This window comes from Paracoccus sp. KR1-242 (assembly GCF_049446195.1).
In the GTDB taxonomy this organism is placed as follows: Bacteria; Pseudomonadota; Alphaproteobacteria; order Rhodobacterales; family Rhodobacteraceae; genus Paracoccus; species Paracoccus broussonetiae.
Genome location: NZ_JBMSED010000012.1, coordinates 1 through 56299 on the forward strand (window position 1 = coordinate 1; position 56299 = coordinate 56299).

The 56299-nt window shown below is 66.5% G+C and carries 56 protein-coding genes (1 of these 56 cut by a window edge); 16 read left to right on the plus strand and 40 right to left on the minus strand.

Annotation, left to right across the window (positions count from 1 at the left end):
* A partial coding sequence (locus ACO2Q4_RS17470) for a GTP-binding protein (RefSeq protein ID WP_423320869.1) occupies nt 1–427 on the minus strand: 427 nt, incomplete at its 3' end.
* A 230-nt stretch (nt 428–657) separates the two neighbouring features.
* On the opposite strand from ACO2Q4_RS17470, the gene ACO2Q4_RS17475 reads away from it, so the two are divergent.
* Nucleotides 658–1647, plus strand: coding sequence for a tellurite resistance TerB family protein (locus ACO2Q4_RS17475; RefSeq protein WP_423320871.1), 990 nt, complete (start codon nt 658–660; stop codon nt 1645–1647).
* Here ACO2Q4_RS17475 and dinB read toward each other — a convergent pair.
* The 3 genes from dinB to ACO2Q4_RS17490 are packed head-to-tail and all read right to left on the minus strand — an operon-like array spanning nt 1638 to nt 5181.
* Nucleotides 1638–2726 carry a DNA polymerase IV gene (gene dinB / locus ACO2Q4_RS17480; protein ID WP_423320872.1) on the minus strand — a complete coding sequence of 363 codons (1089 nt, stop codon included), beginning with the start codon at nt 2724–2726 and terminating at the stop codon, nt 1638–1640. The genes ACO2Q4_RS17475 and dinB overlap by 10 nt on opposite strands.
* Nucleotides 2723–3442: a YgfZ/GcvT domain-containing protein gene (locus ACO2Q4_RS17485; RefSeq protein WP_423320874.1), complete on the minus strand. Its 720-nt coding sequence runs from the start codon at nt 3440–3442 to the stop codon at nt 2723–2725. Before ACO2Q4_RS17485 ends, dinB begins: the two co-directional genes overlap by 4 nt.
* Complete coding sequence (locus tag ACO2Q4_RS17490; protein ID WP_423320876.1) at nt 3442–5181, minus strand: ABC transporter ATP-binding protein; 1740 nt, start codon at nt 5179–5181, stop codon at nt 3442–3444. The genes ACO2Q4_RS17485 and ACO2Q4_RS17490 overlap by 1 nt, the downstream gene beginning before the upstream one ends.
* A 143-nt stretch (nt 5182–5324) precedes the next feature.
* Here ACO2Q4_RS17490 and ACO2Q4_RS17495 point away from each other — a divergent pair, with 143 nt between their 5' ends.
* The 5 genes from ACO2Q4_RS17495 to ACO2Q4_RS17515 all read left to right on the plus strand — a co-directional run bounded on the left by ACO2Q4_RS17495 (nt 5325) and on the right by ACO2Q4_RS17515 (nt 10359).
* On the plus strand, nt 5325–6497 hold the full coding sequence (locus ACO2Q4_RS17495; protein WP_423320878.1) for a pyridoxal-phosphate-dependent aminotransferase family protein: 1173 nt from the start codon (nt 5325–5327) through the stop codon (nt 6495–6497).
* 134 nt (nt 6498–6631) lie between these two features.
* The gene (locus ACO2Q4_RS17500) at nt 6632–7690 is read left to right on the plus strand and encodes a siderophore-interacting protein (protein ID WP_423320880.1); all 1059 of its coding nucleotides are present in this window, start codon (nt 6632–6634) and stop codon (nt 7688–7690) included.
* Nucleotides 7691–7822: 132 nt separating this feature from the next.
* On the plus strand, nt 7823–8980 hold the full coding sequence (exbB, locus tag ACO2Q4_RS17505; RefSeq protein WP_423320881.1) for a tonB-system energizer ExbB: 1158 nt from the start codon (nt 7823–7825) through the stop codon (nt 8978–8980).
* Nucleotides 8981–8983: 3 nt separating this feature from the next.
* Entirely contained in the window at nt 8984–9490 is a 507-nt protein-coding gene (gene exbD, locus ACO2Q4_RS17510) for a TonB system transport protein ExbD (protein WP_311757587.1), read from the plus strand.
* Nucleotides 9487–10359: a TonB family protein gene (locus tag ACO2Q4_RS17515; protein ID WP_423320883.1), complete on the plus strand. Its 873-nt coding sequence runs from the start codon at nt 9487–9489 to the stop codon at nt 10357–10359. The genes exbD and ACO2Q4_RS17515 overlap by 4 nt, the downstream gene beginning before the upstream one ends.
* Here ACO2Q4_RS17515 and ACO2Q4_RS17520 read toward each other — a convergent pair.
* From ACO2Q4_RS17520 to hutI, 14 genes are all read right to left on the minus strand, one after another.
* Nucleotides 10356–11300, minus strand: coding sequence for a hydrogen peroxide-inducible genes activator (locus ACO2Q4_RS17520; RefSeq protein WP_395131246.1), 945 nt, complete (start codon nt 11298–11300; stop codon nt 10356–10358). The two genes, ACO2Q4_RS17515 and ACO2Q4_RS17520, sit on opposite strands and share 4 nt — an antisense overlap.
* A gap of 52 nt (nt 11301–11352) precedes the next feature.
* A complete protein-coding gene (locus ACO2Q4_RS17525; RefSeq protein ID WP_311757590.1) occupies nt 11353–12633 on the minus strand; it encodes a hemolysin family protein in 1281 nt (426 codons plus the stop codon).
* 38 nt (nt 12634–12671) lie between these two features.
* Entirely contained in the window at nt 12672–13397 is a 726-nt protein-coding gene (locus tag ACO2Q4_RS17530; RefSeq protein WP_423320886.1) for an exopolysaccharide biosynthesis protein, read from the minus strand.
* 164 nt (nt 13398–13561) lie between these two features.
* Nucleotides 13562–14686, minus strand: a complete 1125-nt coding sequence (locus ACO2Q4_RS17535; RefSeq protein WP_423320887.1) for an NADH:flavin oxidoreductase/NADH oxidase — start codon at nt 14684–14686, stop codon at nt 13562–13564.
* A gap of 64 nt (nt 14687–14750) precedes the next feature.
* A complete protein-coding gene (locus ACO2Q4_RS17540) occupies nt 14751–15521 on the minus strand; it encodes an amino acid ABC transporter ATP-binding protein (protein WP_423320889.1) in 771 nt (256 codons plus the stop codon).
* Nucleotides 15522–15524: 3 nt separating this feature from the next.
* A complete protein-coding gene (locus tag ACO2Q4_RS17545) occupies nt 15525–16187 on the minus strand; it encodes an amino acid ABC transporter permease (RefSeq protein WP_311757594.1) in 663 nt (220 codons plus the stop codon).
* Nucleotides 16187–16834: an amino acid ABC transporter permease gene (locus ACO2Q4_RS17550; protein ID WP_311757595.1), complete on the minus strand. Its 648-nt coding sequence runs from the start codon at nt 16832–16834 to the stop codon at nt 16187–16189. Before ACO2Q4_RS17550 ends, ACO2Q4_RS17545 begins: the two co-directional genes overlap by 1 nt.
* Nucleotides 16835–16897: 63 nt before the next feature.
* Complete coding sequence (locus ACO2Q4_RS17555) at nt 16898–17713, minus strand: transporter substrate-binding domain-containing protein (protein WP_311757596.1); 816 nt, start codon at nt 17711–17713, stop codon at nt 16898–16900.
* 66 nt (nt 17714–17779) lie between these two features.
* Nucleotides 17780–19447, minus strand: coding sequence for a urocanate hydratase (hutU, locus tag ACO2Q4_RS17560; RefSeq protein WP_311757597.1), 1668 nt, complete (start codon nt 19445–19447; stop codon nt 17780–17782).
* 15 nt (nt 19448–19462) lie between these two features.
* The gene (locus ACO2Q4_RS17565; RefSeq protein ID WP_423320892.1) at nt 19463–20617 is read right to left on the minus strand and encodes an acyl-CoA dehydrogenase family protein; all 1155 of its coding nucleotides are present in this window, start codon (nt 20615–20617) and stop codon (nt 19463–19465) included.
* Complete coding sequence (locus tag ACO2Q4_RS17570; protein ID WP_423320894.1) at nt 20614–21762, minus strand: CaiB/BaiF CoA transferase family protein; 1149 nt, start codon at nt 21760–21762, stop codon at nt 20614–20616. Before ACO2Q4_RS17570 ends, ACO2Q4_RS17565 begins: the two co-directional genes overlap by 4 nt.
* Nucleotides 21759–22550 carry an N-formylglutamate deformylase gene (hutG, locus tag ACO2Q4_RS17575; protein ID WP_423320896.1) on the minus strand — a complete coding sequence of 264 codons (792 nt, stop codon included), beginning with the start codon at nt 22548–22550 and terminating at the stop codon, nt 21759–21761. Before hutG ends, ACO2Q4_RS17570 begins: the two co-directional genes overlap by 4 nt.
* Nucleotides 22547–24088: a histidine ammonia-lyase gene (gene hutH / locus ACO2Q4_RS17580; RefSeq protein ID WP_423320898.1), complete on the minus strand. Its 1542-nt coding sequence runs from the start codon at nt 24086–24088 to the stop codon at nt 22547–22549. Before hutH ends, hutG begins: the two co-directional genes overlap by 4 nt.
* On the minus strand, nt 24081–25283 hold the full coding sequence (gene hutI, locus ACO2Q4_RS17585) for an imidazolonepropionase (RefSeq protein ID WP_423320900.1): 1203 nt from the start codon (nt 25281–25283) through the stop codon (nt 24081–24083). Before hutI ends, hutH begins: the two co-directional genes overlap by 8 nt.
* Nucleotides 25284–25378: 95 nt before the next feature.
* On the opposite strand from hutI, the gene ACO2Q4_RS17590 reads away from it, so the two are divergent.
* The 4 genes from ACO2Q4_RS17590 (at nt 25379) to ACO2Q4_RS17605 (ending at nt 29297) form a co-directional block, all read left to right on the plus strand.
* Nucleotides 25379–26740 carry a formimidoylglutamate deiminase gene (locus ACO2Q4_RS17590; protein ID WP_423320901.1) on the plus strand — a complete coding sequence of 454 codons (1362 nt, stop codon included), beginning with the start codon at nt 25379–25381 and terminating at the stop codon, nt 26738–26740.
* Nucleotides 26737–27447, plus strand: a complete 711-nt coding sequence (locus ACO2Q4_RS17595; RefSeq protein WP_423320903.1) for a GntR family transcriptional regulator — start codon at nt 26737–26739, stop codon at nt 27445–27447. Before ACO2Q4_RS17590 ends, ACO2Q4_RS17595 begins: the two co-directional genes overlap by 4 nt.
* 62 nt (nt 27448–27509) lie before the next feature.
* Entirely contained in the window at nt 27510–28298 is a 789-nt protein-coding gene (locus ACO2Q4_RS17600) for an inositol monophosphatase family protein (RefSeq protein ID WP_311757605.1), read from the plus strand.
* A gap of 57 nt (nt 28299–28355) precedes the next feature.
* Nucleotides 28356–29297, plus strand: coding sequence for a DMT family transporter (locus ACO2Q4_RS17605; protein WP_423320906.1), 942 nt, complete (start codon nt 28356–28358; stop codon nt 29295–29297).
* Here ACO2Q4_RS17605 and ACO2Q4_RS17610 read toward each other — a convergent pair.
* Nucleotides 29251–31431 (minus strand): transglycosylase SLT domain-containing protein, encoded by a 2181-nt coding sequence (locus ACO2Q4_RS17610; protein WP_423320908.1) that lies wholly within the window; start codon nt 31429–31431, stop codon nt 29251–29253. The two genes, ACO2Q4_RS17605 and ACO2Q4_RS17610, sit on opposite strands and share 47 nt — an antisense overlap.
* Nucleotides 31432–31534: 103 nt before the next feature.
* On the opposite strand from ACO2Q4_RS17610, the gene dapA reads away from it, so the two are divergent.
* Nucleotides 31535–32410 carry a 4-hydroxy-tetrahydrodipicolinate synthase gene (gene dapA, locus ACO2Q4_RS17615; RefSeq protein ID WP_395131266.1) on the plus strand — a complete coding sequence of 292 codons (876 nt, stop codon included), beginning with the start codon at nt 31535–31537 and terminating at the stop codon, nt 32408–32410.
* Nucleotides 32411–32470: 60 nt separating this feature from the next.
* Here the strand turns inward: dapA and ACO2Q4_RS17620 are convergent, their stop codons facing one another.
* The 7 genes from ACO2Q4_RS17620 to ACO2Q4_RS17650 all read right to left on the minus strand — a co-directional run bounded on the left by ACO2Q4_RS17620 (nt 32471) and on the right by ACO2Q4_RS17650 (nt 39107).
* The gene (locus ACO2Q4_RS17620) at nt 32471–33055 is read right to left on the minus strand and encodes a CAP domain-containing protein (protein WP_423320910.1); all 585 of its coding nucleotides are present in this window, start codon (nt 33053–33055) and stop codon (nt 32471–32473) included.
* A 104-nt stretch (nt 33056–33159) separates the two neighbouring features.
* Nucleotides 33160–33537 (minus strand): Na+/H+ antiporter subunit G, encoded by a 378-nt coding sequence (locus ACO2Q4_RS17625; RefSeq protein ID WP_423320912.1) that lies wholly within the window; start codon nt 33535–33537, stop codon nt 33160–33162.
* 9 nt (nt 33538–33546) lie between these two features.
* Nucleotides 33547–33816 carry a K+/H+ antiporter subunit F gene (locus ACO2Q4_RS17630; protein WP_311757611.1) on the minus strand — a complete coding sequence of 90 codons (270 nt, stop codon included), beginning with the start codon at nt 33814–33816 and terminating at the stop codon, nt 33547–33549.
* Entirely contained in the window at nt 33813–34304 is a 492-nt protein-coding gene (locus ACO2Q4_RS17635) for a Na+/H+ antiporter subunit E (RefSeq protein ID WP_311757612.1), read from the minus strand. The genes ACO2Q4_RS17630 and ACO2Q4_RS17635 overlap by 4 nt, the downstream gene beginning before the upstream one ends.
* Entirely contained in the window at nt 34301–35896 is a 1596-nt protein-coding gene (locus ACO2Q4_RS17640; RefSeq protein ID WP_423320915.1) for a monovalent cation/H+ antiporter subunit D, read from the minus strand. The genes ACO2Q4_RS17635 and ACO2Q4_RS17640 overlap by 4 nt, the downstream gene beginning before the upstream one ends.
* Complete coding sequence (locus ACO2Q4_RS17645; protein ID WP_311757614.1) at nt 35893–36264, minus strand: Na+/H+ antiporter subunit C; 372 nt, start codon at nt 36262–36264, stop codon at nt 35893–35895. The genes ACO2Q4_RS17640 and ACO2Q4_RS17645 overlap by 4 nt, the downstream gene beginning before the upstream one ends.
* A complete protein-coding gene (locus ACO2Q4_RS17650) occupies nt 36264–39107 on the minus strand; it encodes a monovalent cation/H+ antiporter subunit A (RefSeq protein WP_395131275.1) in 2844 nt (947 codons plus the stop codon). The genes ACO2Q4_RS17645 and ACO2Q4_RS17650 overlap by 1 nt, the downstream gene beginning before the upstream one ends.
* A 125-nt stretch (nt 39108–39232) precedes the next feature.
* Here ACO2Q4_RS17650 and ruvC point away from each other — a divergent pair, with 125 nt between their 5' ends.
* The 5 genes from ruvC to ACO2Q4_RS17675 are packed head-to-tail and all read left to right on the plus strand — an operon-like array spanning nt 39233 to nt 42793.
* Nucleotides 39233–39727 (plus strand): crossover junction endodeoxyribonuclease RuvC, encoded by a 495-nt coding sequence (gene ruvC, locus ACO2Q4_RS17655; RefSeq protein WP_311757616.1) that lies wholly within the window; start codon nt 39233–39235, stop codon nt 39725–39727.
* Between the two features lie 10 nt (nt 39728–39737).
* A complete protein-coding gene (ruvA, locus tag ACO2Q4_RS17660) occupies nt 39738–40412 on the plus strand; it encodes a Holliday junction branch migration protein RuvA (protein WP_311757617.1) in 675 nt (224 codons plus the stop codon).
* An 11-nt stretch (nt 40413–40423) separates the two neighbouring features.
* Entirely contained in the window at nt 40424–41368 is a 945-nt protein-coding gene (gene htpX, locus ACO2Q4_RS17665; RefSeq protein WP_423321095.1) for a zinc metalloprotease HtpX, read from the plus strand.
* Entirely contained in the window at nt 41365–42390 is a 1026-nt protein-coding gene (gene ruvB, locus ACO2Q4_RS17670; RefSeq protein ID WP_311757618.1) for a Holliday junction branch migration DNA helicase RuvB, read from the plus strand. The genes htpX and ruvB overlap by 4 nt, the downstream gene beginning before the upstream one ends.
* Nucleotides 42383–42793 carry a PaaI family thioesterase gene (locus ACO2Q4_RS17675; RefSeq protein ID WP_311757619.1) on the plus strand — a complete coding sequence of 137 codons (411 nt, stop codon included), beginning with the start codon at nt 42383–42385 and terminating at the stop codon, nt 42791–42793. Before ruvB ends, ACO2Q4_RS17675 begins: the two co-directional genes overlap by 8 nt.
* On the opposite strand, the gene ACO2Q4_RS17680 is transcribed toward ACO2Q4_RS17675, so the two are convergent.
* The 14 genes from ACO2Q4_RS17680 to topA all read right to left on the minus strand — a co-directional run.
* Nucleotides 42790–43113, minus strand: a complete 324-nt coding sequence (locus tag ACO2Q4_RS17680; protein WP_423320919.1) for a chorismate mutase — start codon at nt 43111–43113, stop codon at nt 42790–42792. The genes ACO2Q4_RS17675 and ACO2Q4_RS17680 overlap by 4 nt on opposite strands.
* 333 nt (nt 43114–43446) lie before the next feature.
* Nucleotides 43447–45351: an ATP-dependent zinc metalloprotease FtsH gene (ftsH, locus tag ACO2Q4_RS17685; RefSeq protein WP_311757814.1), complete on the minus strand. Its 1905-nt coding sequence runs from the start codon at nt 45349–45351 to the stop codon at nt 43447–43449.
* A 60-nt stretch (nt 45352–45411) separates the two neighbouring features.
* Nucleotides 45412–46701, minus strand: coding sequence for a tRNA lysidine(34) synthetase TilS (tilS, locus tag ACO2Q4_RS17690; RefSeq protein ID WP_423320921.1), 1290 nt, complete (start codon nt 46699–46701; stop codon nt 45412–45414).
* The gene (locus tag ACO2Q4_RS17695) at nt 46691–47683 is read right to left on the minus strand and encodes a tetratricopeptide repeat protein (RefSeq protein WP_311757622.1); all 993 of its coding nucleotides are present in this window, start codon (nt 47681–47683) and stop codon (nt 46691–46693) included. Before ACO2Q4_RS17695 ends, tilS begins: the two co-directional genes overlap by 11 nt.
* A complete protein-coding gene (gene pal / locus ACO2Q4_RS17700) occupies nt 47683–48192 on the minus strand; it encodes a peptidoglycan-associated lipoprotein Pal (RefSeq protein WP_311757623.1) in 510 nt (169 codons plus the stop codon). The genes ACO2Q4_RS17695 and pal overlap by 1 nt, the downstream gene beginning before the upstream one ends.
* A gap of 21 nt (nt 48193–48213) precedes the next feature.
* The gene (gene tolB, locus ACO2Q4_RS17705; RefSeq protein ID WP_390907805.1) at nt 48214–49548 is read right to left on the minus strand and encodes a Tol-Pal system beta propeller repeat protein TolB; all 1335 of its coding nucleotides are present in this window, start codon (nt 49546–49548) and stop codon (nt 48214–48216) included.
* Between the two features lie 60 nt (nt 49549–49608).
* The gene (locus ACO2Q4_RS17710) at nt 49609–51210 is read right to left on the minus strand and encodes a protein TolA (RefSeq protein ID WP_395131283.1); all 1602 of its coding nucleotides are present in this window, start codon (nt 51208–51210) and stop codon (nt 49609–49611) included.
* Nucleotides 51211–51214: 4 nt separating this feature from the next.
* Entirely contained in the window at nt 51215–51685 is a 471-nt protein-coding gene (locus ACO2Q4_RS17715; RefSeq protein WP_311757625.1) for an ExbD/TolR family protein, read from the minus strand.
* Nucleotides 51685–52380: a protein TolQ gene (tolQ, locus tag ACO2Q4_RS17720; RefSeq protein ID WP_311757816.1), complete on the minus strand. Its 696-nt coding sequence runs from the start codon at nt 52378–52380 to the stop codon at nt 51685–51687. Before tolQ ends, ACO2Q4_RS17715 begins: the two co-directional genes overlap by 1 nt.
* 98 nt (nt 52381–52478) lie before the next feature.
* A complete protein-coding gene (gene ybgC / locus ACO2Q4_RS17725; protein WP_311757626.1) occupies nt 52479–52883 on the minus strand; it encodes a tol-pal system-associated acyl-CoA thioesterase in 405 nt (134 codons plus the stop codon).
* Between the two features lie 11 nt (nt 52884–52894).
* Entirely contained in the window at nt 52895–53467 is a 573-nt protein-coding gene (locus ACO2Q4_RS17730) for a hypothetical protein (protein WP_423321098.1), read from the minus strand.
* A gap of 98 nt (nt 53468–53565) precedes the next feature.
* Entirely contained in the window at nt 53566–54195 is a 630-nt protein-coding gene (locus ACO2Q4_RS17735; RefSeq protein ID WP_423320924.1) for a 3-oxoacid CoA-transferase subunit B, read from the minus strand.
* A complete protein-coding gene (locus ACO2Q4_RS17740) occupies nt 54195–54899 on the minus strand; it encodes a CoA transferase subunit A (protein ID WP_423320926.1) in 705 nt (234 codons plus the stop codon). The genes ACO2Q4_RS17735 and ACO2Q4_RS17740 overlap by 1 nt, the downstream gene beginning before the upstream one ends.
* Before the next feature lie 120 nt (nt 54900–55019).
* Nucleotides 55020–56299 carry the final stretch of a type I DNA topoisomerase gene (topA, locus tag ACO2Q4_RS17745; protein WP_395131291.1) on the minus strand. It continues 1312 nt past the right edge of the window, so 1280 of the gene's 2592 nt are visible here — the last part of the coding sequence; its start codon lies off the right edge, out of view — the gene reads right to left on this strand; its stop codon occupies nt 55020–55022.

Genomic DNA, 56299 nt, shown 5'->3' on the forward strand with positions numbered 1-56299 from the left:
CCAGCAGTTCCGGGTCATCGACCTGGTCGACCTTGTTCAGGTAGACGACCATGTACGGAATGCCGACCTGACGGCCCAGCAGGATGTGCTCGCGCGTCTGCGGCATCGGGCCGTCGGCAGCGTTCACGACCAGGATCGCGCCGTCCATCTGCGCCGCACCCGTGATCATGTTCTTCACGTAGTCGGCGTGGCCGGGGCAGTCGACGTGCGCATAGTGACGCGCGTCCGACTCGTACTCAACGTGCGCGGTCGAGATCGTGATGCCGCGGGCGCGCTCTTCCGGGGCGCCGTCGATCTGGTCATAGGCCTTGAATTCACCAAAGTATTTGGTGATCGCAGCCGTCAGCGTCGTCTTGCCGTGGTCAACGTGACCGATCGTCCCGATGTTGACGTGCGGTTTCGTACGTTCAAACTTTGCCTTTGCCATCATGGCCTCCTATCGGAGAGGGCCACCCGCGCGACAGCCCCCATCGTGAAACATCCGCCGCGACTTATATTTGCGCAGGGGAAAAATCAAGGGCAGCCGGGTCCCGCCGGCACGTCACAGAAACAGTGTCGCTCGCAGGAACCAACGGGCAATCAGAACGCTTGTGGCTGGGAAGGCAGACCCGTCCTTCAGGCGGCTGCCGTTTCATGTCGGAGGACGAGATGAGTCTGATGAAATCCCTCGCCCGGGTCGCGGCCGGCGTCATGCTGGCCAAGGGGATCGGGACCATGATGAAGAATGCGCAGGCCCGCCCGGCCGGCAGCCCCGGAGCGGGGACAGGCACGACGGCAAGCGCAGGTGGCTCGCGGCCCCATTCGGGCAGCATTCTGGGCGACCTGCTCGGCAATAATTCGGATCATCCGGGAACCTCAAAGGCGGGCTCGGGCGGGCTTGGCGACATCCTTGGCCAGGTCCTCAGCGGCCGCCCCGCTGGTGCGGGCGGCGGCAAGCCCTATGGCGGTGCGCATTCCCCCGCGGGTGGCGGGCTGGGTGGCATCCTGGACCAGCTGACGCAGGGCCGGCTCGGCAGCGGCGGATCGGCGGGCGGCGCCGGGCGCCCATCCTCAAGCGGAGGCGGCGGCCTTGGTGACATCCTGGCCGGAGGCGCCGCTGCGGGTGGCCTTGGCGGGATCCTGGGCGAGCTTCTGGGCGGGGGTCAGGCCCGCGCGGGCACGCCTGCGCCCGCTTCGCCTTCCGGCGGGCTGGCGCAGAAGGACTCGCAACCGACGAATGATTCCAGCTTCGGCGATCTTTTCAACGACGCGCTGGCAAGCGGGGGTGAACCGCAGACCGCCCCCACCCCGGAACAGAATGCCGTGGCGGGGCTGATGCTCAAGGCAATGATCCAGGCCGCCAAGTCCGACGGCAAGGTCGACGAGGTCGAGCAGGCGCGGCTGATGAAGGAATTCGGCGAACTCGATGACGAGGATCGCGCCTTCATCCGCGAACAGATGGCCGCCCCGGTCGATCCCGCAGCTCTGGCGCGCGAGGTGCCGCAGGGCATCGGGCCGCAGGTCTATCTGATGTCGGTCATGGCCATCGACTTCGACAACCGCAAGGAAGCCGAATACCTGCACGCGCTGGCGACCTCGCTGGGGCTGGACAAGGCGACGGTGAACGCGATCCACGAAAAGGTCGGGGCCACCCAGCTTTACGCCTGATCGAACAGACCAAGCTGGCGCGGGGCATTTCCTGCCCCCGCCTCTTCCAGCGCGGAAAGGGTGATCCCCAGCAGCCGCACCCCATGCGGATCGGCGAAGACCGGTTCAAGCAGGTCGCAGGCGATGGCCAGCATCTGGTCCCGGCTGATGACGGGGGCGGGCAGCGATCTTGCCCGCGTGATCTGGCGGAAATCCCCGTATTTCACCTTGAGCGTGACCGTCCGCCCCGCCTTGCCCGAGGCGGTGACATGCCGCCAGACCTTGTCCGCCAGCGGCGCAAGCTCGGCATGGGCGGCAGAGATGTCGCGCAGGTCGTCAAAAAACGTGTTCTCCGCGCCGACCGACTTCCTGACCCGGTCCGGCTTCACCTCGCGGTGGTCGATTCCGCGCGCGATATTCCAGTAATAGGTCCCCGACTTGCCAAAGCGCGCGGTCAGGAACTCAAGGCTTTGCCGCGCCAGATCCGCCCCGGTCAGGATGCCATGCGCCTCCATCCTCGCCGCCGTCGCGGGGCCGACGCCGTGAAATCTACCGATCGGCAGGGACTGGACGAACTCTGCCCCGGCTTCGGGCGGGATCACGAACAGCCCGTCGGGCTTGCGCTGATCCGAGGCCAGCTTCGCCAGAAACTTGTTGTAGCTGACCCCGGCCGAGGCGGTCAGCCCCGTCACCTCGCGGATGCGGGCGCGGATCTCCTGCGCGATGCGGGTTGCCGTGCGGCCCTCAAGGTAATCGGTCAGGTCCAGATAGGCTTCGTCCAGGGACAGGGGTTCGATCAGCGGCGTGTAATCGGCAAAGATGTCGCGGATCTGCTGGCTGACGGCGCGATAGACGTCGAAGCGCGGCTTGACGAAGATCAGGTCGGGGCACAGCCGCTTTGCCCGCATCGAGGGCATGGCCGAGCGCACGCCAAAAGGTCGCGCCTCGTAGCTGGCGGCAGCGACGACGCCGCGCTGAATGCCCCCCACGGCGACCGGTTTGCCGCGCAAATCGGCGTTGTCGCGCTGCTCGACCGACGCGAAGAAGGCGTCCATGTCCACATGGACGATGCGGCGGATGCGCTCGCTCTCGCCGGTCACGCGAGGATGCGGGCGTCCCCCGCGGTCAAGCCTTCGCCCATGCGGTCGAAGCGCATATGGGCGATGGCGCGTCCGCCCGACTGGGTGAACAGCGTCCCGGCCTCGCGCCCGTCGGCCATCAGGATCGGGGTGCCGACCGGGGCCTCGCCGTCGATGCCGACCGTGATCAGCCCCTTGCGCAACTCGGTCTTGTGCTTCATCCGCGCCGTGACCTCCTGCCCGACATAGCAGCCCTTGCGGAAATCGACGCCGTGCAGGCGCTCGAACCCGGCTTCAAGGATGAAGGTCTCGTTCGGGATCAACTCGGCAAGCGTCTCGGGGATGCAATGCTCGACCCGGATGGCATCGAAATCGGTGCCGTCGTCCTGCCCGATACTGCCGTAAAGCCGCCATCCCAGCGCCTCATGCCGGGGATCGGCGATGGCGGCGTCCGGCATATCGCCCACCCCGCGGGAAACCAGCAGGTCCGTCTCCTCGATCGTCGCGGCCGAGCGCAGCTTGTACATCGACAGCCGCCGCACCAGATCGTCGGCCAGCCGCGCATCCACGTCGATCAGCAGCCGCTCGCCCTCGGGCACGATCAGGAAATCGGACAGGTATTTGCCCTGAGGCGTCAGCAGCGCGGCCCAGCAGGGGACATCTCCGACCTTGTTCGTCACCAGCCCTTGCAGAAACGCAATCCGATCCGCCCCCGAGACCGCCAGTATCCGCCGCATCACTTCTCTCCGAACTGCAGTTGGACGAGCGCCGCATAGGAGCCGCCTTTTTCCATCAGTTGGTCATGGCTGCCCTCTTCGACAACCCGCCCGGCCTCCAGCACGATGATCTTGTCGGCGCGGCGGATGGTGGACAGGCGGTGCGCGATGACCAGCGTGGTGCGGCCGACGGACAGCTTGTCCAGCGCCTCCTGCACCAGTCGTTCACTTTGCGCGTCAAGCGCGCTCGTCGCTTCGTCCAGCAGCAGGATCGGCGCATTGCGCAGGACCGCGCGGGCAATCGCGACGCGCTGGCGCTGGCCGCCGGACAGGGCCGAACCGCGCGGACCGGCGGGCGTATCCAGCCCTTGCGGCAGCGGGTCGACGAAATCGGCGACATGGGCGGCCTCGATCGCGCCGCGCAATTGCGCCTCGTCCTCGGGATGGCCCAGAAGGATGTTTTCGCGCAAGGTTTCATCAAAAAGCGCGGCATCCTGGCTGACGGTCGAGAACTGATCCCGCAGGGTCGCCAGATCGAACTGGGCCAGCGGCACGCCGCCCAGAGTGATCTCGCCCGATGCGGGATCGATCATGCGGGTCAGCAGGTTGAAGACCGTCGACTTGCCCGCGCCCGAAGGCCCGACCAGGGCCGTCGTCTGCCCGGCCTCGGCGGTGAAGGTCAGTCCGTTCAGCACCGGATGCCCGTCATAGGCCAGTCGCACGTCGTGAAGCCGGACCGTGGTATCGGGCGGTGGTTCGCGCCGCGGCCCCGACGCGATCGAGGGGCGCATGTCCAGGATCTCGTAGATCCGCTCAAGGCTGGCGGCGGCGGTTTGCCAGGTCCCGGCCAGGCTGCCCAGGCGGCGCAGCGGCTGAAACGCCAGCGCCATCGCAGTGAAGAAGGACATGAAGTCGCCGACGGTGCGTTCGCCCGACATCACCTCGGCACCGCCCAGCCACAGCACGCCCATGAAGCCGATGCCGGTCACGATGTCGACCAGCGCGGGCACCGTCGCCCCGATCGCCGACATCTTGATCTGGCCGACGCGGATGCGGTCCACGATCTGGGCGAAGCGCCCGGCCTGGTAATCCTCCATCCGGTTAAGCTTGACCGCGTTGATGCCGTGCAGCACCTCGTCCAGCCGGGTCGCGCGCTGGCTGGCATTCTGGCGGTTCTGGCGCATCTTGCGCCGGATATAGCGTTGGACCAGCACCATCGGCAGGATCAGCAGGGGCGCACCGATCAGCGCGGCCAGCGTCCATTCCGGATCGACCGCGACCGCCACGCCGAACAGCGAGACAAGCGAGACGATGTCGCGCCCCATCCCCGAGATGAAGGTGGACCAGACGCCCTGCACGGCGATCGAGTCGCCCTGCACCCGTTCGATCATCGCGCCCGGCGGGTTTTTCTGGAAGAAGTCGCTGTCCAGCGTCATGACATGGCGCAGCATGTCGGTCTGCATCCGGGTCGAGACCGCCAATGAGACCGAGGTCATCAGGCTGCGGTTGATGACAAAGGTTGCCGCGCGCAGCATGAACAGCGCGAAGATCACGCCGCCCACCCACCAGATCGCATTGCTGTCCCCACCGACGAAGACGCGGTCGAACAGCGGCTTCAGCATCCAGCTGAGCAGCCCCAGGGTCGAGCCCTCCAGGACCAGGAAAAACAGGGCAAGGATGATCCTTGCCCAATAGGGGTGCAGGTAATCCCGCCACATGCGCGAGAACAGATTGGCCGTCTTTTGTAATCTGTCCGCCATTTGGTGCTTTCCGGGTCCAATTCCGCCAAGGCATAAGCCGTGCGGCTTCGGGCGGCAAGCCGGGGCTGAATTCCCGCGTGGCGTTGACCTTGGCGCGGCGCGGGCCTACCGATTGGCGCGTTCGTCAGAAAGGCCTGCTGAAAATGAGCTTTGCCCAGGGTCGCCCGGTTGTCGCCATCCCCGGCCCCTCGCCCGTTCCGGATCGCGTCCTGCGCGCGATGCACCGCCCCTCTCCCGACATCTATGGCCCGGACATGGCGCGGGAAAACCGTGCCATGATGGCCGGGCTGAAGCGGCTGGCCGGCACCTCGGCGCATTGCGTCCCCTATATCGGGAACGGCCATGCCGGCTGGGAAGCGGCGAATGTGAACCTGTTCAACCGCGGTGATCTGGCGCTGGTCGTGACCTCGGGGCATTTCGGGCGCGGCTGGGCGCAGACCGCGCAAAGCCTGGGGATCCGCATAGAGACGCTGGATTTCGGCCTGTGCCCCCCCGACCCCGCGCGTCTTGCCGAACGCCTGGCCCGCGATCCGGGCCATGAGATCAAGGCGGTGCTGGTTTGCCAGGTCGACACCGCCAGTTCGGCGCGCGCCGACATTCCCGCCTTGCGGCGCGCCATCGGAGAGCATCCGGCCCTGTTCGTGGTCGATGCCATCGCCTCGCTCGGATGCGAGCCGATGTTCATGGACGAATGGGGCGTGGACCTGCTGGTCTCGGCCAGCCAGAAGGGTCTGATGCTGCCGCCCGGCATGGCGTTTCTGTGGTTCTCGGACCGCGTCCGCGCGCTTGGCCGTACCGACCTGACCACCCCCTATTGGGACTGGGCCCCTCGCGCCGACGCGACCGAGCTTTGGCAATTCTGGAGCGGCACGCCCCCCGTCCAGCACATCTTCGGCATGAACGAGGCTCTGGCACTGCTTCTGGATGAAGAAACCCTGCCCCATGCCTGGGCCCGGCACGAGGCGCTGGCCCGTGCGACCTGGGCCGCGCTTGATGCCTGGGGCCAGGGCGGCAGCGGCATTTCCGCCGTGGTCGCGGATCCGGCCGGGCGCGCGCGCTCGGTCACGGCGGCGACGGTTCCGAATGCCACCGCATTGCGGACATGGGCGCAAGAGAAGGCTGGCCTGACACTCGGCGTGGGCCTTGGCGCGGCGGACCCGGAGCACGGGATGCGTATCGCCCATATGGGCCATGTCAGCGCCCACCAGCTGCTGGGGACGCTGGCCGTAATCGAGGCCGGGATGGACGCGCTTGGCATTACCCACGGCCCCGGCGGGATCGAGGCCGCGGCCCGGCTGATCGCGAAGGCGGCCTGACCTTTGCCCGAAGGCAGCGTCGCATGGGTATTTGGGAAACGGTGAAGATGCTCCGCATCGCGCGGTGAAGGCCGTTGCCCTGCCCCGCGCCTCGCGCCATTTTCGGCGCAAGGCTCCTTTCACCGGAATCTTCCATGCGCCTGACAACTCCGCCCGAATTCCACTCGGAAGCGATCCTGACGGATACCGATTTCGGACTGCTGGACCGGATTCTGCGGGCCGAGGCCGAGGAGCACGGCCTTGACCTGCATGACGGCCATGGACGCTCGACCTGGTGCGAGACTGAAATGGGCGAGTTCGGCGTCAAGCGGCGGGGCAATGACGCGCTTGTCTTTGCCCGCGCGCACAGCCTGGAATGGCTCGCCTCGATCCAGGAGGCGATTTTCGAGCATCTGTCCGAGACACTGCCCGATCTGGGCCAACGCCTGCGCTGGTCCTCGCCCGCCGATGCGGGCAAGATCCCCCTGAACTTCTCCCTGGCGCGGGTCGAGCGCGTCGACCGGATCAGCGCCGACTTCGTGCGGATGCGGCTTGCAGGTCCCGACCTGCGCCGCCTTACGACGCGGGATTCGATCCATTTTCGTCTGGTCCTGCCGTCCACAGGGGACACCGCGCCCGAGTGGCCCCGGATCGGCGAGAACGGCCAGACCGTCTGGCCCAAGGGCGATAAGGCCCTGCATCGCCCCGTCTATACCGTTCGCGCCATCGACGAGACCCAGGGTTGGCTGGACTTTGACATCTTTCTGCATGCGGGCGGGCGTGTCAGCGAATGGGCCCTGTCGGGACCAAAAGGTCGCACCGTCGGATTGAGTGGGCCGAATGGCGGCGGCATCCCCGATGCGGCAAGCCTGGTTCTGGCCGGGGATGAAACCGCATGGCCCGCCATCGCGCGCATCCTGGCCGAGCGTCCCGATGCCGATGCAAGCGTCTGGCTGATGGGTGCGCGCGCCGATTACCCGCTGCCCCTGTCCACGCGCACCCGCGTCACCCACCTGCCGGAAGGGCCCGGGGAACTGGTCCGAATCCTGCGCGAAACTCCCCCCTCGCCCCAAACCATGCTGTGGATGGCATGCGAGAAAACCGTGCTTGCGTCCCTGCGCGGCTTTCTGCTGGACGAGTTGGGGCATGACCGCCACCAGACGCATCTTGGCGCATACTGGACACGGGCGGTCATGCAGAACTTCCCTGCGTAATAGTTGACAATTTTACCCTGAAGTCAGATATGACCCGCAATGCCGCGGCCAAGGCCGATGACCTGCATCTTTTGCAGGCCTCCTTACCAAGCGTCAGCGGACGGACCTATGCCGAAGAGACGAAGGATCGCCATGAGCCACCTGTCGCTGCCGCGCCTGCGCGCGGGCACCGCCCTTACGCTTGCCTGCCTGATGTTGGCTGCGCCGATTCATGCCCAGGAAGCCGGCGGCACACCACAGGCCCCGGCCATGGACCAGCAATCCGCCCCGGTGCCCGCGACCCCCGACTCCGCCGCGCCTTCTCCCCAGGCGACCCCGGCCCCGGCCCCGGCAGCGGATGCCCCGGCAGCGGATGCTCCGGCAACGACGACGTCGGCCCCCGCGACGGCCGCGCCGCAACCCGCCAGCGATCCCGCGCCGGCTTCAGTGACCCCGTCTGTCTCCGAAACCACCGCACCCGCCGAGACGGCGCCGGTGCCCGTCGTGCCGGCGACCCAGCCCGAGACGGCCCCGCAGGCCCAGTCCGGGGGGATCCTGCCGCAGATCCTGCAAGACGCGCTGGACCCGCTGACCCCGGCCGAACGCGACCCCAACCTGCCCCATGACCTGTCGCCCATCGGGATGTTCCTGGCCGCCGACTGGGTGGTCAAGGGCGTGATGATCGGCCTCGCTTTCGCCTCGGTCGTGACATGGACGGTGCTGATCGCCAAGTTCCTTGAACTGGCAGGTGCGCTTGGCCGGGTCCAGTCCGGCATCCGCCGGATCGAGGCTGCGGCAAGCCTGCCGGCCGCACTTGGCGCGATCGGCGCGCGCCGCGACCCCGTCTCGCGCATGATCCGCGCCGCCGCGACCGAATATGACCGCTCGGCCCCCGCGCTGGACCAGGCCGGCGATTCCGGCCTGAAGGAGCGCGTCGATTCCCACCTTGACCGGATCGAGGCCGTCGCGGGTCGCCGCATGGGTCGCGGCACCGGCGTCCTGGCCACCATCGGCTCGACCGCGCCCTTTGTCGGCCTGTTCGGCACCGTCTGGGGCATCATGAACAGCTTCATCGGCATTTCCGAGGCGCAGACGACCAACCTTGCCGTCGTCGCCCCCGGCATCGCCGAAGCGCTTCTGGCGACGGCGATCGGCCTTGTCGCGGCCATTCCGGCGGTCGTCATCTACAACGTCTTCGCCCGCGCCATCACCGGCTACCGCCTGCGGCTGGCCAATGCCGCGGCCGGTGTGAAGCGCCTTGTCAGCCGCGACCTGGACTTCCGCGGCACCGACCAACGCAGCGAGGTCTGATCCATGGCCGGAGGCATCCGCGAATCCCACGGCGACGATCTGGTCGAGAACCACGAGATCAACGTCACGCCCTTCATCGACGTGATGCTGGTGCTGCTGATCATCTTCATGGTGGCGGCGCCGCTGGCGACGGTCGATGTCAATGTCGACCTGCCGGTTTCGAACGCGACCCCGGCCCAACGTCCCGACCAGCCAATCTGGGTCACGGTCAAGCCGGACCTGACGCTGGCCCTTGGGAACGAAGACATCGCACCGGGCGGGCTGGCCGCGGCGCTGGCCACCGCGACCGGCAATGACCATGAAAAGCGCATCTTCCTGCGCGCCGACAAGGCCGTCACCTATGGCGACCTGATGGGTGTGATGAACACCCTGCGCGAGACGGGGTATCTGAAAATCGCGCTGGTCGGGCTTGAATCGACCGCCGCAGTACCCGCGACGCCAGCCAGCACCGCCGCAGCCGCGGCCGCTGCGACCCCTGCGCCCGCCCCCGCACAGGCCCCCGCGCCATGAGCGAGGCGCGCAACCCGATCCTGCGCGAAGGCGCGCTTTGGGGTTCCGCGGCCCTGATCGTCGTCGCCGCCCATCTGGGCGGCGCGCTGTGGATCATGCACCGGGCCGAGGCGGCGGCACCGCCGGGACTGCCTGATGCGGTCTATGTCGAACTGGCCCCCATGCCTCAAGCTGCGGCGCCGATGGACGAGGCCGAATCCGAGCAGGTTGAGGAGGCCGCACCCGATCTCGAACCGCAGCCCGAGCCGGAACCCGAACCAGAGCCCGAGCCGGAACCGGAACCCACACCCGATTTCGCGCTGGCCGAGCCGCTGCCGGAACTTGAGCCGCTGCCGGACATGAACACGCTGTTCCCGCCACCTCCCGACGCCGTGGTCATCCAGAAATCTGTCCGCCCGAAGACCCGCCCCGAGCCGCCCGACCCGGAGGAGCCGAAGGTGGTGACGCAGCAAGTGGTGACCAAGAAGGAAGAGAAGAAGAAGGAAAAGGCACCTCTGGTCCAGGAGGAGCTCAAGGCCTCCACCACCGTCCGCGCCCCCAGGGCCGAGCGGACAGCATCGCAACAATCCGGGGAGCAGCCGAGCCCGAGGCAGGTTGCGACGTGGGAGTCCAAGATCAACTCGGCCGTGTCGCGACATATGCGACGTGCGCGCGTCGCGGATAAGCGCGGCAAAGGATCGGTCTCGGTCACAGTCGCGTTCACGATTTCGCCGAATGGCGCAGTCTCGAACGGCAGGCTGCAAAGTTCAACGGGAGATGCTCGGACAGATGCTGCGCTTCAGCGTCAAGCGGCCAGTTTGCCGCGGATGCCGGCTCACCCTTCTGGCAGGTCGATCCCGCTCGTGTTGCCGGTGAGGATCGACTTCTAACCGCCTAAACTCAACGCCCCCGCCCCCAGCGCCTCGACCCCCAGAACGGGGGCGAGGCCGCGGATCACGGCGGCCAAGGCGCGGGCATCGCCCTCGGCATCGGCATTGCGCCGCCAGACCACGGCCAGATCGCGCGACGGCGCGGGCTCGGCAAAGGGCACGACCCGCAGCCGGCCATCGCGGTTCTCATCCGCCAAGGCAAGACGGGGGATCAGCGTCATCCCCATTCCGCTTGCCACCATCCGCATCAGGGTGGCCATCGACGCGGCCTCAAGGTTCACCTTGCTGCGCGGGCTGCGCATCCCGCAGACATCCAGCGCCTGATCGCGCAGGCAATGGCCGTCCGCCAGCAGCAGCAACCGCTCGACCTCGATATTTTCTGGGCGCGCGGGTCCGGCAAGATAGGATTCGTCGTCTTCGGACATCGCGATCAGGAACGTGTCGCGCAGCACCGGCTCGGCCTCGATCCCCGCGGGACCGGCGGGAAGCGCCATCACGCCCGCGTCGAAACGATGGCTCGATACCCCCTCCAGCAGCTTGTCGGTGACGACCTCGTGCAGTTCCAGATCCAGCGAGGGATGGGCATGGCGCAGCGCCGGGATCAGATGCGGGATCAGATAGGGTGCAACGGTCGGGATGATCGCCAGCCGCAGCCGCCCCGACAGGGCCGACCGCCCCGCCCGCGCCACCGCCTGAAACCGCTGGGCATTGTCCATCAATTCGCGGGCAATGGGCAAAAGCCGCTCTCCCAGCGCGGTCAGGCGCACGGGGCCGGTCCCGGCGCCACGTTCGAACAGCGCGCCGCCCAGCCGCGCCTCAAGCTGGGCGATCTGGCTGGAAAGACCCGGCTGCGAAACGTTCGATACCTCGGCCGCGCGGCCAAAGCTGAGAAGCCGCGCGACGGCAAGGAAATAGGTGATCTGGCGCAGGGTAAAGTTCATAATCCGAACTTATCACAGCGTCAGGGAATGAAAAGCACGGCTTTCGCCCCGATCAGGCAGCCTTCTCGGGCCGCCAGACCAGCAGCTTGTCGATCCGGCGACCGTCAAGGTCGACGACCTCGATCCGCCAGCCGTCCCACTCCACGCAATCGCCCACCTGCGGAATCGCCCCGGCCAGGTCCAGAACCAGCCCGGCGACCGTCGAGAAGTCGCGATCCTCGGACAGCGGGACCGACAGGCGATCGGCGAATTCGTCGACCGGCATCCAGCCCGCGACCAGCAGGCTGCCATCCTCGCGCTGGACCAGCTTCGGTTCGTCATCGTCCATGCCCGAGAATTCGCCGGTAATCGCTTCCAGCACGTCCATCGGCGTGACCACGCCCTCAAAATGGCCGTATTCGTCATAGACCAGCAGCATCTGCCCCGGCGAGGCGCGCAGGCGCGAGATCACCTCGGGCGCATCCATCGTCTCGGGGATGATCGGGGCGGCCTTCATCACCTCGCGCAGGTCAAAGGACTGGCCATTGACCGAGATCAGGTCGGCGCTGGCAACGACGCCGACCATCGCGTTCTCGTCCCCGTCGCTGACCGGCAGGCGAGTGCGGTGACTTTGCTGGAACTTGCGCGCGATGGTCGCGAAGCTGTCCTTCAGATCGACGGCGATGATGTCGCGGCGCGGCGTCATCAGTCCGCGGGCGCTGCGGTCGGCGATGCGCATGACCCCCGCGATCATCTCGGTCTCGGCCCGGTGCATGACGCCCGCATTCTCGGCCTCGGCGATGACCAGCTTGATTTCTTCGTCCGAGATGCCGCGGTCGTCCTCTCCGGTCTGGCGCAGCAGTTTCAGCACAAGCTTGCCCGAGCGGTCCAGCAGCCAGACCAGCGGCGCCGCCACGCGCGAGATGCCCCGCATCAGCGGCGCGACCCGGACTGCGACCGTTTCAGGAGAACGCAGCGCGATCTGCTTGGGGACAAGCTCGCCCAGGATCAGCGACAGATAGGTGATGGCGACAACCACGCCCCCCATGCCCAGCGGCTGCGCCAGCGAAGGCGGGACGCCCCAGCCGGGCAGCGCGGCGGCAAGGCGCGTGCCCAGCGTGGCCCCTGAAAAGGCGCCCGACAGCACGCCGACCAGCGTGATGCCGATCTGGACCGAGGACAGGAAGCGACCCGGATCATCGGCCAGGCGGATCGCCGTTTCGGCCCCGCGATTGCCCCGGTCGGCCAGCACTTTCAGACGCGCGGTGCGCGACGAGACGATGGCCAGTTCCGACATGGCCAACAGGCCGTTGATCAGTGTCAGAAGGATGACGATGGAGATTTCAATCCACATTGAGAAGGCTCGGTTCCGCTAAGGATGCAGGCGCAGGCTCATGCCAGCGCGCGTGAAAGTAGAAAGGTGGTCGCCTTGATCATCGCGTAGACGACCCCGACCGCGATGACGAAAGAGACGATGCCGACCAGCCCCCCAACTGCGACCCACAGCCCGTCCCGGCCGAGCAGACCCAGCATGGCCAGACTGATCGCCAGTGCGGGCAGCATGTTGCCAAGGGGCACGGGCAGGACCAGCACCAGCGACAGAAGCAGGCACAGCCCGCCGACGATCCGCTGCGCGACCTCGCCCGCCAGGGACTGAAGTCGGGGTCGCAGCATCCGTTCCAGCCAGGCCAGCGCGGGCGTCACCCGCCGGACCAGGGCCGTGAATGTGGCACGTGAAACAGAACGCTGCGCGATCAGGGGGGGCAGCCAGGGCTTCTGCGCCATCATCATCTGATAGCTCAGATAGACCAGCGGCAGGCCCAGCACGGCAGACATGCCGGGGGGCGCGGGCAGGACGTTCGGGGCGGCGAAGATCAGGATCAGCGCAGCCAGCGAGCGCCCGGGCAGCAGGGTCAGAAGGTCGCGCATCGAGATGCGCTGGTGAACCCCCTCATGCGCAAGATCGGCCAAGCGCTGCGAGAGGCTCTGGCGCGCATCGGGGTCGTGGGGGCCGGGCTCCGGCAAGGGATCATCCCCGGGATCGGGGACGAGGGGTTCGACATCGCCCGGCCCGCATTGTCGCGGAGGCTCGGAACTGTCGGAAGGGGCGTCGATCATCGAAGGTCGGCGGCTGTTTTCCGTGAAGGTGAGGCCCTAATGTAGCGAAAAAGGCCGCGGGAACAACCAAAGATCCGAATTCCCGCGGTCAAATCCACGAATCCGCCGAAACGCGCCGCACCCGCAGGCAGGCGACGCGTCGGGACGCGCCGCCCGAAAGCGCATCAGCGGGGGCGGAACAGCTCTTTTAGGGTCGAAGGCTGCGAGCGCAGATATTGCGGCGCGGCCGTGACGCTGGCCCCCAGTTCCGCCGCGACATGCCAGGGCCAGCGCGGGTCGTAAAGCACGGTGCGCGCCACGGCGACCATGTCGGCGTCGCCGGTGGCCACGATCGCCTCGGCCTGATGGGCCTCGGTGATCAGCCCCACGGCGATGACCGGGATCGAGACCGCCTGCTTGACCGCACGCGCCAGCGGCACCTGATAGTTCGGGCTGACCGGAATCTTCTGGCGCGGGTCCAGCCCGCCGCTGGAGACGTGGATCGCATGGCAGCCCCGCGCCTCAAGCTCGCGCGAGATCGCGACGGTGCTGTCGCTGTCCCACGTCCCCTCGGTCCATTCGGGGCTGTCCACCCAATCCGTGCCGGACAGCCGCACGGTCACGGGGTAACCTTCGGGAACGGCCGCCTTCACCGCGTCGAACACCTCCAGCGGGAAGCGCATCCGGTTTTCCAGGCTGCCGCCATATTCGTCGCTGCGCCGGTTCGACAAAGGCGACAGGAACTGATGCAGCAGATAGCCATGCGCGGCATGGATCTGGATCGCGTCGATACCCAGCCGGACCGAACGGCGCGCGGCTTCGGCAAAAGCGTCGCGCACCCGATCCATGCCGGCGCGATCAAGGGCGGTCGGGGCATTGTCCGTCGCTGCGAACGGCAGGTCCGACGCCGAAACCGTCTGCCAGCCATTCGTGGCATCGGGCGCGATCTGCGCCCCGCCGTCCCAGGGCTTCGCGGTCGAGGCCTTGCGCCCGGCATGCGCCAGCTGGATCGCGATCGGCATGTCGGACCAGTCCCTGACACCCTTCAGCACGCGCGCCATCGCCGCCTCGGTCGCGTCGTCCCACAGGCCCACGTCGCCATAGGTGATCCGCCCCTCGGGCAGGACCGCACTCGCCTCGATCGTCAGGATGCCCGCACCCGATTGCGACAGCATTCCCAGATGCATCAGGTGCCAGTCGGTCATCTTGCCGTCCTCGGCCGAATACTGGCACATGGGCGCGATCACGATGCGATTGGCAAGGGTCGAGCCGCCGATGGAAATCGGCTCGAAAAGCTTGGACTGGGGCATGAGGCCCTCCTGCTGATGGTTCCCGAATTGAGTTAGGCAGCAGAAGGGCCTTGGCAAGTCCCGCCTAGAAACTGTTCCGTTCGTGATAGGTGCGCAGGAAGGACTGGATGCGCGGATCCGCGGGCTGGTGCAGGATGCGGTCGGGGGTGTCGACGCCAACCAGCTCGCCCTTTTCCATGAAGGCGACCCGGTCCGCGACATGGGCGGCAAAGCCCATCTCGTGGGTGACGACGACCATGGTCATCCCTTCGTTCGCCAGCGCCTTCATGACATTCAGCACTTCGCCGACAAGCTCGGGGTCCAGCGCGCTGGTCGGCTCGTCGAACAGCATCAACTGCGGTTCCATCGCGATGGCGCGGGCAATGGCGACGCGTTGCTGCTGGCCGCCGGACAGGCGCGAGGGGTGGTTGTCCATCTTGTCGCCAAGGCCGACCTTGGTCAGCGCCTCGGCGGCGCGGCTATGGGCATCGGTCTTCGACAGGCCACGCACGCGGATCAACCCCTCGGCGACATTCTCGCGCGCGGTCATATGCGGCCACAGGTTGAACTGCTGGAACACCATGCCGATGGACCGGCGCATCTCGCGCAGGCGGCGGCCCGACATCTTCTTGCCGGGCGCGTCATAGCCGATCAGCTTGCCGTCGATGCGGATTTCACCGCCATCATATTCCTCGAGGAAGTTGATGCAGCGCAGAAGCGTGGACTTGCCCGAGCCGGATGGCCCGATCAGGCAGGTGACCTTGCCCGGCTGGATGTCCAGGCTGACATCCTTCAGCGCGTGGAAGGGGCCATAGAACTTGTTGACCTTGCGGATCTCGACGGCAGAAGCCTGCATCGCTCAGGTCCTTTCGATCAGATGTTTGCTGATGCGCGTCTCAAGCCGGCGGCCAAGACGCGAGATGGTTTCGACCAGAACCCAGAAGAACAGCGCCAGGACGAGGTTGGCCTCGAGATAGCGGAAGGTTTCGGCCGACATGCGGTTCACCTGATACATCAGCTCGGGCACGGTGATGATGGACAGGATCACGGTTTCCTTGGTCAGGATGATCGAGAAGTTGATCAGCGCCGGCAGCGCGGAAACCAGACCAAGCGGCAGCAGGATGCGCCGCACGATCGAAAGCTCGGTCATGCCGATGGCGCGGGCGGCCTCGATCTGGCCATGCGGCACCGCACGGAACCCCGAGCGGAAGATCTCGGCGAAATATGGGCTGCCGTAAAGGGTCAGGCCCAGCAGGCCCGCGGGCAGCGCATCAAGCCGCAGCCCGATCAGGGGACCGCCGTAATACAGCACGAACAGCTGCACCAGAAAGGGCGTGCCGCGGATGATCTCGATATAGGCCTGGATGATCCAGCGCACCCAGCGCGGGGCATAGCGCTGGACCAGCGCGATCAGCAGACCCAGCCCCATGCCGAAGATGGTGCCAAGGATCCAGCATAGGATGGTGATGCCAAAGCCCCTGAGGAGCGCAGGGCCGTATTGCTGAAAGATGCTGAAATCCATCAAACGGCCGTCCTGTGTTCGAGATAGCGGCCCAGTGCCGCAAGGCACAGGTTGATCGCCAGATAGATGATGGCCGCGGCGATATAGACCTCCAGCGGGCGGAAGGTCGTCGCGGCCTGCGCCTGGCTTGCGCGCGTGATTTCAAGGATGCCGACGACCGAGACCAGCGAGGATGCCTTGACCAGCAGGATCAGTTCGTTGACCAGCGCCGGCAGCGACATGCTGAAGGCTTGCGGCAGGATCACACGGGTCCAGACGTCGCGCGGCCCCATGCCGATCGCGGTGGCCGCTTCGGCCTGGCCCTTGGGCAGCGCCGCGATGGCACCCCGCCAGATTTCCGAGATATAGGCCGAGGCGCAGATGCCGACGCAGATCACGGCCGCCGCGATCGGCGGGATGTCGATGCCGATCACCGGCAGCGTATAGTAGAAAACCAGAAGCTGCACGAGCAGCGGCACGCCGCGCAGGAAGCTGACCCAGACCGACGCGAAGCGGCGCAGAAGGCCATAGGGCGACAGGCGTGCGGCACAGATCAACGTCCCGATCACCAGCCCCAGCACGATCCCCAGGACCGAGATCAGCAGCGTATAACGCGCCGCCCAGACGAGCGGCCAGAAACTTTCAAGAAAGACCGGGATGGAAAACATGCACGTCTCACCTTGGCCCAGAAAGACGGGCGGAGGAATGGATCCCTCCGCCCGCTGACAGGCTTACTTCGTCGGAACTTCGCGGGGCAGCTCGGTATAGGAACCCAGCCACTTTTCCTGGATCGCCTTGACGCGGCCGTCATCCGTCATCTTCAGCAGGGCGTCGTTGATCGCCTTGGCAAACGAGTCGGAATCCGCATCCTTGCGCAGCACCCACGAGAAGTACTTCGGCTCGCCGAACTTCGCCGGCTCGAACAGCGCGAAGGATTCGGGGCGGTTCTTGACCAGGTAGGTCAGGTTCGGCAGCGAACCCGCGACCGCATCCAGACGGCCCGCGGCGAGGTCGGCATAGGCCTCGTCGGTGGTGCCGTATTCCTTGATCGTCACGCCGCCCAGGCTCGCGCCATAGGCTTCAAGCTGCTTGAACTGCGCGGTGCCCTGCTGGACGCCGACGGTCTTGCCCTTGATGTCCTCGGGCTTGGCCAAGTCGCTGTTGGCGGCCTTGACCAGCGCAACGGTGGCATCGGCGATCGGCAGGGTGAACGTGTAACGCTCAAGCCGTTCGGGCGTGATGGTCACGGGGGCGATCACGATATCGAACTTCTTGACCTCAAGGCCCGGCAGCTCGGCTGTCCAGGGAATGTCCTGATAGACCGGTTCGACGCCGATTTCCTTCGACACTTCGTCGAACAGGTCCTTGGTCATCCCTTCATAGGTGCCGTTGTTCAGCATGTCGAAGGGCGTGTAGTGCATGTCGGTCGCAGTAACGATCTTGCCCGCCGCCTTGATGTCGGCCAGCTGGTCGGCCGAGGCCGCCGTGCCCGCGCCAAGCGCGATCAGGCTGACAAGCGCGGCCCGCAGGGTCATGTTGAAACTCATGTCTTTCTCCTTGTTGGTCGGGTGATGGGGGCGACGGCGGTTCGTTGCGTCGTCGTCCCCCTTGGATCAGAGAATGCCGGGCAGATTCAAGCCATGCTCACGCGCGCAATCCTGCGCGATGTCATAACCTGCATCCGCATGACGCATCACGCCCGTCGCCGGGTCGTTCCACAGCACGCGGGCAATGCGCCGGTCGGCATCTTCGCTGCCATCGCAGCAGATGACCATGCCCGAATGCTGGCTGAAGCCCATGCCGACACCACCGCCGTGATGCAGGGACACCCAGGTCGCGCCCGATGCTGTGTTCAGCAGCGCGTTCAGCAATGGCCAGTCGGACACAGCGTCCGAGCCGTCCATCATCGCCTCGGTTTCCCGGTTGGGCGAGGCGACTGAACCCGAGTCCAGATGGTCGCGGCCGATCACGACCGGGGCCTTCAGTTCGCCATTGCGCACCATTTCGTTGATGGCCAGACCCGCGCGGTGGCGATCCCCCAGACCGATCCACATGATCCGCGCCGGCAGGCCCTGGAACGCGATGCGTTCCTGCGCCATGTCCAGCCAGTTGTGCAGATGGTGGTTGTCCGGGAACAGTTCCTTCATCTTGGCGTCGGTTTTGTAGATATCCTCGGGGTCGCCCGACAGGGCGGCCCAGCGGAACGGCCCGACACCACGGCAGAACAGCGGGCGGATATAGGCGGGCACGAAACCGGGGAAGGCAAAGGCGCGTTCGAAGCCCTCTTCCAGCGCCATTTGGCGGATGTTGTTGCCATAATCGACGGTCGGGATGCCGGCATCGGCAAAGGCGACCATCGCCTCGACCTGAACGCGCATGGAGGCGCGAGCGGCCTTTGCGACGCCTTTCGGGTCGCTTTCCTGTTTCGCGCGCCATTCCGCAACGGTCCAGCCGATCGGCAGGTAGCCATGGACCGGGTCATGCGCGCTGGTCTGGTCGGTAACGATGTCGGGTCGAACGCCACGCTTGACCAGTTCCGGGAAGACCTCGGCGGCGTTGCCGATCAGGGCCACGGACTTTGCCTCGCCCGCCTTGGTCCAGCGGTCGATCATCGCCAGCGCCTCGTCCAGGTCGTGGGTCTTTTCATCGACATAGCGGGTGCGCAGACGGAAATCGGCGCGGGTCTCGTCGCATTCGACGGCCAGACAGCAGGCCCCGGCCATGACGGCGGCCAGCGGCTGCGCGCCGCCCATGCCGCCAAGGCCGCCCGTCAGCACCCATTTGCCTTTCAGGTTGCCGTCATAGTGCTGGCGCCCTGCCTCGACAAAGGTCTCGTAGGTGCCCTGAACGATGCCCTGCGTACCGATATAGATCCACGAACCGGCGGTCATCTGGCCGTACATGGCCAGGCCCTTCTTATCCAGCTCGTTGAAATGGTCCCAGTTCGCCCAGTGCGGCACCAGGTTCGAGTTCGCGATCAGCACGCGCGGCGCGTCCTTGTGGGTGCGGAAGACACCGACCGGCTTGCCGGATTGGACGAGCAGGGTCTCGTCCTCTTCCAGCTTGCGCAGGCTGTCGACGATCAGGTCGAAATCCTTCCAGGTGCGCGCGGCACGGCCGATGCCGCCATAGACGACCAGCTCATGCGGGTTCTCGGCCACGTCGGGATGCAGGTTGTTCATCAGCATCCGCAGCGGTGCCTCGGTCAGCCAGCTTTTCGCGGTGATCTCGGTTCCGGTCGCGGGATAGATGTCGCGGGTGTTGTGACGGGGGTTGTCCATGTCATGCCTACTCGGTCAGGCCAGCATATTGCCGGAAATGATGATGCGTTGAATTTCCGACGACCCTTCGTAGATGCGCATGATGCGCAGGTCGCGGTTGATGCGTTCGATGGGGAAGTCGCGGGTATAGCCATAGCCGCCCAGCAATTGCAGCGCGGTGTCGGCGATCTTGCCCGCCGCCTCGGAGGCGGCAAGCTTGGCCATCGACGAAGCGAGCGAAAAGCGCCCGCCGCCATGATGAGCCGCCTGACGCTGGCGCGCCGCGTCCTGAGACAGCAGCAGCGCCTGACGATAGGCCAGCCCCATATCCGCGATCATCCACCGGATGCCCTGTCGGTCGCTGAGAAGCTGGCCACCGATGACGCGGTCCTTGGCATAGCCGATCGCGGCCTTCATCGCGGCTTCGGCAAGGCCGAGGCATTGGGCCGCGACCTCGATCCGGCCATTGTCCAGCACCTGCATGGCGGTGCGGAAACCCTTGCCCTCTTCGCCCAGCAGCGCGTCGCCAGGAAGGTGGCAGTCGATGTTCAGGGTGAAGACATGGCCGCCCTTCAGCCCCATCGTCCGCTCGGGCGCGCCCGGCTCCAGCCCCGGCGTCCCTTTCGGGAGGATGAAGGCCGAGATGCCGCGATGGCCCTTGTCGGGATCGGTCACGGCATAGACGACGATGAAATCCGCCACCCCGCCATTCGAGATGAAGCATTTCGTGCCCTTCAGATGCCAGCCTTCCGGCGTGCGGCGCGCGCGGGTCTTCATGTCGGCGGGATCGGAACCGGCGGTCGGCTCGGTCAGGGCGAAGGCCCCCAATGCCTCGCCACTGGCCGCGCGGGGCAGCCATTCCTGCTTCTGCGCCTCGGTTCCGCCCAGCAGGATCGAGTCGGTCGCAAGGTAATGCGCCGTCAGGGCCGAGGCGGTCGACCCGCAGGCCCCCGCGACAATCGCCACCGCACGCAACAGGGCCGGGGCAGAAATGCCGCTGCCGCCATATTCCTCGGGCAGGTTCGCCCCAAGCATCCCGGCCTCGGCCAGCGTGACCAGTTGCGCATGGACAAAGGTCGAGTTTTCGTCGGTCTCGGCAGCCTTGGGCGCGATCTGTTCGGCACAGATCCGTTCCAGCATGTCGCTGAACAGCCGCTCCTCCTCGGCCAGCATGTGCCAGTCGTCGTTCATGCCATCTCCTCCAGTCCAAGATCGCGCAGGATCGCCGCGCGGTCGCCGCCCAACGCCGGGGACGAATGTGCCGCGACGGGCTTTTCGCCGTCGAAGCGCACCGGCTGGCCGATGGTCGGCGCCATGCCCAGCAGATGATGCGGCAGGCTGCTGACCAGCCCCCGCGCCAGCGCGTGTTTGTTCCCGGCTGCCCGCGCGATGTCCCAGATCGGCGCAGCTGGCAGGCCCGCCCCGGCCAGCGCCGAGACAGCCTCTTCCGTCGACAGGGTGCGCGACCAGTTCTCGATCAGCGCCTTCAGCGCGGATTCATGTGTCGTGCGGCTTTCGTCACTGGCAAAACGCGGATCCGACGCTGCCTCGGGCGCGCCGATCAGCGTTGCAAGCGTCGCGAACTGGCGCGCGTTCAGCACCGCGATGACCACCTGTCCGTCGCGGGTCGCGAAGCAGCCGAAGGGCGTCGACAGCGGATGACGGTTTCCGACGCGCTGCGGCAACTGGCCCGCATAAAGATGCAGCGCGTGGCTGGTCGTCAGCATCGAGAACAGCGCGTCATACATCGCGACATCCAGCACCGCCCCTTGCCCGGTCCGGTCGCGCTGGACCAGGGCGGCCATGATCGACCAGCTTGCGAACAGGCCCGCGATCAGGTCGGCGATGCTTTCGCCGGTCTTCAGCGGCTGGCCACCCTCTTCGCCGGTCCCAGCCATCAGCCCGGACATGGCCTGCACCACCAGATCATAGGCCGGCAGGTCGCGGAACGGCCCCTCCTGCCCGAAACCCGAGATCGAGCAATAGACAAGGCGCGGGTTTGCCGCGCTCAGCGCCTTTGGCCCCAGACCCAGCCGCTCGGCCACGCCGGGACGGAAATTCTCGACCACCACGTCGACGCGGGCGGCCATGGCCTGCGCCAGTTCCAGATCAGCAGGATCCTTCAGGTCCAGCGCGATGCTTTGCTTGCCGCGATTGTTCAAAGTGAACAGCGCGCTTTCGCCGTCCTTGAAAGGGCCGATATGGCGATAGTCGTCGCCTTGCGGCGGCTCCAGCTTGATGATCTCGGCCCCCAGATCGGCCAGAAGGGCCGTGCAATACGGCCCCGCCAGCACGCGGGACAGGTCGAGGACGCGGATGCCCGAAAGCGGCTTCATGCGCGCAACTCCGGCGCAAGTGCCGCGAGGCGTTCAAGGACCGCCTTCAGCGTGACGCGCAGCACCTCGGCCTTGGCCTCGTCATAGGCAAAGGGCGGCGTTTCCGTAGCGAGATGGCTGGATTGCGCCAGCTCCATCTGGATCGCGTGGACGCCAGTGCCGGGCTGTCCGTAATGGCGCGTCGTCCAGCCGCCCTTGAAGCGCCCGTTCAGCACATGGGTCCGCCCGGTCGCGGCGCAGGTGTCGAAGACAGATTTCTCGATCCGCGGATCGCAGGCTGCACCGCTGTTCGTGCCGATGTTGAAGTCGGGCAGCGTGCCTTCGAACAGGAACGGGATATGGCTGCGGATCGAGTGGCAATCATAAAGGATTGCCACGCCATGCCTTGCCCGCACCCGCTGGATCTGCGCGTCAAGCGCGGCGTGATAGGGGGCGTGGAAACGCGCCTTGCGGTCCGCGATCTCTTCGGCCGTGGGTTCCTCGGTCCAGATCGGGTCGCCGTCGAAATCGGTGACCGGGACCAGCCCGGTGGTGTTCTGGCCGGGGTAAAGGCTTGCATCGTCCGGCCCGCGATTTGCGTCGATGACATAGCGGTGAAAACTCGCCCGCACCGTGGTCACGCCGGGCAGCAGCCCGTCGTAAAGTCGCTCGATATGCCAGTCGGTATCGGCCAGCACCTGCCCGCGCGGGTTCAGCCTTGCCCGGACATCCTCGGGAAGCCACGTCCCGGTATGGGGCAGGCCAAGGATGACGGGGCCTTCCCCCTCGTGAATTTCGACGGGGTTCACAGCGCCACCTCGGCCAGCAGGTCGGCAGAGAGGGTCCCGGTCAGCACGCCGTCGCGGACAAGTCGCGCGGCCTCGGCAAGATCGGGGGCCATGTAGCGGTCCTGATCCAGCGCGGGCACGGTTTCGCGCAGCTTTGCGATCACCGCCTGCAAGGGGCCCGAGGTCGCCAGCGGCGCCCGGAACTCGACCCCCGCCGCAGCGCAAAGCGCCTCGATCCCCAGAATATGGGCCAGGTTCGCGTTCATGCGCTTCAACCGGCGCGCGCCATGCGCGGCCATGCTGACGTGATCCTCCTGATTGGCCGAAGTCGGGGTCGAGTCGGTCGAGCAGGGATTCGCCAGATGCTTGTTCTCGCTCATCAGCGCGGCGCTGGTGACTTCGGCGATCATCAGGCCGGAATTCAGGCCCGGATCGGGGGTCAGGAAGGGGGGCAGATCATGGGACAGCGCCGGGTCCACCATCAGCGCGATGCGCCGTTGCGAGATAGCGCCGATCTCGGCGATGGCCAGCGCGATCTGGTCGGCGGCAAATGCCACCGGCTCGGCATGGAAGTTCCCGCCCGAGACGATCAGGTCGGCGCTGGTCAGCACCAGCGGGTTGTCGGTCGCGGCATTCGCCTCGATCTCCAGCGTGCGGGCGACCTGCCAGAGCAGGTCGATGCAGGCGCCGGTGACCTGCGGCTGGCAGCGGATGCAATAGGGATCCTGCACGCGGGTATCGCCCTCGCGGTGGCTTTCGCGGATCTCTGACCCCTCCATCAGCGCCCGGATGGCGCGGGCGGCGACGATCTGGCCGCGATGGCCGCGCAGCGTGTGGATCTCTTCAAGGAAGGGTGCGGTCGAACCCATGATCGCATCGGTCGACAGCGCCGAGGTGACCAGCGCCGCGCGCGCCGCCGCAAGGGCGTCGAACAGCCCGGCCAGCGCGAAGGCGGTCGAGGCCTGCGTGCCGTTGATCAGCGCCAGGCCCTCTTTCGCGGCCAGCACGACCGGCTTCAGGCCAGCGGCAGCCAGCGCCTCGGCCCCCGAGGTTTCGCGCCCGTCAAAGGTGGCGCGCCCCTCGCCCAGCATGGCGGCGGCCATATGCGCCAGCGGCGCAAGGTCGCCCGACGCACCGACCGACCCTTGCGAGGGGATCACGGGCAGGACGCCGCGGGACAGCATGTCCTCGATCAGCTGGATGACCTCGGGGCGCACGCCCGAGGCGCCGCGGCCCAGCGACAAGAGCTTCAGGACCATGATCAGGCTCACGGTTTCCGGTTCGACCGGCTCGCCCACGCCGCAGCAATGCGACAGGATCAGGTTGCGCTGCAGTGTCGCTGTATCCTCGGACCGGATCTTGATCGAGGCGAGCTTGCCGAAGCCGGTATTCACGCCATAGACCGGGACCGCGCCGTTCGCGGCAGCCTCGATCCGCGCGGCGGACGCGGCGATGCCGGGCCGAGCGCTGTCGGCCAGCCGGACGGCAAGTCCTTGGCGCCACACCTTTTCAAGCTGGACCAGCGTGGTGTCACCGGGGGTCAGGATCAGTTCAGACAAGTTCGCCTCCGACAAAGCGGGTATGAAGGGGATTGAAGCCGATGCGATAGGTCAGCTCGGCCGGGTGCTGGATGTCCCAGACAGCAAGATCGGCGCGCAGGCCGGGTGCAATCACGCCACGATCCGACAGGCCCAGCGCCGCTGCGGCATGGCGCGTCACGCCGGTCAGGCATTCGGTGGGCGTCATGCGGAACAGCGTCGCCCCCATGTTCATCGTCAGCAGCAGCGAGGTCATGGGCGAGGTGCCGGGGTTGCAATCGGTCGCCAGAGCGATCCTGACGCCGGCATCGCGCAGCGCCTGCATCGGCGGATATTGCGTTTCGCGCAGGGTATAGAAGGCGCCGGGCAGCAGCACCGCGACGGTGCCCGAGACGGCCATCGCGTCGATTCCGTCCTGCCCCAGCCATTCCAGGTGATCCGCGGACAACGCGCCATGCTGCGCCGCCATCGCCGCGCCGCCCAGATCGGACAACTGCTCGGCATGCAGCTTGACCGGCAGGCCAAGGCGCGCAGCGTGGTCAAAGATCCCCGCCATCTCATCACGGGAAAAGGCGATGCCCTCGCAGAAACCATCGACAGCGTCGATCAGCCCCTCGGCATGGCCCCGCTCCATCCCGGCGATCACGACATCGCGGATATAACCTGCGCGGTCGTCCTTGTATTCCGGCGGCAGGGCATGGGCGGCCAGCCAGGTGGTGCGCACGGTCACCTTGCGCAGCTCTCCGATCCGGCGCGCGACGCGCAGCATCTTCAACTCACTTTCGACATCCAGCCCATAGCCCGACTTGATCTCGATCGTGGTGACGCCTTCGACCAGCAGCGTGTCGACGCGCGGCAGGGCCGAGGCCAGCAGCGCCTGTTCGTCCGCTTCCCGCGTCGCGCGGACGCTGGACAGGATGCCACCGCCAGCCCGCGCGATCTGTTCATAGCTAGCGCCTTCCAGCCGCATCTCGAATTCGCGCGCCCGGTCGCCGCCAAAGACGATGTGGGTATGGCAATCGACCAGCCCCGGTGTGACCAGCCGCCCGCCAAGATCATGGCGGGGAAGCGTGGTATATTCCGCGGGCAGCGCCGCTTCCTGCCCGACCCAGATGATTCGTCCGCCCCCAAGGACTGCGGCGCCCTGTTCGATCAGGCCGTAACCGCCTGATTCAGCGTCCATGGTGGCAAATCTTCCGTGGGTGAGAAGCAGCATGCCGAAGCTCCCGCATTGATTTCTTGCTTTGCTTATGTCTAAACTTAATTATACTCTATGTCTAAACTTATTTTGGCGAAAAGAAGGGCAACGACATGGCGCGGATCTGGGCTGAGCGGGCCTTGCTGCCCGAGGGCTGGGCAGAAAACGTATCGGTGACGATCGAACAGGGCCGCATTGCCGCGGTCGAACCCGGCACCGCCCCCACCGGGCATCGGGTCGGCCTGCTGCTTCCGGCGCTTGCGAACCTGCACAGCCACGCCTTTCAGCGCGCCATGGCGGGCCTCAGCGAGGCGAAGGGGCCGGAACCGCGCGACACTTTCTGGACATGGCGGCAGATCATGTACCGCTTCCTTGACCATCTGACGCCCGAGGATGTCGAGGCGATCGCGGCCCTCGTCCAGATGGAGATGCTGGAGGCGGGTTATGCCACCAATGTCGAGTTCCATTACCTGCACCACCGGCCGGGCGGCGGGCATTACGACAACATCGCCGAGATGTCCGAACGCGTCGCCGCCGCCGCAAGCCGCACCGGAATCGGCCTGACCTTGCTGCCGGTGCACTACCAGTTCGGCGGCGTCGACCGCCGCGCCTTGACGCCCGGCCAGAATCGCTTCGGCACCAATCCCGACGAGTTCCGGCGGCTGCTGGACGGGGCCGAACGCGCGCTGGCCGCGCTGCCCCCGGATGCCGGGATCGGGGTTGCCCCCCATTCGCTGCGCGCCGTCTCGCCCGAGGGCTTGCGCCTGTGCGAAAGCCTGCGCCCGGATCGCCCGCTGCACATGCACCTGGCTGAGCAGATCCCCGAGATCGAGGAGATCAGCGCTGCCTATGGCCTGCGCCCGGTCGAATGGCTACTTGAGAACCATCGCCCCGACCGGCGCTGGACGTTGATCCACCTGACGCACATGACCGAGGACGAGACCCGCCGCCTTGCCGCGACCGGCGCCGTCGCGGGTCTGTGCCCGATCACCGAATCATCCCTTGGCGACGGCATCTTCAACGGCACCATCTGGGCCGAAGCAGGCGGGCGGCTGGGTTTCGGCTCGGACAGCAATATCCGCATCTCGCTGGTCGAAGAGCTGCGCACCCTTGAATACAGCCAGCGCCTGCGCGACCGCGGCCGGGCGATCCTGGCCACGCCGGACCGCTCGACAGGGCGCGTCATCTATCAGGCCGGACTTGACGGCGGGGCGACGGCGGCGGGCCGGGAAACCGGCGCGATCCGCGCGGGGCTTTGGGCGGATCTTTGCGCCGTGGACCTGAAGAATCCGGTGATGTTCGGCCGCGACGAAGACCAGATGCTGGACAGCCTGATCTTTGCCGGGCACGACGGGCTTGTCAGCGACGTCTGGTCCGCAGGCCGCCACATGGTCCAAGGTGGCCGCCACCTTGAGCGTGACGCGATCATGGCCGAATATCTGGCAGCCATTTCCCGTGTGCAGGAGCGCATGTGAACGACCGCCCCGCCCCCTCGTCCTCGAAAGCACAGGCCATCGTGGCCGAGGTCCGGCGGCGCATCGTCGATCGCGAATGGCGCCAGGGCGACCGCATCCCGGACGAGGCCGCGCTGGCCATCGAGTTCGGCGTCGCCCGTGCCACTGTGAACAAAGCCCTGCAAATGCTGGCAGATGAGGGGCTTCTGGACCGCAAGCGCCGGGCGGGCACGCGTGTCACCGTGAACCCCGCGCGCAAGGCGACGCTGACCATCCCGATCGTGCGCGAGCAGATCGAGGGTGCGGGCATGATCTATCACCACCGCATCGTCTCGCAAAAGACAGCGCCGGCGCCGGACGAGGTGGCCCAGCGGATGGACCTGCCCCCCGGCCGGATGCTGATCCATCTGCAGACCGTTCATTACGGCGACGCCAAGCCCTTCCAGGTCGAGGATCGGTGGATCAACCCCGTCGCCGCCCCCGGCGTCGAACTGGTCGATTTCCAGCGAATCAACCCCAATGAATGGCTCGTGCGCAACTTTCCCTGGCTGCGGGCCGATATCGAGTTCCGGGCCGAGAATGCCGACGCGCGCGACGCCCGGCTGCTCGATACCCGGCAGGGAACGGCGCTTCTGATCCTGCAACGGACCACCTGGAACGACCTTGGCGCGATCACCGCGGTGCGTCTTGCGTTCCGTCCCGGCTATTCCCTGACGGCCAGCCCCTAGTGCGGCTTCACTTTTTGCGGCCCTTTGGCTAATAGGCTTCCCAATCCCAAAAAGGAAAAGCCATGGCCAGCGCCAATCTCAACATCATGATCAAGGCCGCGCGCAAGGCGGGCCGCAGTCTCGTCAAGGACTTCCGCGAGGTCGAAAACCTTCAGGTCAGCGTCAAGGGCGCGGGCGATTTCGTGACCCGTGCCGACCGCGAGGCCGAACGGATCATCAAGGAAGACCTGCGCGGCGCGCGTCCGAACTATGGCTGGATCGGCGAAGAGACCGGCGAAGAGGCGGGCGAGGATCCCACCCGCCGCTGGATCGTCGACCCGCTGGATGGCACCACCAACTTCCTGCACGGCCTGCCGCACTGGGCCGTCTCGATCGCGTTGGAGTATAAGGGCGAAATCGTCGCGGCCGTGGTCTATGACGCCGCCAAGGACGAGATGTTCACCGCCGAAAAGGGCGATGGCGCCTTCCTGAACGACCGCCGCATCCGCGTCTCGGGCCGCCGCCAGATGATCGAATCGATCTTTGCGACCGGCGTGCCTTTCGGTGGGCGTGGCACCCTGCCAGCGACCATCCGTGACCTTAGCCGGCTGATGCCGGTCACTGCTGGCGTGCGCCGCTGGGGCGCAGCATCGCTTGACCTTGCCTATGTCGCCACGGGCCGCTTCGACGGCTACTGGGAACGCGGCATCAAGTCCTGGGACATCGCCGCGGGCATCCTGCTGGTGAAAGAGGCGGGTGGCTTCGTCGAATCGATCCGTTCCGAGGACAACCCGGTCGAATCCGGCTCGATCATCGCAGGCAATGCACAGTTGTTCGAGCCCTTCGCGGAAATCATCCGCAGCCGCGACTGAGCCGGTTGACCTTTGCCCCAAGCGGGCGCATGGCTGCCATACCACAGGAAAGCCGCCATGACCAAGAACAGCCAGACGGGGCCTGCTTTGGCCCCGCCCGCCATGCCCAGTGCTGCCACGGCTGAAGACCGCCAGGGCAAGGCGATCCTGATGATCTGCGCCTCCGCCCTGATCTTTGCGGCGCAGGACGGGATCTCGCGCTATCTGGGCACGGCCTATCCCCCGACATTCATCATCATGCTGCGCTACTGGTTCTTCGTGGCCTTCGTGCTGGTGCTTTGCGCCCGCGCGCCCGGCGGCATCCGGGCCGCGATGCGGACCCGGCGGCCGGTGACGCAGATCTTTCGCGGCGTCCTGCTGGCGCTCGAAGTCGTGGTCACGGTCGAGGCCTTCGTCCGCCTTGGCCTGATCAACACCCATGCGGTTTTCGCCTGCTACCCGCTGCTGATTTCGGCCCTGTCCGGCCCGATCCTTGGCGAGAAGGTCGGCTGGCGGCGCTGGGTCGCGGTCGGGGTCGGGTTCGCGGGCATCCTCGTCGTGCTGAAACCCGGAAGTGGGGTCTTCACGGCCGAGGCCGCCCTGCCCTTCCTTGCCGCCGGTATGTTCGCGCTTTACGGCCTTCTGACGCGGCTCGTGGCGCGCGACGATGGCGCGATGGTCAGCTTTTTCTGGACCGCGGTGGGCGGCGCCGCAGCGATGACGGTGATCGGCATCGGGGATTGGCAGCCGATTGCGCGCGCCGACCTGCCCTGGCTGCTGATCCTATGCTTCTGTGGCGCGGTCGGGCACATGCTGCTGATCAAGGCCTATGAATTCGCCGAGGCTTCGGCCCTGCAGCCCTTTTCCTATACTCAGCTGGTCTGGGTCAGCATCTTCGGCGTCGTGATCTTCGGCGAAACGCTGGCTCCGAACGTCGCCATCGGCGCGGCCATCGTGGTCGGCGCGGGGCTGTTTACCTGGTGGCGGTCTCGGCTGCGGGAGAAGGCAGCGCGGGGCTGATTGCCGCGCCAGCGGGCAGGCTTGCGGCGGCGCTTGCCTCTTCGATGACAAGCGCGGGGCGGACCACCTCGGCCAGAACCCCGCCTGCCCCCATGAAGGCCAGCGCGCGCGCCGACATCGGCGGGCGACTGGAGAACGCCAGCCGGATCGGCGGCTGTGGCGGCACGGGCATCATGCCGCCCCCGGTCAGGTCGAAGGTCGGCACGATCGGCGCGGGGTGGCCCATGATCCGCGCGCGATAGATCGGCAGCGCCTCGGCCACGCGCATGACATAGTTGCGGGTTTCATCCAGCGGGATCATCTCGACCCAGTCGACGGGATTGGCCGATCTGCGCAGGTCGCCGAAATCATCAAGCCAGCGCGCCGGGCGCCCCGGCCCGGCATTATAGCCCGAGCTGACCAGCGCGATCGAGATCCCGAAACGTTCCCGCAAACCCGCCAGATAGGCCGAGCCGAGGCGCGCATTATAGGCCCCGTCCTGTGTCAGGCGGCCCTGCTCGAATGGCTCGCCGACCTTGCGAGCCATCGCGCGGGCCGTTTCGGGCATGACCTGCATCAGCCCCAGCGCACCGGCATGGGACGAAACCGTGTGGTTGAATTCGCTTTCACGCCGGGCAATCGCCATCACCAGTTCCGGCGGCAGGCCGAATGTGGTCTTTTCCAGACCCGTCAGCGGAAAATAGGCCGCGGGATAGATGACGCCCTTGGCCGCCGCCGCCTTCGCCAGTCGCAGGGCATACCAGGGACGACGCACCTCAAGCATCAGCCGGGCCATGCGCCCGATATCCTCGGGGTCGGCCGTCTCGGCCAGATGCAGGAAGAAGCGCCCCGCCTGATCGGTATCCCCAGCCGCCAGCAGCCAGACGCCCGCCTGCCAGACCGGGTCAAAGCGCAGCTTGCTGCCCCGCCAGTCGGGCAGGCTGTCTGCGGCCAGTCCCGGCTGCGCCAGCGCGGGCTGCATCGGCTGGCCCAGCTTTTCGGCGGCAAGCTGCCCGTAATAGGCGGTCTGCCAGGTCGCGGCATGGCCATAGGCTGCCCGCGCCTCGTCCGTCCGCCCAGCAGCCTCATGGCTGCGGCCCTGCCAATAGAATGCGCGGGCCAGTGAAATCGGGCTGGTCACGCCCGCTTCAAGTCGTTTGAAATGCCCCAGCGCGCGGTCGAATGCGCCCTGTTTCAGCGCCGCATATCCCGCGATCCATTCCAGATCGATGAAGGACTCGTCGCCCTCGGGCAGGAAATGCGGTGCGGCCAGCTTTTCGGCCAACGCCCAGTCGGAACGGCGCAGCGCGGCGCGGGCGTAATCGGCGCGCGCATCAGCCCATGCGGCAGGGTCACGCAGCGCCTCGGCGCTGGTCGAACGCTCGATCATCAGGTCGCGGGCAAGGTCGGGCATCTTCGCGCGCGCGCGCCAGCGGAACCGATCCAATGCCAGTCCGGCATCATCCCGCTGCGGTTCGGGCAGGGCCAGGATCAGCGCATCGACACCAGCCTGTCCGGCCTGCAGCGCGATCCGCGCGCGGCCGACCTCTTGCGCGGGGACTGAAGCCAGGGGCAGCAGCTTCTGCGCCGCGGCCCATTCACCCTGATCCAGCAGGCTGGCCAGCCGGGCATCGTGCAGACCCCTCAGTTCCGCGCCATAGATGGCCACGAAATTCTCGCTATCGGCATCGCTCAACGGCTGGCTGCCCCAGAACCGCGCAAGTTCCGCCGTCGCGGCCGTCTGGTCCGTCGCCTTCAGCGCGGTGATCAGCGCCTTGGCGCCGGCCAGGGTATCGGGCTGGCGGTCGCCGAACCACTCCACGATCTCGGCCGGGGGCAGGTCTGGACGCAGCAGCGCATCGCCCCGTCGATACAGCAGCGCCATTCCGGGCCAGTCGCGATGGGCACGGGCAAAGGCCAGGTATTCGGGCCAGCTTCCCTGCCCCGCCCGCAGCCTTTGCCACTGGATCAGCGCCGTCCCCATGGGACCCGATCGCGCCGCTTCGGTCGCGGCGGTCGTCCAGTCCCGCGCGCCCGACGCCGCCAGGGCCCGCGCGATGGCCTTGGCATCCTCGGCGACAGCCGGGATCGGACCGGCAGCCAGCAGGACTGCCAGCGACCAGACCAGAATCCTGTCGCGCAAAGGATACATCATGGCCCCCTTTGTGCGGGGAAGCGAAGGGCCGCGCAACTCACATCCTTGGCAAGCGGCCCTGCCGGCTGTAAGTCCGACGGATATGCAAACTCAGGATACCGTCATGTTCAAAGGCTCTCTGCCCGCGCTGGTCACGCCATTCACCCCCCAAGGGGAGGTGGATCTCCCTGCGCTGAAGAAGCTGGTCGAGTGGCATATCTCGGAAGGAAGCGACGGTCTGGTGCCCGTCGGCACCACCGGCGAAAGCCCGACTCTGAGCCATGACGAACACCGCCAGGTCGTGGAAGAGGTCGTCCGTGTCTCGGCCGGGCGCATCCCGGTCATCGCGGGCGCTGGCTCGAACTCGACTCGCGAGGCGATCGGGCTGGTCCAGCACGCGCAGGCCGCGGGCGCCGATGCCGCGCTGGTCGTGACCCCCTACTACAACAAGCCGACCCAGATCGGGTTGGTCGCGCATTTCACCGCTCTGCACGACGCGAGCGAGCTGCCGATCATCATCTATAACATCCCCGGCCGCTCGGTCATCGACATGACCCCGGAAACGATGGGCGAACTGGCGAAGCTGCCGCGCATCATCGGCGTCAAGGACGCGACCGGCAAGCTTGAACGCGTGTCGATGCAGCGCGCGACCTGCGGCAAGGATTTCGTCCAGCTTTCGGGCAATGACGACACCGCGCTTGGCTTCAATGCGCATGGCGGGGTCGGCTGCATCTCGGTCACCGCGAACGTGGCACCGAAACTCTGCGCCGAGTTCCAGGCCGCGACCCGCGCGGGCGATTACACCAAGGCGCTGGAATACCAGGATCGCCTGATGCCGCTGCATATCGCGATCTTCATGGAGCCGGGCGTCTCGGGCGCGAAATACGCGATGTCGAAGCTGGGCCTGTGCTCGGACCGCGTGCGCCTGCCGCTGGTCGGCCTGACGGACGAGACGAAGGCAGCGATCGACAGCGCGCTGGCCCATGCCGGCCTGATCTGACGATCGCCCCGAACGCAACCGCGAATGGCCGCCCAAGGGGCGGCCGTTTTCGTTCCGCCCTTAACGTGGCGCGGAATAGACCACCGACCAATAGGCGACGCGGCCATCGGGCGACAGCGCGTGACCGATTCCCATCTCTTTCAGCTGGGGGATGACCGTGTTCGCGCGGTGCTTTTCGGACCGCGCCCATTCGCTCAGCGTGCCGTTCAGATCGAAGATCGAGGATGCGCCGGCAGCGATGTTCTCGGCCGTGATCCGGGGTTTGTAGCCCAGTTGCTTGACCCGCATTCCCGGCCCGGTCGAGGATGTGCCGCGATGCTCCATCACCCCCCGGCTGGCCATGTCACAGGCCTGAAGCTCGGCAGCGCGCTGCAGGCGGGCATTCAGGCGCAGCGCCGGAAGCCCGGCAGCCGCGCGCACCGCGTTGCTGTGGGTCAGCGCCACGCGCGCCTGATCGCGGTCAAGGCTTTGGCATTGTGCCGTCCCCGCGACCGAAACCGGAACCGCGCCGTGCCCGTCGGTCCTGACGATGCCGCGCGGCATCGCCGATTTGGTCGAGACCGCCACGCTCCCCGGTGCCGAAAGCGCTGCCTGCGCGCAGGCCGCCAGCACCGCACAGGCGGCAAGAAGGGTCAGTTTCCCCATGATGCTATCCAGAAATTGCCAAGTCGCGCGAAACTGGCATGACGGCAGCGGTCTGAAAATGGAACCGACGGTATTTTAAGGTTTTTCCAGGCACCGTGCCGGGGTCAGTGACCACGCCCGGCATCTTGATCCGGGTCGTCGAAGGTCGACCATGTCTGGCCCGGCGATGGCTCTGGGATCTCGTCCGGGCGCCAGTTCATGTGCATGTTCGCCTTGGCGATGACATTGCCGGTGACGGGGGCCGTCAGGAACAGGAACAGGGTGATCAGCAGCTCGTGCCAGGTCACGCCCTGCCCCTGCGTCGGGAACCACACCAGCGACGCGATCAGGACCGCCCCCACGCCCAGTGTCGCGGCCTTGGTTGGGGCGTGCAGCCGGGTCATCGGATCAGGCAGCTTGACCAACCCGTAGGAACCGACCAGCCCGAAGAAGCCGCCGATCACCAGCAGTGCCGAGACAAGGATTTCCGCCACAAGCTCCATGCTGTTCCCCTATTCGATGATGTCGCCGCGCAGGATGAATTTCCCATAGGCGACGGTCGAGATGAAGCCGACCATCGCGAACAGCAGCGAGGCCTCGAAATACATGCCGGTGCCCTTGTCGATGCCGAACAGTGCCAGCAGTGCGATGGCGTTGATCGTCATCGTGTCCAGCGCCAGCACCCGGTCGGCGATCCCCGGCGCGCGCACCACGCGATACAGGCAGAACAGCATTGCCAGACCGAAGCAGCCATAGGCAAAGGCAAGGGCATAGCCGATCATGCGAAGATCTCCTTCAGCCGGGCCTCGTAGCGGGTCTTGATCTCGTCCACGACCGAATCCGGGTCGGGGGCATGCAGGCAATGGACCAGCAGCGCCTGCCCGTCCGCCGACAGATCGCATGTCAGCGTGCCCGGCGTCAGGGTGATCGTGGCGGCAAGCGCGGTGATCGCCTCGGGCTGGCGCAGTTCCAGCGGGATGACGATCCATGCGGGCTTCAGCGCGCGGCGCGGCAGGAACAGCACGATCTTCGCCACCGCGAAGTTGGCCTTGACGATGTCAAGGATCACCACGGCAAGATAGCCGGGAATCCGCCCCGGAGATTTCAGCCGGGCGCTGTCCGGCCAATATGGCGCGGTCAGCCAGGGAATGACGATGCCGATCATTGCGGCAAAGACCAGCGAGCCGACGGCCCAGCGGTTGACCAGCAGCATCCAGACCACGGCCAGCGTCACCGACAGATAGGGATGGGGCAAAAGGCGGCGCATCATTTCGTGCCCTCCTGCCCTTCCAGCACCGCATGCAGGTAAAGCGCGGGGTCGTGCAGCTGATCGGCCGTCGCGCGCGCGAATTGCGTCACCGGCCCGGCAAAGACCGTCAGCGCGACGATTCCCGCCAGCAACGCGCCCACCGCCACCGCCGCCAGCGCCGGAGAGGCCGCATCTCCCAGATCCTGGATATGCTCGTCCGGCTCCAGCTTGGTCGGGATGCGCCTGCCCCGGCTGGGAAGGGGGGCGGGCTCATGCGGGACGGGACGCTCCTGCAGGCCATAGGGCTTCCAGAAGACCAGCGACCCGGCGCGGACCATGCCGTAGATCGCGATCAGGGATGAGACCAGCACCGTCGCCCAGATCCAGACCACCTGCGGCGCGGTGCGCGTCGCGTCCAGGACCAGAAGCTTGCCGATGAAGCCGGAAAAGGGCGGCATTCCCACCACCGCGATGGCTGTGACAAAGAACATCGCACCGATCAGGGCATTGCCCGGCATCACCGTGTCCAGGCGCAGCCACAGGTCGCCGCGCCGGGCGCCGATCATGTCCACGATCAGGAACAGCGCCGCCCCGGCAAGGGTCGAATGGATGATGTAATAGATCGCCGCCGTGGTCCCCTGCGGCGTAAATTGCGACACCGCGATCATCAGCGTCCCGACGGACCCGATCGCGGCATAGGCCGCCAGCCGGCCCAGGTTGCGCGTGCCCATGATGCCGATCTGGCCGATCGCCAGCGTGAACAGCGCGGCGGGCAGCAGCAGGTCCATGACCACGGATTCGATGACGGTATCCTGCGGAAAGACCAGCGTGTAGAAGCGCAGGATCGCATAGACCCCGACCTTGGTCATGACCGCGAACAGCGCCGCAACCGGCCCCGGCGCGTTGGCATAGGTCGAAGGCAGCCAGAAATGCAGGGGCACCAGCGACGCCTTGATCGCGAAGACCAGCATCAGCAGCACCGCCCCGGTGCGCAGCAGCGCCGTATCCTCGACCGGCATCACCGCCACGCGCGCCGCCATGTCGGCCATGTTCAGCGTCCCGGTGACGGCGTAAAGCACCCCCAGCGCGACCAGGAACAGCGTCGAGCCGGCCAGGTTATAGGCAATGTATTGCACGCCCGCGCGCAGGCGCATCGGTCCACCACCGTGGATCATCAGCCCATAGCTGGCAATCAGCAGCACCTCGAAGAAGACGAACAGGTTGAAGGCGTCACCGGTCAGGAAGGCGCCGCAGACGCCCATCAGCTGGAACTGCCACAACGCGTGGAAATGCCAGCCCTTGCGGTCCCAGCCCGAACCAAAGGCGTAAAGCTGCACCGCCAGCGCCAGCGTCGCCGTCAGCGCGACCATCAGCGCCGACAACCGGTCCAGCATCAGCACGATCCCGAAGGGCGCGGCCCAGTCGCCCAGACGATAGACCTGGACCTGGCCCGATGCGGCAAGCACGTTCAGATAGATCGCGACCGCCAGCAGCGCCGCGGTCCCCGCGATGGAAAAGACGCGCTGCAACAGCAGGTCCGCCCGCATCCACAGGATGATAAGCGCGCCGATGACCGCCGGCAGGATGACGGGAGCAATCAGGACATGGCTCATGCGCGAAAGTCTTCCCGGCTGCGGGCCAGATCCGGTTCCCGGTCGGCGCGGGGCATGTCGACGCGGTCATCGCCCCCTTCCAGAAAGGCGCCAAGCGCCATCATCACCGTCACTGCCGTCATCCCGAACGAGATGACGATGGCGGTCAGCACCAGTGCCTGCGGCAGGGGGTCGGTATAGGCGGTCGCCCCCTCTTGCAGGATCGGGGGCCGATCAACGACCAGTCGCCCGGTCGAGAACAGGAACAGGTTGATCGCATAGCTGAGCATGGTGGTGCCCAGCACCACCGCAAAGCTGCGGCGGCGCAGGATCAGATAGATGCCCGCCGCGGTCAGCATCCCTATTGCGCTGGACAGCAAAAGCTCCATCAGCGGCCTCCCTTGGATCGGCTGGGGTTGATGTCCATCGGCTCGGCATTGACGGTCTCTCCCGCCTGCCGGGCGATGCGCGACAGCGAATTCAGCGCCAGCATCACTGCACCGACAACGCACAGGAATACGCCAAGATCGAAGCCCATCGCCGAGGCCAGCTCGAACTTCTCGATCCCCGGCAGCTTCACATAGCCATAGACCGAGGTCAGGAATGGCTCGCCCGCGAACCAGGCGCCGATGCCGGTCGCCCCTGCCGCGATCACGCCCGCCCCAATCAGCGCATGATAGGGAACGTGGTTGCGTTCCTGCGCCCAGGCAAAGCCCGAGGCCATGTATTGCGATACAAGCGCGATGGCCACCACCAGCCCGGCGATGAAGCCCCCGCCTGGCGCGTTGTGGCCACGCAGGAAGATATACAGGCCGACGACCAGCGACATCGGCAGGATCAGTCGGGTGATGACCACCAGAAGCAACGGGTGGCGCGCCCCCGCCCGGCGGCTGTCATGGGTCCAGTTGCGCAGCCGCCGGCCGCTGGCGCCCAGAAGCAGCGTTTCTGTCAGGGCAAAGATGGTCAGCGCGGCAATGCCAAGAACGGTGATCTCGCCAAAGGTGTCATAACCGCGGAAGTCGACCAGGATGACGTTGACGACGTTGTCCCCTCCGCCCAGCTTGTGGCTGTTCTCGATCATGTAATTCGCGATCGAAGGCAGTGCGAAATCGCTGCGCATGACGGCATAGGCCAGCCCGCCGAAGCCCAACCCGGTCAGCGCCGCGATGAAGGCGTCGAAGCCGCGCTTGCCGTCGCGGCTTTCGCGCAGCGTGCGCTTGGGCAGGAAGTTCAGCGCCAGCAGCAGCAGAATGATCGTCACCACCTCGACCGAGATCTGGGTCAGGGCAAGGTCGGGCGCGGATAGATAGACGAAGCAACCCGAGACGATCAGCCCGATGATCCCGACCAGGACCAGCGCCAGCACCCGCTGCCGGTGAAAGGCGACCATGCACACCGTGGCGACCATCAGCAGCACCCAGCCGACCAGCGGGACCACCGAGATCGGCAGCATCGGCCTGGAGGCGCCACCGTAACCCCCGGTCGAAAACGCCCAGCCGCCGCACAGCAGCACCGTCAGCGAAAAGGCCGCGAAGGCCCGCGCCATCGAGCCGTTGGTGAATCTGTCCGTCAGCCGGTGCGACAGACGCAGCGACCAGTCGGTCAGGGCGTCGAACATGACCTTGGCATCGGGTCGCCAGAATCGTGCGCGCAGCGCCTCAAGCCCGGCATAGCGTGCCAGCACCAGCGCGCCGCCAACGATGGCGATGACGGACAGCAGCAGCGCCAGCGTGATCCCGTGCCACAACGCCAGATGCGGATGCTGTGTACCCTGCGTGACCGCCGCGGCCGAGGCATCGACCAGCCAGCCGACCATGGTGTTCGGAAACAGCCCGACCAGGACCACCAGCACCACAAGGATGGCGGGCCCCGCGATCAGCCCAAGACCGGGATCATGCGGCTTGTGGGGGTAATCGTAACGCTCGGGGCCCAGGAAGACGTGCCAGATCAGGCGCAGCGAATAGGCGACCGAGAAGATCGCGCCAAGCGTCACCATGACAAAGACCAGGCTGCCATTGCCCGCCCAGTCGGTGCGGGTTGCGCCCTCAAGCATCATCTCTTTCGACAGGAAGCCGTTCAGGGGCGGAATGCCCGCCATCGACAGTGCCGCGATGGTCCCGATCAGGAACGTGACCGGCATCAACCGCCTGAGGCCGCCAAGCCGGGCAATCGAGCGTGTCCCGGCCTCGTGGTCGATGATCCCGGCGGTCATGAACAGCGCGGCCTTGAAGGTCGCGTGGTTGATGATGTGAAACACCGCCGCCACCGCCGCGCTCTCGGTCCCGAAGCCCAGAAGCATGGTGATCAGGCCCAGATGCGATACGGTCGAGAATGCGAGAAGCGATTTCAGATCGTCCCGGAACAGCGCGATCCACGCGCCGATGATCATGGTGACAAGGCCGGTGGTCGCGACGATGTAGAACCATTCCGGCGTGCCCGAAAGCACCGGCCAAAGCCGCGCCAGCAGGAACAGCCCTGCCTTCACCATCGTCGCCGAATGCAGATAGGCCGAAACAGGGGTCGGCGCGGCCATCGCGTGCGGCAGCCAGAAATGGAACGGGAACTGCGCCGATTTGGTAAAGGCGCCCAGCAGGATCAGCAGCAAGGCGGGCAGATAAAGCGGGCTGGCCTGAATCGCCTCGCGCGCGTTCAGAATGTCCGAGATGTCATAGCTGCCCGCGATATTCCCCAGGATCAGCATCCCCGCGATCATGGCCAGCCCGCCGAGGCCAGTCACGGTCAGCGCCATGCGCGCGCCCTGCCGCCCTTCGGGAAGGTGCTTCCAATAGCCGATCAGAAGGAAGGACGAGAGCGAGGTCAGCTCCCAGAAAACCAGCAGCAGCAGGATGTTGTCGGACAGCACGATGCCCATCATCGCGCCCTGGAACAGCATCAGATAGGTATAGAAGACCCCGACCGGATCTCGCCGCGACAGGTAGAAGCGCGCATAGGCGATGATGAGCAGGCCGATCCCCAGGATCAGGATCCCGAACAGCAGGCCCAGTCCATCGATGCGGAAATTCGCATTCAGCCCAAGTTGCGGCAACCATTCGAACCGGGCGGTCACGACCTCTCCGGCCAGAATCGCCGGGATGTGCAGGCACAGTCCCAGCAGTGCCGCGGCGGTCGCCGTGGCGCAAGAGATCGCGGCGACGTCCCGTCCGGAACGGATCAACAGGCCCGGCAGCAATGCGCCGATGAAAGGCAGGGCGGCGATGAGTGCGGGCGACATGGATCCTCTTTCCGGCTGCGCCCTTATGTCCTTGAGACGGTCCCGCAATGTCAACCCGAAGTCGAACTTGCGGCTAGGCGATGTTCGCCTTTCGTGCTAACCATCGGGGAAAAATCGGGACAGGCATGAAGATTATCGGCATTGATCCGGGCTTGCGGAACATGGGCTGGGGCGTGATCGACGTCGATGGCCCGCGCCTGCGGCATCTGGCGAACGGCATCATCCATAGCGATGCGGGCGATCTGGGGCCGCGACTGGCAGTGCTGTATCGCGGCCTTTGCGAAGTGCTGACCCAGCACGCGCCCGACGCCGCCGCGGTCGAACAGACTTTCGTCAACAAGGACGCCGTGGGCACGCTGAAGCTGGGTCAGGCGCGCGGCATCGCGCTGCTGGCCCCGGCGGCCGCGGGGATCGAGATCGGCGAATACGCCCCGAATGCCGTCAAGAAAAGCGTCGTCGGGGTCGGCCACGCCGCCAAGGAACAGATCCAGCATATGGTGCGCTTCATGCTGCCCGGCGTCGAATTCGCCGGACCGGACGCCGCCGACGCGCTGGCCGTGGCAATTTGTCACGCCCATCACTTGCAGGGCCGCGCGCTCCGCATCAAGATCAAGGCATGAGGAACAGCATATGATCGGACGCATCGCCGGGATCATCCTGCACCGGGCGCAGGACCATGTTCTGATCGACGTGCGCGGCGTTGGCTATATCGTCCATGTGAGCGAACGGACAGCAGCCAGCCTGCCCCCTGCCGGACAGGCGACCGCGCTTTATACCGAACTTCTGGTGCGCGAGGATCTGCTTCAGCTTTTCGGCTTTCCGACGCTGCTGGAAAAGGAATGGCACCGTCTGCTGACCTCGGTCCAGGGGGTGGGCGCCAAGGTCTCGCTTGCGATCCTTGGCACGCTTTCGGCCGAGGGTCTGTCGCGCGCGTTGGCGCTTGGCGACTGGTCGGCCTTGCGCAAGGCGCCGGGTGTCGGGCCGAAGCTTGCCCAGCGGATCACGATGGAGCTGAAGGACAAGGCCCCCGCGATCATGGCGCTTGGCGGCAGCCTGACCGTCGATCCGGGTCCCCTGCCCGATTCCGAAGTGGTCGAGTCCCCCGCCGCGACACGAACCGCCCCCGCCCCGCGCATCGACGGCAATGCGCAGGCAACGGCGGATGCGCTGTCTGCGCTGTCCAATCTGGGCTATGCTCCGTCCGAGGCGGCGGGCGCGGTGGCCGAAGCCCAGGGCCGGGAACCGGGCGCCACCACAGCGGCGTTGATCCGCGCCTCGTTGAGGCTTCTGGCTCCGAAGGAATGAGGTCGGGCATGATGGGGAACCTGCGCACATTCATCCTGATGGCCGCGATGACCGCACTGGTCATGGGCATGGGCTATCTGCTGGGCGGGACGGGCGGTGCGGTGATCGCGCTGGTCATCGCTGGCGCGGGCAACATGTGGGCCTGGTGGAACAGCGACAAGGCGGTGCTGCGCCAGCAGGGCGCGATGCTGGTCACGCGCCAGCAGGCCCCGGAACTGATCGACATGGTGGCCGGACTGGCGCAACGGGCGAACCTGCCCATGCCCAAGGTCTATGTCCTGCAGACCGACCAGCCCAACGCATTCGCCACCGGCCGCAATCCCCAGAACGCCGCCGTCGCCGTGACGCAGGGCATCATGCGCGTCCTTGACCGCGACGAACTGGCCGGCGTGATCGCCCACGAGCTTGCCCATATCAAGCATCGCGACACGCTGACGATGACCGTGACCGCCACGATGGCCGGGGCCATCGCGATGCTGGGCAACATGCTGATGTTCTCGGGCCTGTTCGGCGGACGCAACGACAACCGCGGTGGCGGGCTGGCGGCGATCCTTGCCATGGTCTTCGCCCCGATCGCTGCGGGCCTGGTGCAGATGGCGATCTCGCGCACCCGCGAATACGAGGCTGATCGGACCGGTGCGCAGATCTGCGGCCAGCCCTTGGCGCTGGCCGGAGCGCTGGCAAAGATTTCGCGCGCGGCAGGTCAGGTCGTGAACATCCCGGCCGAGCGAAACCCCGCCTCGGCCAGCATGTTCATCGTGAACCCGCTTCACGCGCTGCGGATGGACCGCCTGTTCGCCACCCACCCCGCAACCGAGGATCGGATCGCCCGCCTGCGCGAGATGGCGGGCCGCGGCGGACAGGGTGGCGGTGCCCCCTGGGCTGACGCCCAGCCGGTCCGGTCGCGGATCCCGCCCAGCGGTGGCCCCGATTCCGGGCCCTGGGGCAAGGGATGATGCAGCCCGATCCAATGCTGCGCCCCGAACCGATGGAAACGGATGGCGAGGATCGCGCGCTGCGTCCGCAGATGCTGTCCGATTTCGTCGGACAGGCCGAGGCACGCGCGAACCTGCGCGTCTTCATCGAAAGCGCCCGGATGCGCGGCAAGGCGATGGACCACACGCTGTTCCACGGGCCTCCGGGGCTGGGCAAGACCACGCTGGCGCAGATCATGGCGCGCGAACTGGGCGTGAACTTCAAGATGACCTCGGGGCCGGTCCTGGCCCGCGCGGGCGATCTTGCCGCGATCCTGACCAACCTCGAGGCGCGGGACGTCCTGTTCATCGACGAAATCCACCGGATGAACCCGGCGGTCGAGGAAGTCCTGTATCCCGCGATGGAGGATTTCGAGCTGGACCTCGTGATCGGCGAGGGTCCCGCCGCCCGCACCGTCCGGATCGAGCTTCAGCCCTTTACCCTGGTCGGGGCGACAACGCGGCTTGGCCTTCTGACGACGCCGCTGCGCGACCGCTTCGGCATTCCGACGCGGCTGCAGTTCTATACCATCGATGAGCTTGACCTGATCGTCACCCGCGGCGCGCGGCTGATGGGCATCCCTTCAGAACCGGCCGGCACGCGCGAAATTGCAAAACGCGCGCGCGGCACGCCGCGGATCGCGGGCCGCCTGCTGCGCCGGGTGATCGACTTTGCCCTGGTCGAGGGTGACGGCCGCCTGACGCGAGAGATTGCGGACAGCGCCCTGACCCGGCTGGGCGTCGATCATATCGGGCTGGACAGCGCCGACCGCCGTTACCTGACGCTGATGGCCGAACATTACGGGGGCGGCCCGGTCGGTGTTGAAACCTTGTCCGCCGCCCTGTCCGAAAGCCGCGACGCCATCGAAGAGGTCATCGAGCCCTTCCTGATGCAGCAAGGGCTGGTCAGCCGCACCCCGCGTGGACGGATGCTGGCGCGGCTGGGCTGGCGGCATCTGGGGCTGGACGCACCACGGATGCAGGACAGCCTGTTCGATGACTGAGGTCGAAACCCGCATCCGCGACAGCTTCGACCGCCAAAGCATGATGCTCACTTTGGGCGCGACCCTGGCCGAGATTGCGCCGGGCCGGGTCGTCATCCATGCGCCGATCCTGCCCGGATCGCTTCAGCAGCACGGGGCCGGCCATGCGGGGCTGGCCTTCAGCATCGGCGATTCCGCCGCGGGCTATTCCGCGCTCAGCCTGATGCCCGAGGGTGCCGAGGTGATGACGGTCGAAATGAAGATCAACCTGATGTCCCCGGCGATTGGAGACCGGCTTGAGGCCGAGGGCCGGGTGATCCGCCCCGGCCGCCGCATCATGGTGGTCGCGGCCGATGTCTGGGCCGTCAGCAACGGCACCCGAAAGCATGTCGCGATGCTGCAGGGGACGATGATCCCGGTCTAGCCTTCGGTACCGGGCGGAGCGGACAGGACACGATCCTCCTGCGCGATGAAATGCTCCATCATCAGGCGCCACAGCGCGTCGGCAAGGCCGGGATCCAGCCCCTCCTGCGTGGCAAGGCGACGGGCATTTGCCGCAACCTCCTCGACCCGGCTGTCGATCCGGGCGGGCAGGTGTTCTCGGGTCTTGATGCGCGCGGCCTGATCGATCAGGCGCGACCGCTCGGCCAGCAGCACGATCAGCCGCGCGTCCAGCGCGTCGATCCGGCGGCGCAGCGCGGGCATCTGGGAATCGGGCGAAAGCTTCGGTTCGGTCGGGTTCATGCCGTGCTTTTACGCCGGAACGCCCCGCCGCCGCAAACGTGCATGATGCCTGACTGTGGCCCCGCTGCCATGCGGAACGGCGCATTTCCGCCGGGCCGGGGAACGCTAGCCACGCGTCAGGGTTGATCTGGACCGGGGGAAACAGGCCCCCGTCCAAGAAGGAGGAGACCGATGAAGGCAGCAAGCATTGCGATCAATATCGGTTTCGGCCTCAGCATCGCACTGGGCGCAGTGGCGCTTCTGGTGCTTTGATCGCGGTCGGACTCTGACCGGACACATGCAAAACCCCCGGCCAACAGGTCGGGGGTTTTTCGTTTCAGGTGATCGCAGATCTCAGCCCTGCGGCTGGGGTGCCGGGGTGGCGTCGGCCGGTCCCGCCGTTACGCCCGCGCGCGGGATCGAGGTGACCGACGGGATCGAAGAGCCGGGCGTATCGTCGTCCCCGCCCAAAGTCTCGCCCCGGATGATCTTTCCGATATCCTCGCCAGTCAGGGTCTCGTATTCCAGCAGCCCCTTGGCCATGCGCTCGAACTCCTCGGTCTTCTCGGTCAGGATCCGATAGGCGTCCTGATAGCCCTGTTCGATCAGGTCATGGACTTCCTGCTCGATCAGTTCCTTGGTCGCCGCCGAAACCGAGAAGCCGCCCGTATTGCCCGAATAGCCCTCATGCGCCTCGGCATAGTCGATATTGCCGACCTTGTCCGACATGCCCCAGCGCATCACCATGGCGCGCGCAAGCTGGCTCGCCTGCTGGATGTCGCCCGCCGGGCCGTTCGAGACGCCCTCTTCCCCGTACTTGATGATCTCGGCCGCCTTGCCCGCCATGGTCATGGCCAGCTTCTGCTTGGCCTCGTCCTTGTGATAGTTCAGCCGGTCCATCTCGGGCAGCGAGACCACCATCCCCAACGCGCCGCCGCGCGGGATGATCGTCGCCTTGTAGACCGGGTCGCATTTCGGCAGCGACAGGCCGACAATGGCGTGGCCGGCCTCGTGATAGGCGGTCTTTTCCTTCTGCTCGGGCGTCAGGACCATGCTGCGGCGTTCGACGCCCAGCATGACCTTGTCCTTGGCATTCTCGAAATCCTCCATCGCGACGAAGCGACGGCCCAGACGCGCGGCCATCAGCGCGGCTTCGTTCACGAGGTTCATCAGGTCCGCGCCCGAGAAGCCGGGCGTGCCGCGCGCGATGATGCGCAGGTCGACATCGGGGCCGACCGGCACCTTGCGGCTGTGAACGGCCAGGATCTTCTCGCGCCCCTTGATGTCCGGGTTCGGGACATAGATCTGGCGGTCGAAGCGGCCGGGGCGCAGCAGCGCGGGGTCCAGCACGTCCTTGCGGTTGGTCGCGGCGATGATGATGACGCCTTCATTCGCGTCAAATCCGTCCATCTCGACCAGAAGCTGGTTCAGGGTCTGCTCACGCTCGTCATTGCCCCCGCCGATGCCCACGCCACGGGCACGGCCCACGGCGTCGATCTCGTCGATGAAGACGATGCAGGGGGCCGATTTCTTGGCCTGCTCGAACATGTCGCGGACACGGCTGGCGCCAACGCCGACGAACATTTCGACGAAGTCCGAGCCCGAGATGGTGAAGAAGGGCACGCCCGCCTCACCCGCAATGGCGCGGGCGAGCAGCGTCTTGCCGGTGCCGGGCGGACCGACCAGCAGCGCGCCTTTCGGGATCTTGCCGCCCAGGCGGCTGAATTTCTGCGGGTTGCGCAGGAATTCGACGATCTCTTCCAGCTCTTCCTTGGCCTCGTCGATGCCTGCGACATCGTCAAAGGTCACGCGGCCATGCTTTTCGGTCAGCAGCTTGGCCCGCGATTTGCCGAAGCCCATCGCGCCGCCTTTGCCGCCGCCCTGCATGCGGTTCATGAAGAAGATCCAGACGCCGATCAGCAGCAGGAACGGCAGCCAGACGCCCAGAAGCGACATGAAGCCGGATTGTTGCTGGCGTTCGACGCGGACTTCGACGCCCTTGTCGATCAGGCGGTCGGCGATTTCCTCGCCTTGCGGGCGGACGGTCGAGTATTGTTTGCCGTCCTTGGCGGTGATGCCGATGGTTTCGCCGTCAATCGTGACGGCGTTCACCTCGTCCTTGTCGACCCGCTGGATGAAGTCGGAATAGCTGATCTGGCGGCTGTTCATCTGCGACGAGCCGTCGCTGAACAGGTTGAACAGCGCCAGAATCATCAGGAACAGCACCACCCAGAAGGCGATATTGCGCGCGTTGCCCAAAGGCATATCCTCCACGGGTAGACAGGCTTTGGCCTGAAAATAGGGATTCCGGCGTCAGGTTCAATGAGTATACAGCAAAGCCATGAACTCTGGGACGCCGGCAAGCGGTCTTACGGTCATTTCCGCCCGCGATTCCAGCAGCGGTGCGGCGATCAGTTGGTCCCCTTTCCAAATGCCGGGACTGGCTGCGGCCTCGTCGCGGGCAAGGCCTGACAGCCGCCATTTCAGCCCCGGCAAAGGATCGTATCCCAGCGCACGGACCTGCTGGTCGGCGCAGAGGCCGGACAGAAGCCAGCGCCCGTCCCAGCGGCATTCCCCCTGCGCATCCGGCACGCCCGGCGCCCCACGGGCCGCAGCCACAGGCTCACGCATGATCCGCAGCCAGTCGCCCGCCGGCTCGGCGATCGCACCCTCCAGCGTGGCCCTCGCCCCCGTCAGGATGGCGGTCAGGGCGCGTAGAACGGCCTCGCGCCGCGGCGGGTAGTCGGCGCCTCCGACAAGACGCAGCCCCGCGACAATTAGTCGCCGCCTGACTTCTTGCGGCGCGCGGCGAAAGGGCGTCCAGGGCAGATAAAGGCTGCCATTGCGAATCTCGGCACCGGATGCCGCAGCCGCAGCCACGTCTTGCAGGGCATCCCGCGCGCTTGCCAGATTCGCCGCCGATTGGGCAATCTGCGCGGCGGGCAGGCCAAGGGCCTCAACCGCCTTGCGAATGCGGACACGGTCATAATCGGCATTCTCGTTCGACGGATCATCAACCCAGCCGATGCCCCGGGCGGTTAGCCAGTCGCGCAACTCGGCGCGCGAGACGGCCAGCATCGGCCGCAACCAGACCGTGCCGTTTGCGCGGCGGCTTGCAGACATGCCAGCCAGCCCGTCGACGCCCGCGCCCCGAGCCAGCCGCATCAGCACGGTTTCCGCCTGATCGTCCAGCGTATGCCCCAACAGGACCGCGTCCAGCCGGTTCTGCGCCGCCCAGTCGGAAAGCAGCCGCAGGCGGGCATCCCGCGCCGCGGCCATCAGGTTGCCGGAAGCGGGCCCCCGCTGCCAGGAAAGGGTCGCATGGTCGATCCCCAGAGCTGCCGCCGCGCGGCCCGCCCCCGCCGCCTCGGCCGTGGATTCGGGGCGCAGGCCATGATCGATGGTCGCGGCCATCAGGCAACGGCCCCGCGCCCAGCCCTGCGCAAGATGCAGCAGCGCAGTCGAATCGCCCCCGCCGGACAGCGCAATGCCAAGGCGCGACATGTCGCCCGCCAGCCGGTCAAGGGCAGCGTGGACCCTGCGCGTGACGGGGTCGTCGGTCGTGGGGTCGGGGTCTTCGTCGCAAGGGCCTGCGGGATCACATCCCATCGGCCATGTCCGCCGCCTCTTCCGGGTCCATCATGGCCGGATCGGTCGCGTCATTCATGTCGGCACCCAAGTCGACGCCCGGCTCGGCACCCATGCCGGCATCGGGCTGGGCCGCGCCTTCGGTCACGGCGGCGCATTGCGCATCGGCGATCCGCTTTTCCGCCTCGGCCGCTTGCGGGGCATCGGGGAAGCGGGCCAGGATTTCCTGAAGATAGAAGCAACCTTCCTGCGGGCCACCCTTGGCGCTCATGGCGCGGGACAGGCCCAGAAGGGAATCGGGCGCCTGCGGCCCGTTCGGATTGGCAGCGAAACTTTCAAGCCAGGCGATTCCTGCCCCGGACAGATCGCCCGCAGAATCCAGCGCCGCCCCCCGCAGGAACAGCGCCTCGGCGGTCAGTGGACCGCCAGCATGGGTTTCGGCGACGGCCGCGAAGAGGTCCGCAGCACGACGAAAGTCACCTTGACCGAGCACCTCCCGGGCCCGGTCAAAATCGGCCCGTTCCGCCGCGGTGGCGACCCCGGCCGAGGGGAGCTTGGTGGCCGGACCGGTCAGCGCGCCGCCCCGGTCCGAGGATGGCATTGGCGACGAGGCGCCGCTCTGCTCGCCCAGTGTCGGTGTGGTCAGGCTGCCAAGGTCGCAGCCCTCCTCCATCTCGCAAAGCCGGAACTCGATGTCGCCGATGCGGCTGGTGCCGTCCTTGACGATGCGGTCGACGCGGTTCTGCAACTGCTCGGTCTGGCCGGTCAGTTGCTGAAGACGCGCCTCCATCGTGTTCATGCGGTCGATGGCGCTGTCGCCGCCCGCCGCGGCAAAGCCCGCCGGGCCCGAGGCGACCAGCTCGCCGCGCAGCCCCTGAAGGTCGGCGGTCAGCTGGTTCAGCTCGGCGCGGATGTCGGCCAGGCTTTGCTTGTCCTGCGCCGCGGCGGGCAGCGCGGCCAGCACCAGCCCCGCCGCAAGCATCATGCCCCGAAGGCGGCCCATCACATGCCCGCCCCTGGGCTGACCACGGTCACCGCGCGGCGGTTCTTGGCATAGCAATCCTCGGTCGAGCAGACGGCAAGCGGACGCTCCTTGCCATAGCTGACCGTTCGCAGGCGACCCGAAGCCACGCCTTGCGAGATCATGTATTCCTGGACCGAGTTCGCACGCCGCGCGCCGAGGGCCAGGTTGTATTCCCGCGTCCCCTGCTCATCCGCGTGCCCCTCGATCAGCGCCGAGAAGCCCTGGTTCTGGTTCAGCCAGCCGGCCTGGTTGGCCAGGATCGTGCGCGCCTCGGGGGTCAGCGTCGACTGGTCGACCGGGAACAGGACGGTATCGCCCGCCACCGCCTTGAAATGCTCGGCCGTGCCGGGCAGCACCCCGGTCCCGACCCCGCCTGCGCCCATATTGGCATAGGGGTCGTTCACCATCGCCCCCTGCTGGGCCGGGCGCGAACAGGCCGCCATGGTCAGCATCGCGCCGATGGCGGCAATTTTCACGAAAGTCTTCATCATCCTGTCCCGTTCCCGCGGTTACGGCAGCAACGGACCCCAGTCGGGATCCGAGGCCGCGCCATTCAACTTGACCGGGCGCATGTTCCGCCCGGTGATATCGACCGAGTGCAGGCGAGGTTCGCCGTCGCCGCCCGGAGTGACGCGCGTGAACATCACGACGCGCCCATTGGGGGCCCAAGTCGGGCCCTCGTCAAGGAACGATTCTGTCAGCATTTTTTCTTCCGATCCATCGGTTCGCATGACTCCGATGTGGAATTTTCCGCCCACCTGCCGGGTAAAGGCGATCATGTCCCCGCGCGGCGACCAGACCGGCGTGCCATAGCGGCCCTCGCCAAAGCTGATGCGCTTGGCGTCGCCGCCATTGGCCGACATGATGTAAAGCTGCGGCACGCCCGAGCGGTCGCTTTCAAAGACGATCTGCTTGCCGTCGGGGCTGAAGCTTGGCGAGGTCTCGATCGAGGGCGCGTTCGTCAGCGGGCGCTGCGCGCCGCTGCCGGCATCCATCTGGTAGATGTCGGTATTGCCGTTCTTCTCCAGCGAATAGACGATCCAGCGCCCGTCGGGCGAGAAGCGCGGCGAGAAGCTCATCGTGCCCTGCTCGCCCGCCAGCGCCCGCACGCCCAGCGAATTAACGTCCATCAGCATCGCCTGCGGGAAGCCGCTGGCATAGCTGGTGTAAAGCAGGCGCGAGCCGTCGGGCGAGAAGCGCGGCTTCAGCACCAGCGTGGAATCGTCGGTCAGCCATTTGATGTTGGCCCCGTCGTAATCCATCACGCCCAGCCGTTTGCGGCGGGCGTCCTTGGGACCGCTTTCCTGGACAAAGGCAACACGGCTGTCGAAATAGGGGCCCTCGCCCGTCAGCCGGGCATAGACCTGGTCCGCCGCCTTGTGCGCCGCGCGCCGCCAGTTGCCGGTCGAGGCGTCGAACTGCATCCCGTCGCCCAGGGGCTGGCCCGCGAAGACGTCGAACAGGCGGAACTTGACGATCACCTTGCCACCTTCGACACGCACCGCGCCCGTCACCAGCGCCTGCGCATTGATCGCCTTCCAGTCCTCATAGGAGACCGGTGCGTCAAAGCTTTCGGGGCGCGCAATATGGGCGCTGGCCGGGATCTCGCGGAACAGACCGGTGCCGGTCAGGTCCGCCGCGATCAGGTTCTGCACCTGCGCAAGATATTCGCCCGCGCCGCCCTCGTCATGGAACTTGGCAATGGCGAAGGGCATCGGTTCGACCACGCCGTCGGTGATCTCGATCCGCAGGGGCCCGTCCTGTGCCAGAACCGGCGCGGCAAGGCCAAAGCTGGCCAGGATCATGACCGGAGCCATGACGGAGGTCGTCAGGAATTTACGCAACATGTATCGCCTCTGAAGGTCTGGTTGCAGAATATCGGGTCGGTCGGCTGCTTTCCACCGTCACTGGATGCGAGCCCCACCACCAGGGTTGAAGTCAATGATCGTTGTCTTCCAACGGTTATATTTCTCGGAAGGCAGCGGATAGCCGTCCTTCTGGCAGCGCAGAATGGCGCGCCGCGCCGCCTCATAGGCCTGTTTCGCCGCCGCGTCCGACCCGCCGGAATGGTCGATCATCTTCAGCGAATTCGCCTCGACCCGGCCGTCCGGCGACATCGAGAACTGGACCGAGACCTTGGTCCGCGATGCCTCGCTGGACAGCGAGCCAATGTTCCAGCACGCCTCGACCGCGACGCGGAAACCGTCCTTTTCGCCTTGGTTCAGCGGTGGACCACTGGCCGCCGCACCGCCCCCGCCCGTACCGGCGGCGCCTTCCTTGTCCTTCTTGGCCTCGGCCTGTGCCGCCTTCTTCGCGGCCGCATCCGCGGCCTTGCGCTCGGCCTCGGCCTTTTCCTTGGCCTTGGCCGCAGCGGCGGCCTCTTCGGCTTCCTTCTTCTCGGCGGCGCGTTTTTCCTCGGCGGCCTTTTCGGCGGCGGCCTTCTTCTCGGCCTCTTTCTTCGCCTTGGCGGCAGCTTCGCGCTTTTCGGCCTCTGCTTTCTCGGCAGCGGCTTTCTCGGCCTCTGCTTTCTCGGCAGCCGCCTTCGCGGCAGCCGCCTTCTCGGCTGCGGCCTTGTCCGCGGCAGCCTTTTCTTCTGCAGCCTTGGCGGCCGCCTTTTTCTCGGCCGCCTTTTTCTCGGCAGCGGCCTTTTCCTCTGCGGCTTTCTCTTCGGCAGCTTCGGCGGCCTCGGCTGCGGCCTGACGGCGCGCACGCGCGTCGGCCTCGGCGGCCTTGCGGGCGGCCTCTGCCTCTTCGCGACGCTCGGCGGCCTCGCGGCGTTCGTCCTGCGCGCGCTCCTCGGCGGCACGGCGTTCGGCTGCTTCCTCGCGCCGCTTGGCCGCGGCTTCGGCGGCGGCTGCTTCAGCGGCCTCGCGTGCCAGCACCTGCTCGCGCTGACGCGCTGCCTCGGCGGCTTCCTGACGGGCACGGGCCGCATCGGTCACACCCTGCGGGCGACCGTTCGGACGCGACGCCGCAATCGGCGCATCCGCCGAACGCTGAGGAATCGGGGCCGGAGCCTGTGGTTGCACCGCTTCGCGCGACGGGTTCGGACGCGAGGCATCTTCCGGAAGCGCGGCCGGATCGTCGGACGCTGCGGGCTGGTTCGGCTGCGGTGCCAGGGTCGCGACCGCGACGGGTCGGGCCTGATCCTGAAGATCCGACAGATCGGGTTGCGCCTCGGGTCGTTCGGCGGGGGCCGTCAGCTCGGCCGCATCCGAAACTGGCGCGGGCGGGCTTTGCGCTTCGGGCGCGCCGGTCACCACCTCGTCAGCGGGCGGGCGCGGCTGGGCCGGGGTGGACTCGGCCAGATCGGCAAGGGGGGCACTTCCCTCGGCCGCCGAGGCCAGGGCCTGGAATTCGGCCTCGGACATGGTCGAGACCTCGGCCATGCGAATCGCGTCATGCGGTTGCGGACGGAACAGTGCCCCGCCCACGATCGCAAAGCCCAGCAGGCCGACATGCGCGACGCCCGAAACCCAATAGCCGATGCGATCGGCGCGATCCATGGCGTCAGCCTTCGGGGTTCTGGCCGTCCATCCGGGGCCCGCCCGAATCCGTCACCAGCACGATGTTGTTGAAGCCAGCCGCGTTCAACGCCCCCATCACCTCCATGATGCGGGCATAGGGGATCGAGCCGTCGGCGCGCAGGTAGATCTTGTCGCTCTGGCGCTCTTCGGCCACGGCACGCAAGCGCGTGACCAGCTCATCCTCGGGAACCTCGGTGGTCATGACCATGATCGGACCCTCGGGCGTGACGGACACCGACAGCGGCTCCTCAGGCTCGGCGGGCACGGATTGCGCGGCAGTCTTGGGCAGCTCCAGCGGAACGCCCACGGTCAGCAGCGGCGCGGCGACCATGAAGATGATCAGCAGCACCAGCATCACGTCCACGAAGGGCGTGACGTTGATTTCGGCCATGGGCTGGGACTTGCCGCGCCCCCTGCGCCCGCGGCTGCTGCGCTTGACGACCCCGGCCCCCATCAGTCGTCTTCCAGCTGGCGCGACAGGATGGTCGAGAACTCATCCGAGAAGGATTCGTAGTTCCCGACGATGCGGTCCGAATCGGCGCTGAGCTTGTTGTAGAAGATGACCGCCGGGATCGCGGCCAGCAGGCCCAGGGCGGTCGCGACCAGCGCCTCGGCGATGCCGGGGGCGACAACGGCCAGCGAGGTATTCTGCGAAATCGCGATTTCCTCGAAAGCGGTCTTGATCCCCCAGACGGTACCGAACAGCCCGATGAAGGGCGCGGTCGACCCGACGGTCGCAAGGAAGGGCAGCCCGCGGGTCAGGCGGTCATTCTCGCGGTTGATGGCGACGTTCATCGCGCGGTCGATCCGCGCCGTCGCACCGGCGATCAGCCCGCCATCGTCGCGGTGGCTGCGGCGCCATTCGGTCATGCCCGCTGCGAAGATCCGCTCGGACGCGCCCGAAGGCTCCTCTCCGACACGGTCGAACAATTCGTCAAGCGGCTGGCCCGACCAGAAGGCACGGTCGAACCGCCCAGCTTCGCGCTTGGCGGCTGCAAAGCTGATGAATTTCTGGATGATGATCGCCCAGGCCCAGAACGAGGCCAGAATCAGCATGATCATGACGATCTGGACGGTCAGCGACGCGCGCGCGAAAAGAGCGATCAGTGAAAAGTCGACCGGCTGACCGGCTCCGACGATTTGTTCCATGAAATAGGCCTGTGCTTTTTGCACCGCTGCGCCGCGGCTTCTGGCGTCGATTACCAGAATGCCCGCAACAGACAAACCCCAACAGCGTCAATTCTGCGTCAGATGCAGCCCTTTGCATCACCGGGAAAGACCGCGGCGATGTCGGCGGGAATCCGGACAGGCCGTCCGGCATCGTTGATGCAGACGAGCGTCACCACTGCCTTGAACAGCACTGCCCCGTCCCGCATCACCTTCTGGCACATCGAGATCCGCGCCGCGCCGCAATCGTTCAGGGTCGAGACAACCTCCAGCACATCGTCGAACCGCGCCGGAGAGATGTAATCGGCCTCGATCCGGCGCACGACAAAGACCATGCCCCGCTGCTTCAGGCCAACCTGGTCTATCCCCAGCGCGCGCAACCACTCGCTGCGGCCGCGCTCGATGAAGCGCAGGTAGTTCGCGTAATAGACGATCCCGGCAAGGTCGGTATCCTCGTAATAGACGCGGATGGGAAAGCTGTGCATCGGGACAATCCTCAGGCAGGCAGCCGCGCGGCCAGACGCAGCGCGTGCGACGCATCGCGCGCAACCACCGGCAGCGCCGGATCATAGGCGGCGCGGATCAGGTCCGCGACCTGCCGCGAAGGTTCCACATCCCGCGCAAAGGTCAGCAGCGAACGCATCACCATCGTCTCGGCCAGTCCGGCGGGATGCGCTTCTGCCAGCCCCCCACCCATGTTCACAAAGTTCATGCAGGCCCTGATCCCACCATCGGCATCAAACCGGAAGATGCGGTACTGGTCCGCGGCCTGGGTGGTCAGCCGCTCGACAAGCTCGCCCTGCCCGGTCAGCCGCTCAAGATCCGGCATATCCGCCAGCTCCTGCCAGTCGCGCACGAAAAAGGACAGCATGTTCGCGCCCATTTCGGGATCCGTCTCGGCCATGGGATGACCGGCATGGGCAAGCGCAGCGCGGGTCACGGCGCGAAAGATGTCCAGCGTCTCGTCGGCAAGACCGAAGATCACCGGGACGACCGGCCGTCCCCAGCGCGCGCAAAGAAAGCGCCCGTCACGGGTGAACAGCCCGGCGATCTGGTCGGGATCAAGCACCACGGTCCCTCATCATCCTTTTCCAAATACCCTCGGGGTTGAATTGCGGCAGGGCCGCAAGAGGGGCTGAAAGCCCCTAATGCCGATCCCTGCGAAACTCAACCGACGATCGTGGCCTCGGTTGCCGCCCGCAGCTCGTCCTCGGTGACGTCATCCGCCAGTTCGACGATCCGCAACCCGCCCGGGACGACATCCAGCACGCCAAGGTTGCTGATGATGCGGTTGACGACGCCCTTGCCGGTCAGGGGCAGCGTGCATTCGCGCAGCACCTTCGATTCGCCTGCCTTGTTGGTGTGGTCCATGACCACGACCACGCGCTTGACGCCCGCGACCAGGTCCATCGCACCGCCCATGCCCTTGACCAGCTTGCCGGGGATCATCCAGTTTGCCAGATCGCCATTTTCGGCCACTTCCATCGCGCCAAGGATCGCCATGGCGATCTTGCCACCGCGGATCATGGCAAAGCTTTCCGCGCTGTCGAAGAAGGCGGTCTGCGGCAGTGCGGTCACGGTCTGCTTGCCCGCGTTGATCAGATCGGGATCTTCCTCGCCCTCGAAAGGAAACGGCCCGATCCCCAGCATTCCGTTTTCGGATTGCAGGGTCACATGGACCCCCTCGGGGATATAATTCGCGACCAGCGTCGGGATACCGATGCCAAGGTTCACGTACCAGCCGTCCTGCAGTTCCTGCGCGGCCCGCGCCGCCATCTGGTTGCGGTCCCAAGGCATCACGCGGTCTCCTTTTTTCGGGTCGTGCGCTGTTCGATGCGCTTTTCGTGCTGCCCTTGGATCAGGCGATGGACATAGATGCCGGGCAGATGGATCGCATCGGGATCAAGGCTGCCGGTGGGCACGATCTCCTCGACCTCGACGATGCAGACCCGCCCGCATTTCGCCGCGGGCACGTTGAAGTTGCGCGCGGTCTTGCGAAACACCACATTGCCGGATTCGTCGGCCTTCCAGCCCTTCACGATGGCAAGATCGGCGATGATCCCGCGTTCAAGGATATAGGTCTCGCCGTCGAAATCCTTGTGCTCCTTGCCCTCGGCGATCACCGTGCCGACGCCGGTCCGGGTGTAGAAGCCGGGAATACCCGCGCCGCCCGCCCGCATCCGTTCGGCCAGCGTACCCTGGGGGTTGAATTCAAGCTCAAGCTCGCCCGACAGGTACTGGCGCATGAATTCCGCGTTCTCGCCGACATAGGACGAGATCATCTTCCGGATCTGGCGGCTGTCCAGCAGGATGCCCAAGCCGAACCCGTCGACGCCGCAGTTGTTGCTGGCGACGGTCAGATCCTTCGTTCCCGCCTCGTGGATCGCCCTGATCAGAAGTTCGGGGATGCCGCACAGGCCAAAGCCCCCCGCGGCGATCAGCATTCCGTCCTTCAGGACCCCGTCCAGCGCCTCAGCCGCGCTGCCATAGATCTTCTTCATCCGCTCCTCCGCCAATGCCCGGAAATTTTTGGCGGGCTTGCGGGCCGGAGTCAACGCGCCGCACCGCCGCGTGACGGTTGCACATGCAACCGTCCGCGGGATGCCACGATATCGGGCTTCCTATTCGGCGGCAGGCTTCGCCTTGGGCGCGGCCTTCTTCGCGGCGGGCTTCTTCGCCGCGGGTTTCTTGGCCGCAGGCTTCTTCGCGGCGGGCTTTTCAGCCTTGGCCGCCGCCTTCTTCGCCGGTTTCTTGCCGGATTTGGATGCCTTTTCCGCAATCAGTTCCAGCGCGCGCTCCAGCGTGACGGAACCCGGCTCCAGGTCGCGCGGCAGGGTCGCATTGACCTTGCCCCATTTGACATAAGGTCCATAGCGCCCGCTCAGCACCTGGATCGGCCCGCCTTCGGGATGCTCGCCCAGTTCCGCCAGCGGCGCGGCGGCGGCGGCACGACCGCGCACCTGCTTGCTGGCCAGCACCTCGACCGCGCGGTTCATGCCGATGGTGAAGACCTCGTCCACCTCGGGCAGGTTCGCATATTTCGACCCGTGCTTCACATAGGGACCATAGCGGCCGATCCCGGCCTCGACAGCGACGCCATCCTCGGGATGCGGCCCGATCTCGCGCGGCAGCGCCAGCAGCGCCAGCGCGCGCTCCAGATCGATCGAGGCGATTTCCCAGCCCTTGGGGATCGAGGCCCGCGGCGGCTTCGGCACTTCGGCCGTGGCCTCGCCACGCTGGACATAGGGGCCGAAGCGGCCATTCTTCAGGCTGATCTCGTCGCCCTTGTCCTCGCCCAGCACCGTATCGCCGACGACCTCACCCTCGGGGCTGCTGATCGGACGCGTGAAGCGGCACTCGGGATAGTTCGTGCAGCCGATGAAGGCCCCGCCCGACCGCGCCGTTTTCAGATGCAGCCTGCCCTTGTGGCAAAGCGGGCATTCGCGGGGATCGCCACCATCGGCGCGCGGCGGATAAAGATGCGGTGCCAGCGCCTCGTCGATTGCCTCCAGCACCTCACTGATGCGAAGCTCGCTGGTCCCTTCCAGCGCCGCGGTGAAGTCCTTCCAGAAACGGCGCAGCACCTCGCGATAGGCGCGCTCACCCGACGAAATGTCGTCAAGCTCGCCCTCAAGGCTCGAGGTGAAGTCATAGCTGACATAGCGCGGGAAATATTTCAGCAGGAAGATCGTGACCAGCCGTCCCTTGTCCTCGGGGATCAGGCGGTTCTGCTCCTTGCGGACGTAGTCGCGGTCCTGAATGGTAGTCACGATGCTGGCATAGGTCGACGGCCGGCCGATCCCCAGCTCTTCCATGCGCTTGACCAGCGTCGCCTCGGTATAGCGGGGGGGCGCCTGGGTGAAATGCTGCTCGGGGCTGACCGAGCGCTTGTCGGCCTTTT

Coding starts and splice junctions, on each gene's coding strand:
- ACO2Q4_RS17475 (WP_423320871.1), top strand. CDS start 658: ATGAAATCCCTCGCCCGGGTCGCGGCCGGCGTCATGCTGGCCAAGGGG.
- ACO2Q4_RS17485 (WP_423320874.1), bottom strand. CDS start 3,442: ATGCGGCGGATACTGGCGGTCTCGGGGGCGGATCGGATTGCGTTTCTG.
- ACO2Q4_RS17490 (WP_423320876.1), bottom strand. CDS start 5,181: ATGGCGGACAGATTACAAAAGACGGCCAATCTGTTCTCGCGCATGTGG.
- ACO2Q4_RS17495 (WP_423320878.1), top strand. CDS start 5,325: ATGAGCTTTGCCCAGGGTCGCCCGGTTGTCGCCATCCCCGGCCCCTCG.
- ACO2Q4_RS17500 (WP_423320880.1), top strand. CDS start 6,632: ATGCGCCTGACAACTCCGCCCGAATTCCACTCGGAAGCGATCCTGACG.
- exbB (WP_423320881.1), top strand. CDS start 7,823: ATGAGCCACCTGTCGCTGCCGCGCCTGCGCGCGGGCACCGCCCTTACG.
- exbD (WP_311757587.1), top strand. CDS start 8,984: ATGGCCGGAGGCATCCGCGAATCCCACGGCGACGATCTGGTCGAGAAC.
- ACO2Q4_RS17515 (WP_423320883.1), top strand. CDS start 9,487: ATGAGCGAGGCGCGCAACCCGATCCTGCGCGAAGGCGCGCTTTGGGGT.
- ACO2Q4_RS17520 (WP_395131246.1), bottom strand. CDS start 11,300: ATGAACTTTACCCTGCGCCAGATCACCTATTTCCTTGCCGTCGCGCGG.
- ACO2Q4_RS17525 (WP_311757590.1), bottom strand. CDS start 12,633: ATGTGGATTGAAATCTCCATCGTCATCCTTCTGACACTGATCAACGGC.
- ACO2Q4_RS17530 (WP_423320886.1), bottom strand. CDS start 13,397: ATGATCGACGCCCCTTCCGACAGTTCCGAGCCTCCGCGACAATGCGGG.
- ACO2Q4_RS17535 (WP_423320887.1), bottom strand. CDS start 14,686: ATGCCCCAGTCCAAGCTTTTCGAGCCGATTTCCATCGGCGGCTCGACC.
- ACO2Q4_RS17540 (WP_423320889.1), bottom strand. CDS start 15,521: ATGCAGGCTTCTGCCGTCGAGATCCGCAAGGTCAACAAGTTCTATGGC.
- ACO2Q4_RS17545 (WP_311757594.1), bottom strand. CDS start 16,187: ATGGATTTCAGCATCTTTCAGCAATACGGCCCTGCGCTCCTCAGGGGC.
- ACO2Q4_RS17550 (WP_311757595.1), bottom strand. CDS start 16,834: ATGTTTTCCATCCCGGTCTTTCTTGAAAGTTTCTGGCCGCTCGTCTGG.
- ACO2Q4_RS17555 (WP_311757596.1), bottom strand. CDS start 17,713: ATGAGTTTCAACATGACCCTGCGGGCCGCGCTTGTCAGCCTGATCGCG.
- hutU (WP_311757597.1), bottom strand. CDS start 19,447: ATGGACAACCCCCGTCACAACACCCGCGACATCTATCCCGCGACCGGA.
- ACO2Q4_RS17565 (WP_423320892.1), bottom strand. CDS start 20,617: ATGAACGACGACTGGCACATGCTGGCCGAGGAGGAGCGGCTGTTCAGC.
- ACO2Q4_RS17570 (WP_423320894.1), bottom strand. CDS start 21,762: ATGAAGCCGCTTTCGGGCATCCGCGTCCTCGACCTGTCCCGCGTGCTG.
- hutI (WP_423320900.1), bottom strand. CDS start 25,283: ATGCTGCTTCTCACCCACGGAAGATTTGCCACCATGGACGCTGAATCA.
- ACO2Q4_RS17590 (WP_423320901.1), top strand. CDS start 25,379: ATGGCGCGGATCTGGGCTGAGCGGGCCTTGCTGCCCGAGGGCTGGGCA.
- ACO2Q4_RS17600 (WP_311757605.1), top strand. CDS start 27,510: ATGGCCAGCGCCAATCTCAACATCATGATCAAGGCCGCGCGCAAGGCG.
- ACO2Q4_RS17605 (WP_423320906.1), top strand. CDS start 28,356: ATGACCAAGAACAGCCAGACGGGGCCTGCTTTGGCCCCGCCCGCCATG.
- ACO2Q4_RS17610 (WP_423320908.1), bottom strand. CDS start 31,431: ATGATGTATCCTTTGCGCGACAGGATTCTGGTCTGGTCGCTGGCAGTC.
- dapA (WP_395131266.1), top strand. CDS start 31,535: ATGTTCAAAGGCTCTCTGCCCGCGCTGGTCACGCCATTCACCCCCCAA.
- ACO2Q4_RS17620 (WP_423320910.1), bottom strand. CDS start 33,055: ATGGGGAAACTGACCCTTCTTGCCGCCTGTGCGGTGCTGGCGGCCTGC.
- ACO2Q4_RS17625 (WP_423320912.1), bottom strand. CDS start 33,537: ATGGAGCTTGTGGCGGAAATCCTTGTCTCGGCACTGCTGGTGATCGGC.
- ACO2Q4_RS17630 (WP_311757611.1), bottom strand. CDS start 33,816: ATGATCGGCTATGCCCTTGCCTTTGCCTATGGCTGCTTCGGTCTGGCA.
- ACO2Q4_RS17635 (WP_311757612.1), bottom strand. CDS start 34,304: ATGATGCGCCGCCTTTTGCCCCATCCCTATCTGTCGGTGACGCTGGCC.
- ACO2Q4_RS17640 (WP_423320915.1), bottom strand. CDS start 35,896: ATGAGCCATGTCCTGATTGCTCCCGTCATCCTGCCGGCGGTCATCGGC.
- ACO2Q4_RS17645 (WP_311757614.1), bottom strand. CDS start 36,264: ATGGAGCTTTTGCTGTCCAGCGCAATAGGGATGCTGACCGCGGCGGGC.
- ACO2Q4_RS17650 (WP_395131275.1), bottom strand. CDS start 39,107: ATGTCGCCCGCACTCATCGCCGCCCTGCCTTTCATCGGCGCATTGCTG.
- ruvC (WP_311757616.1), top strand. CDS start 39,233: ATGAAGATTATCGGCATTGATCCGGGCTTGCGGAACATGGGCTGGGGC.
- ruvA (WP_311757617.1), top strand. CDS start 39,738: ATGATCGGACGCATCGCCGGGATCATCCTGCACCGGGCGCAGGACCAT.
- htpX (WP_423321095.1), top strand. CDS start 40,424: ATGGGGAACCTGCGCACATTCATCCTGATGGCCGCGATGACCGCACTG.
- ruvB (WP_311757618.1), top strand. CDS start 41,365: ATGATGCAGCCCGATCCAATGCTGCGCCCCGAACCGATGGAAACGGAT.
- ACO2Q4_RS17675 (WP_311757619.1), top strand. CDS start 42,383: ATGACTGAGGTCGAAACCCGCATCCGCGACAGCTTCGACCGCCAAAGC.
- ACO2Q4_RS17680 (WP_423320919.1), bottom strand. CDS start 43,113: ATGAACCCGACCGAACCGAAGCTTTCGCCCGATTCCCAGATGCCCGCG.
- tilS (WP_423320921.1), bottom strand. CDS start 46,701: ATGGGATGTGATCCCGCAGGCCCTTGCGACGAAGACCCCGACCCCACG.
- ACO2Q4_RS17695 (WP_311757622.1), bottom strand. CDS start 47,683: ATGGGCCGCCTTCGGGGCATGATGCTTGCGGCGGGGCTGGTGCTGGCC.
- pal (WP_311757623.1), bottom strand. CDS start 48,192: ATGAAGACTTTCGTGAAAATTGCCGCCATCGGCGCGATGCTGACCATG.
- ACO2Q4_RS17710 (WP_395131283.1), bottom strand. CDS start 51,210: ATGGATCGCGCCGATCGCATCGGCTATTGGGTTTCGGGCGTCGCGCAT.
- ACO2Q4_RS17715 (WP_311757625.1), bottom strand. CDS start 51,685: ATGGGGGCCGGGGTCGTCAAGCGCAGCAGCCGCGGGCGCAGGGGGCGC.
- tolQ (WP_311757816.1), bottom strand. CDS start 52,380: ATGGAACAAATCGTCGGAGCCGGTCAGCCGGTCGACTTTTCACTGATC.
- ybgC (WP_311757626.1), bottom strand. CDS start 52,883: ATGCACAGCTTTCCCATCCGCGTCTATTACGAGGATACCGACCTTGCC.
- ACO2Q4_RS17735 (WP_423320924.1), bottom strand. CDS start 54,195: ATGCCTTGGGACCGCAACCAGATGGCGGCGCGGGCCGCGCAGGAACTG.
- ACO2Q4_RS17740 (WP_423320926.1), bottom strand. CDS start 54,899: ATGAAGAAGATCTATGGCAGCGCGGCTGAGGCGCTGGACGGGGTCCTG.